Annotated in this window: 44 protein-coding genes and 1 pseudogene (1 of these 45 running past the window's edge); 6 read left to right on the forward strand and 39 right to left on the reverse strand. The window is 36.5% G+C overall.

Features of this window, described 5'->3' with window-relative positions; all coding sequences use genetic code 11:
* Positions 1 to 100 precede the first annotated feature (100 nt).
* From ACMA47_RS24860 to ACMA47_RS24955, 20 genes and pseudogenes are all read right to left on the reverse strand, one after another.
* Positions 101 to 346, reverse strand: coding sequence for a DUF6520 family protein (locus ACMA47_RS24860; RefSeq protein WP_413931955.1), 246 nt, complete (start codon positions 344 to 346; stop codon positions 101 to 103).
* Between the two features lie 111 nt (positions 347 to 457).
* On the reverse strand, positions 458 to 1,909 hold the full coding sequence (locus ACMA47_RS24865; protein WP_413931956.1) for a DoxX family protein: 1,452 nt from the start codon (positions 1,907 to 1,909) through the stop codon (positions 458 to 460).
* Between the two features lie 136 nt (positions 1,910 to 2,045).
* Positions 2,046 to 2,816 (reverse strand): helix-turn-helix domain-containing protein, encoded by a 771-nt coding sequence (locus ACMA47_RS24870; protein ID WP_413931957.1) that lies wholly within the window; start codon positions 2,814 to 2,816, stop codon positions 2,046 to 2,048.
* 287 nt (positions 2,817 to 3,103) lie between these two features.
* Complete coding sequence (locus ACMA47_RS24875; protein ID WP_413931958.1) at positions 3,104 to 3,580, reverse strand: DUF3872 domain-containing protein; 477 nt, start codon at positions 3,578 to 3,580, stop codon at positions 3,104 to 3,106.
* Positions 3,581 to 3,592: 12 nt separating this feature from the next.
* A complete protein-coding gene (locus ACMA47_RS24880; protein ID WP_413931959.1) occupies positions 3,593 to 4,150 on the reverse strand; it encodes a conjugal transfer protein TraO in 558 nt (185 codons plus the stop codon).
* An 11-nt stretch (positions 4,151 to 4,161) separates the two neighbouring features.
* Positions 4,162 to 5,049, reverse strand: a complete 888-nt coding sequence (gene traN, locus ACMA47_RS24885) for a conjugative transposon protein TraN (protein ID WP_413931960.1) — start codon at positions 5,047 to 5,049, stop codon at positions 4,162 to 4,164.
* 14 nt (positions 5,050 to 5,063) lie between these two features.
* Positions 5,064 to 6,413 (reverse strand): conjugative transposon protein TraM, encoded by a 1,350-nt coding sequence (gene traM, locus ACMA47_RS24890; protein WP_413931961.1) that lies wholly within the window; start codon positions 6,411 to 6,413, stop codon positions 5,064 to 5,066.
* A complete protein-coding gene (locus ACMA47_RS24895; RefSeq protein ID WP_413931962.1) occupies positions 6,394 to 6,681 on the reverse strand; it encodes a nitrogen regulatory IIA protein in 288 nt (95 codons plus the stop codon). The genes traM and ACMA47_RS24895 overlap by 20 nt, the downstream gene beginning before the upstream one ends.
* A 63-nt stretch (positions 6,682 to 6,744) precedes the next feature.
* The gene (gene traK / locus ACMA47_RS24900; RefSeq protein ID WP_413931963.1) at positions 6,745 to 7,368 is read right to left on the reverse strand and encodes a conjugative transposon protein TraK; all 624 of its coding nucleotides are present in this window, start codon (positions 7,366 to 7,368) and stop codon (positions 6,745 to 6,747) included.
* A 2-nt stretch (positions 7,369 to 7,370) separates the two neighbouring features.
* Positions 7,371 to 8,390 carry a conjugative transposon protein TraJ gene (gene traJ / locus ACMA47_RS24905; protein ID WP_076351014.1) on the reverse strand — a complete coding sequence of 340 codons (1,020 nt, stop codon included), beginning with the start codon at positions 8,388 to 8,390 and terminating at the stop codon, positions 7,371 to 7,373.
* A 15-nt stretch (positions 8,391 to 8,405) separates the two neighbouring features.
* Positions 8,406 to 9,011 carry a DUF4141 domain-containing protein gene (locus tag ACMA47_RS24910; protein ID WP_394343641.1) on the reverse strand — a complete coding sequence of 202 codons (606 nt, stop codon included), beginning with the start codon at positions 9,009 to 9,011 and terminating at the stop codon, positions 8,406 to 8,408.
* Between the two features lie 58 nt (positions 9,012 to 9,069).
* Positions 9,070 to 11,636: pseudogene (locus tag ACMA47_RS24915) on the reverse strand (TraG family conjugative transposon ATPase).
* Positions 11,633 to 11,968, reverse strand: coding sequence for a DUF4133 domain-containing protein (locus ACMA47_RS24920; protein ID WP_076549646.1), 336 nt, complete (start codon positions 11,966 to 11,968; stop codon positions 11,633 to 11,635). The pseudogene ACMA47_RS24915 and the gene ACMA47_RS24920 overlap by 4 nt, the downstream one beginning before the upstream one ends.
* An 8-nt stretch (positions 11,969 to 11,976) precedes the next feature.
* Positions 11,977 to 12,285, reverse strand: coding sequence for a DUF4134 domain-containing protein (locus ACMA47_RS24925; protein ID WP_076394234.1), 309 nt, complete (start codon positions 12,283 to 12,285; stop codon positions 11,977 to 11,979).
* 202 nt (positions 12,286 to 12,487) lie between these two features.
* On the reverse strand, positions 12,488 to 13,279 hold the full coding sequence (locus tag ACMA47_RS24930; RefSeq protein WP_413931964.1) for a hypothetical protein: 792 nt from the start codon (positions 13,277 to 13,279) through the stop codon (positions 12,488 to 12,490).
* A gap of 188 nt (positions 13,280 to 13,467) precedes the next feature.
* A complete protein-coding gene (locus tag ACMA47_RS24935; RefSeq protein ID WP_413931965.1) occupies positions 13,468 to 15,060 on the reverse strand; it encodes a hypothetical protein in 1,593 nt (530 codons plus the stop codon).
* Between the two features lie 148 nt (positions 15,061 to 15,208).
* Positions 15,209 to 15,826, reverse strand: coding sequence for a hypothetical protein (locus ACMA47_RS24940; RefSeq protein WP_413931966.1), 618 nt, complete (start codon positions 15,824 to 15,826; stop codon positions 15,209 to 15,211).
* Positions 15,827 to 15,833: 7 nt separating this feature from the next.
* Complete coding sequence (locus ACMA47_RS24945) at positions 15,834 to 16,130, reverse strand: DUF3408 domain-containing protein (RefSeq protein WP_413931967.1); 297 nt, start codon at positions 16,128 to 16,130, stop codon at positions 15,834 to 15,836.
* A gap of 6 nt (positions 16,131 to 16,136) precedes the next feature.
* Positions 16,137 to 16,538: a DUF3408 domain-containing protein gene (locus tag ACMA47_RS24950; RefSeq protein ID WP_413931968.1), complete on the reverse strand. Its 402-nt coding sequence runs from the start codon at positions 16,536 to 16,538 to the stop codon at positions 16,137 to 16,139.
* An 11-nt stretch (positions 16,539 to 16,549) separates the two neighbouring features.
* A complete protein-coding gene (locus tag ACMA47_RS24955; protein WP_413931969.1) occupies positions 16,550 to 17,317 on the reverse strand; it encodes a ParA family protein in 768 nt (255 codons plus the stop codon).
* A 664-nt stretch (positions 17,318 to 17,981) separates the two neighbouring features.
* Between ACMA47_RS24955 and mobA the strand changes: the two genes are divergently transcribed.
* Together mobA and mobB are read left to right on the forward strand one after the other, a co-directional pair.
* On the forward strand, positions 17,982 to 18,425 hold the full coding sequence (mobA, locus tag ACMA47_RS24960) for a conjugal transfer protein MobA (RefSeq protein WP_413931970.1): 444 nt from the start codon (positions 17,982 to 17,984) through the stop codon (positions 18,423 to 18,425).
* Positions 18,425 to 19,702, forward strand: a complete 1,278-nt coding sequence (mobB, locus tag ACMA47_RS24965) for a conjugal transfer protein MobB (RefSeq protein WP_413931971.1) — start codon at positions 18,425 to 18,427, stop codon at positions 19,700 to 19,702. The genes mobA and mobB overlap by 1 nt, the downstream gene beginning before the upstream one ends.
* A gap of 36 nt (positions 19,703 to 19,738) precedes the next feature.
* On the opposite strand, the gene ACMA47_RS24970 is transcribed toward mobB, so the two are convergent.
* On the reverse strand, positions 19,739 to 19,936 hold the full coding sequence (locus ACMA47_RS24970; RefSeq protein ID WP_413931972.1) for a hypothetical protein: 198 nt from the start codon (positions 19,934 to 19,936) through the stop codon (positions 19,739 to 19,741).
* A 154-nt stretch (positions 19,937 to 20,090) separates the two neighbouring features.
* Positions 20,091 to 20,345, reverse strand: coding sequence for a hypothetical protein (locus ACMA47_RS24975; RefSeq protein WP_413931973.1), 255 nt, complete (start codon positions 20,343 to 20,345; stop codon positions 20,091 to 20,093).
* A gap of 231 nt (positions 20,346 to 20,576) precedes the next feature.
* Between ACMA47_RS24975 and mobC the strand changes: the two genes are divergently transcribed.
* On the forward strand, positions 20,577 to 22,562 hold the full coding sequence (mobC, locus tag ACMA47_RS24980; RefSeq protein WP_413931974.1) for a conjugal transfer protein MobC: 1,986 nt from the start codon (positions 20,577 to 20,579) through the stop codon (positions 22,560 to 22,562).
* Between the two features lie 115 nt (positions 22,563 to 22,677).
* A complete protein-coding gene (locus ACMA47_RS24985; protein WP_413931975.1) occupies positions 22,678 to 23,520 on the forward strand; it encodes a hypothetical protein in 843 nt (280 codons plus the stop codon).
* Positions 23,521 to 23,570: 50 nt separating this feature from the next.
* Here ACMA47_RS24985 and ACMA47_RS24990 read toward each other — a convergent pair whose 3' ends face one another.
* The 15 genes from ACMA47_RS24990 to ACMA47_RS25060 form a co-directional block, all read right to left on the reverse strand.
* Positions 23,571 to 28,904, reverse strand: a complete 5,334-nt coding sequence (locus ACMA47_RS24990; protein WP_413931976.1) for an N-6 DNA methylase — start codon at positions 28,902 to 28,904, stop codon at positions 23,571 to 23,573.
* Positions 28,891 to 29,328 (reverse strand): DUF1896 domain-containing protein, encoded by a 438-nt coding sequence (locus ACMA47_RS24995; RefSeq protein WP_413931977.1) that lies wholly within the window; start codon positions 29,326 to 29,328, stop codon positions 28,891 to 28,893. Before ACMA47_RS24995 ends, ACMA47_RS24990 begins: the two co-directional genes overlap by 14 nt.
* Before the next feature lie 175 nt (positions 29,329 to 29,503).
* The gene (locus ACMA47_RS25000) at positions 29,504 to 31,588 is read right to left on the reverse strand and encodes a DNA topoisomerase (RefSeq protein ID WP_413931978.1); all 2,085 of its coding nucleotides are present in this window, start codon (positions 31,586 to 31,588) and stop codon (positions 29,504 to 29,506) included.
* An 11-nt stretch (positions 31,589 to 31,599) separates the two neighbouring features.
* On the reverse strand, positions 31,600 to 33,012 hold the full coding sequence (locus ACMA47_RS25005) for a DUF3945 domain-containing protein (protein WP_413931979.1): 1,413 nt from the start codon (positions 33,010 to 33,012) through the stop codon (positions 31,600 to 31,602).
* A 72-nt stretch (positions 33,013 to 33,084) separates the two neighbouring features.
* Positions 33,085 to 33,384: a helix-turn-helix domain-containing protein gene (locus tag ACMA47_RS25010; RefSeq protein WP_076350974.1), complete on the reverse strand. Its 300-nt coding sequence runs from the start codon at positions 33,382 to 33,384 to the stop codon at positions 33,085 to 33,087.
* 318 nt (positions 33,385 to 33,702) lie between these two features.
* Positions 33,703 to 34,545, reverse strand: a complete 843-nt coding sequence (locus ACMA47_RS25015) for an RteC domain-containing protein (RefSeq protein ID WP_123861480.1) — start codon at positions 34,543 to 34,545, stop codon at positions 33,703 to 33,705.
* A gap of 267 nt (positions 34,546 to 34,812) precedes the next feature.
* Positions 34,813 to 36,243 (reverse strand): IS66 family transposase, encoded by a 1,431-nt coding sequence (gene tnpC / locus ACMA47_RS25020; protein ID WP_413931980.1) that lies wholly within the window; start codon positions 36,241 to 36,243, stop codon positions 34,813 to 34,815.
* A gap of 815 nt (positions 36,244 to 37,058) precedes the next feature.
* On the reverse strand, positions 37,059 to 37,772 hold the full coding sequence (locus ACMA47_RS25025) for a PP2C family protein-serine/threonine phosphatase (RefSeq protein ID WP_123861481.1): 714 nt from the start codon (positions 37,770 to 37,772) through the stop codon (positions 37,059 to 37,061).
* Positions 37,769 to 43,213, reverse strand: coding sequence for a methylation-associated defense system ATP-binding protein MAD8 (mads8, locus tag ACMA47_RS25030; protein ID WP_413931981.1), 5,445 nt, complete (start codon positions 43,211 to 43,213; stop codon positions 37,769 to 37,771). The genes ACMA47_RS25025 and mads8 overlap by 4 nt, the downstream gene beginning before the upstream one ends.
* A gap of 3 nt (positions 43,214 to 43,216) precedes the next feature.
* Positions 43,217 to 44,779, reverse strand: a complete 1,563-nt coding sequence (gene mads7 / locus ACMA47_RS25035; protein WP_413931982.1) for a methylation-associated defense system protein MAD7 — start codon at positions 44,777 to 44,779, stop codon at positions 43,217 to 43,219.
* A gap of 2 nt (positions 44,780 to 44,781) precedes the next feature.
* Positions 44,782 to 48,924 carry a methylation-associated defense system protein kinase MAD6 gene (gene mads6, locus ACMA47_RS25040; RefSeq protein WP_413931983.1) on the reverse strand — a complete coding sequence of 1,381 codons (4,143 nt, stop codon included), beginning with the start codon at positions 48,922 to 48,924 and terminating at the stop codon, positions 44,782 to 44,784.
* On the reverse strand, positions 48,912 to 50,282 hold the full coding sequence (mads5, locus tag ACMA47_RS25045; RefSeq protein ID WP_413931984.1) for a methylation-associated defense system restriction endonuclease subunit S MAD5: 1,371 nt from the start codon (positions 50,280 to 50,282) through the stop codon (positions 48,912 to 48,914). The genes mads6 and mads5 overlap by 13 nt, the downstream gene beginning before the upstream one ends.
* Entirely contained in the window at positions 50,279 to 52,315 is a 2,037-nt protein-coding gene (mads2, locus tag ACMA47_RS25050) for a methylation-associated defense system DNA methyltransferase MAD2 (protein WP_413931985.1), read from the reverse strand. Before mads2 ends, mads5 begins: the two co-directional genes overlap by 4 nt.
* A gap of 1 nt (position 52,316) precedes the next feature.
* A complete protein-coding gene (locus tag ACMA47_RS25055; RefSeq protein WP_413931986.1) occupies positions 52,317 to 53,162 on the reverse strand; it encodes a nucleotidyl transferase AbiEii/AbiGii toxin family protein in 846 nt (281 codons plus the stop codon).
* On the reverse strand, positions 53,152 to 54,129 hold the full coding sequence (locus ACMA47_RS25060) for a type IV toxin-antitoxin system AbiEi family antitoxin (protein ID WP_413931987.1): 978 nt from the start codon (positions 54,127 to 54,129) through the stop codon (positions 53,152 to 53,154). The genes ACMA47_RS25055 and ACMA47_RS25060 overlap by 11 nt, the downstream gene beginning before the upstream one ends.
* 759 nt (positions 54,130 to 54,888) lie before the next feature.
* On the opposite strand from ACMA47_RS25060, the gene ACMA47_RS25065 reads away from it, so the two are divergent.
* Together ACMA47_RS25065 and ACMA47_RS25070 are read left to right on the forward strand one after the other, a co-directional pair.
* Positions 54,889 to 56,043 carry a helix-turn-helix domain-containing protein gene (locus tag ACMA47_RS25065; protein WP_413931988.1) on the forward strand — a complete coding sequence of 385 codons (1,155 nt, stop codon included), beginning with the start codon at positions 54,889 to 54,891 and terminating at the stop codon, positions 56,041 to 56,043.
* An 88-nt stretch (positions 56,044 to 56,131) separates the two neighbouring features.
* Complete coding sequence (locus tag ACMA47_RS25070) at positions 56,132 to 56,674, forward strand: DUF3575 domain-containing protein (RefSeq protein WP_413931989.1); 543 nt, start codon at positions 56,132 to 56,134, stop codon at positions 56,672 to 56,674.
* A gap of 320 nt (positions 56,675 to 56,994) precedes the next feature.
* Here ACMA47_RS25070 and ACMA47_RS25075 read toward each other — a convergent pair whose 3' ends face one another.
* A complete protein-coding gene (locus tag ACMA47_RS25075) occupies positions 56,995 to 57,639 on the reverse strand; it encodes a response regulator (protein WP_413931990.1) in 645 nt (214 codons plus the stop codon).
* Positions 57,639 to 57,671: the final stretch of a sensor histidine kinase gene (locus ACMA47_RS25080; protein WP_413931991.1), read on the reverse strand. Its footprint extends 702 nt past the window's final position; only the last 33 of its 735 coding nucleotides appear in the window; the start codon falls outside the window, past its right edge; its stop codon occupies positions 57,639 to 57,641. Before ACMA47_RS25080 ends, ACMA47_RS25075 begins: the two co-directional genes overlap by 1 nt.

A 57,671-nucleotide genomic window follows, 5' to 3' on the forward strand; every position in this document is an offset into this window, starting at 1 on the left:
AGATTGATTCCTCAACCTTCCTAATTTTAGAACGGAATTATTTGTGGCTTCGCAAAACTACTTTGTGCAACAGCCACCAATAGGGCATCCTTCCTGCTTATTAATTACTTCTGCTAAGTTCAAACGAACACGTAGTTTCATTTGCTCTGAATTTGTACAATTGCGTAACGCCATCATCATTCAAAGTACAAACTACTCCAGGTAATTCATTACATTCCTGTTGTACCTGAATACATTTTCCTGCCTCCATGTGATAAGTTGGGATTGCTTTACTTACCTTACTACCTGCATAAGCACCACCAAATCCCATTGCTACAATAAGAGTTGGTAATAATAATTTTTTCATGCGATCATAATTTAATTGGTTATTGCCTAATCTGTTACAGGGTTTTCGGCTAATCCCCTATATATCCGTATCCATTGAAAATTCCCAGAATCATCAATTTCGTTTTGTTTCTTATTTAAATGCGTCCTTTCTAATCCTATAGCGTTGCAATTCGTTGTCAACAAGCACATACAAGTAAATCCCGTCGCTTATCATAGCTGACATCGCTTTACCATTTTTATTCCTTATGTAGAAACTTCCTATATACCGCTGTTCATCTGTCCTGTAGACATCAATTATAGAAGAAGTTTTCCATGAGCCCGCCGGTTCATGTTTTCCTTTTAAATTCGAACGGTTTAAAATTAAATCACCTAACAAAGCAAACCCTTTATTTACGCTGAAAGATGGCGCATTCATTTTTTTTCTTCCGTCAGACAGCTTGGTTACAGATATATTCGCGGTTTTAGTGGTATCAATCGTGTTAAGTCGATGACGTATATTCAAGTTACTGTCCATTACGATGTATTCATTTCGATAATAATAAGTATAAACTACTTTTTCTGCACCAGCTTCAACTCCTAAGATACCATCCACATCAAAAACACCGTCAATCTGTTTCTCCAGAACTGTAGGCTTTAATTCAAGCTTCGGGTTTCTGTTAAGGTCTAGCGAGGCCATCGAATATTGCTTATCGGACCTTTTTTGTACGCGGAGTACAAATTTCCCTGAATCTAAAACCGATAGTTGGTTGAAAAATGCATCCCCGTAGCTAATTGTATGTGCTAAAGAATCATTAAGTTTCCCACGGTAGATAATAGGTACATTACCATCAAACAAATAGTAATAGGGCGATTTGACTTGAAGCTGGATATTTCGGAAGGGATAGTTTTTCTTATCCAAAGTTATCTTAACTCTTGTAAGCTTTTGGAAACCAGTATCTATCTTTGCAAGAAATAATGGCGTAGTTGGATTTCCAAGATAAATATTACCATCAGCTATTCCCGCAAAATAATAGGAATTCACACTCAAATTCACCGTTTTATCATCAAAAATTGGGTGCTGCAAGAACCGCCTGGTGAAGTTGTTTTCCTTTTTAATAATATTTTCCGACGAGATAAACATGATAATTACAACAAGACAGCTGACAATGACCGTACTTATTGATAAAAGTATTGCGTTCCACGTCTTACCCTTGTTTTTTCTAACAAGAACGAAAATTCCTAGTGCAGACAAAACAACAAAACAAATATTAAAGATTAGATGCTCGGTCCAGCCTAACTTTTCAAGAATTCCTCCACAACTACAGGGGATGAAGTCACTGTAATTTAGTATAAGATAGATATAAATGGTAAAAGCACTCATTAATCCAAGGGATGCATATAACCCCACCTGCCTGGACTCATTCAAACAGAGCATGACTGCAACAATTAATTCAATGGTAATAATTCCGTAAGATATTATCCCAGCATATGCGCTAAGAAGAGGTGATTGTGCCAATTGCACCTGAAAGTTTTCAAAATCTAATAGTTTGTTGGCGGCAGCATACATAAAAAGCAAGGCCAGCAAAATGCTGACAATCTTCACGAAATGCTTCCTTATAAAATTTACAACTATCATAATCATTAGCATTGATTATGACAAATTTCGCCAATATAGGAAAATATAATACGGACAATATTGATGACAATATTTCCATTTTGAGGAAAAACATGCCAAATATTTATTTACCAACCTTCAGTTTGGCCAATCGCGGAATATCACCAAGACGAATTCCATTCCTTACAAAAACCTTGTGCATGTTCTCGTAATCAGAAAAATTGTTTTTGAATGCTATTTCCTTCAGGCTAAGGGTAGTAAAGGCGATATCACCAACAGCTTCCAACAACTTAATTTTTAACCAAAACCGATAGAAAGAATCACCAAGACAGAGCTTGGAGTCGCGCTGAAAATGCTCATAAATATAACCTTCGGATTCAATATAATTTTGAAGGGTCTGTTTAAATCCCAAATTATACGACTTTAGTAAATCCTTTATGTATGAAACATCGGATGGCACGTCTTGTAGTACATGCTTTGGGACCGATAGGTCAACAAAATGCAAGTAACCATTCCTTATGTCTTCCAAATATGCTATTCCAACCACAAGGTGCATGCTGTCCCCTTCTGTATATCTGTGATGAACTGGAAACACATCCTTAAAAGCCTGGGCTTTGCAGTTCAGCTTAGCAATAACGTCAAGCACGATGGGTTCGCAATCATTTAAATCTGTAAAATCAAAGCTACATACATGCTCCTTCTTAATTGCTTCTTTTGGAATAATATCAAGCTTTTTTAAAATAGCATAAAAGCTATCCACAATACTTTGCAAACGCCCAGATAATTCCAATTGGTCGGAGAACAAAACGGCTGGCTTCACAAAGTTTAAATTGCAAAATTTAGAGATATTTCGCCCAGCCAAATCATCCAATAATGAAATGGTGTAAAAATTCATTGTAACCTCTAATTAGTTTTCAAAGTAAGACCGATCTCAGAGCTGGCATTATAATAAGTTTTCGTATAGTGTAATTTACGGCCTATAGTTTTTTAAATATAATATTTTTAATCTAATAAAGAAATAACAGCCAATAAATTACCAATTAAATGCATTACTACTCACTACCGATCCTTTAATTGTAACAAAAAAGGACGGCTTTAAAGCCGTCCAATCGAGCATGGGCTCATTCTGGTAGTGTAGGATTTTCGTTTTATAAAAGTAACAAAGAATTCCAGTTTTAGAAATTATCTAACTGGACCAATAATAATGGGGCCTAGCTTCTTATTGTTAAATTGGAAAGATAGCTGCTTTTCATTACCAAAACTATCACTGATCCACACGTCAAAATTCTGTGCTACAAATGACTCAGAGGTATAATAAAGTCTGAATTCCTTTTGCACTAAAGGGTATAGATCATTTGGAAGATAAGGTTTATGATCAAAATATCTCAATGTTCCTTGTCCGTCGTTCTGAAAATAGCGAATGTGATACTTATTTTCAGCGTACTCTCCACTAGAGATAATCGTTATTCTCATTTCTACTGTTTCACCCAGTGCTATATCTTTTGGTACTGGCATTACCTTTACCTCAAAAGGAAAATTCTCCTGGATATCCAAAGTATCTTTTGTACATCCTGACAAGAAGATAATTCCAACAATCGCCATCAACCCCAGTACAAGCGTACCAAATGACATTTGACTAATATGCATTATATTTTTCATAACATTATTTTTTCAAAAGTTAATGCGTAATCCAATCCCAGAAGAGGGTCTGAATTGATCCAAATCTGTTCCCCAAAGCACCCTAATGCGCCCCTGCAAAAGCAAAACGATCCTATCCGATAAATAAGTTTCAAGAGATAATCGACCTGCAGTACCGAAGATGAAACCACCGTCATTCAATAACAGCGCGCCGTCTGAAAGTATGCTATCACCACGATTCAAAACTTCATATCCGGCAACACCGGTCAATCCCGCATTAAGTGTGATAAACTTTCTTGCATCCGAAAGCAACTGTACACTATATCCAATCTCACCCAAATAATTTTCCAAAGGGATCGTCCACTGCTTATAATCTGTAGTACGCCGCTGAAATTCCGTACTCCAAATCCAGTAGTTTCCTCGCCTGCCGAAGCTATTTAGGGTTAAATTGACGTAGTAATTAGAATTTACATCTTTACTTGCCAGCATTCCGACACTTACCTCTAGGGCTTTTTGTTTATAGACCATGCGTTGGGAATATCCATGAATACTTATAAGCATAAGTATCAAAACAATGATATAATTTTTCATAAGATATTTTTTTACTGACTAATTTTGATTTTCATATCCGAAACAGATTTCGCATTCACCAGATCGGAATTCTCTATTTCTAACACCTGATTTCGACCTCCATTCTTCTCATACAATGCTATCTTTAGAACCTGATCATCACTAATGGTAAATTGATCGACAAGCACGACATTTGAAGCCGATGATTCATCTGAAACGATCTCCATCATCGGATATTCACGTAATGGTGCAAGCTGTTTTTCCTGCGATACTGTCCTTTTACCAACCTGTTTATCCACAATCTTGAAAGTGCAATAATCAATTAAGTAAGGAACGTTAGATTTATTCTTAACTTCCGTATGAAAGTAAAATTTTCCATTGTGTACAAATATGCCCTTCAGGATAAATTGCACACCATACGATTTAGCTCCAATGTGTCTGATGTACCGTTTGTCTTGCTGATAAATGGTCTTCATCACCGTTTCCGTTAATGAAGGTGGGTTAAAATCAAGTTCCTCAAACTGGACATTTTTTTGCTCGACACGTTCCCCCTCTTGTTGCATTTTAAGTAGGTCATAATTTAATGTTTGCGGATAACCATTGTATGTCACATTAAAATTATAGAATTGCCCATCCTTTGTAATTACACTAAAATTAGTTTCTTCACTAAAATCCTTTACCGCAGCTTTAACACGCAGAACGTTCTGAGCATCTTCCGCTATTCCAGCAGTAAGCAATTCTGAACCCAGATCTGCATATCTTATCGCAACAGGAAAGATTAAATGAGTAGTCTTGTTGTAGGTTACCTCAAGCCTATAGGCTTCGACCCTTCCCTTTTCAAGATCGGATTGTTGTCCAAAAGTTTTTATAAATAGTCCCACCAAAAGGACTAATAAAACTGAATTCCTTATGATATTCATCTTTTTGATTTTTGTTAATTATTCTTTTTTGTAACCAGTAAGACTTGCTGGCCGGCTTTAAGGGTCACCTTGACATTCCTTATTTTTTTTGAAAAATATCCCGAAACTCCCTGCACAAGACTTCGTGTCAGGTCACCAACCACCTGCTGTCCTGCTGAACGCGACATGGAAATATTCATACCGGAACTCTGGCTCATATTAGCAGCTATCTCACCGACAGCATTGATTTCATCAGACCTTGGAACAGATAAACCTAATTGACCATTTACATCATAAGCAAGTATCTCAACAGGCAGGATATTACCCTTGATCTCAACTGATGAAACTTTTAACTGTAACCTATTCCCCTGAAATTTTGTCCCAGCCTCCATTTCCGTCCCTTTGGGAACGCTGTAGTCCGCAATCGTTGCATCTTCCAGTAATCTCAGCTTTACAGAGCCATCCGCCGTAACAGTTTTAGTTTCCATAATTATAGCACGTATACTATTCCTTGCAATCCCAATTTTTTCTCTTGCCCCTACCGTTAAAAAGGAATAATTCCTTTCACCTTCCAGACTTGCTAGGAAAGTGCTGTCATCTTGTTCGCGATACAAAGCGCTCACTATACTTTTTCGTAGTCCCTTTAGACTTTCCATTTTTTCGGATTTACTTGGACTTTTAGGATTTTTATAATTTGCTGAATCTTTAGAATTAGCTGTTGCTGTCATATCAGTTCCTTGGGTTCCACTGGGAAGATATTTTGACGCCATTTGATACGACTTTTCCATTAAAGTTAGCTGGTCATTCAAGGTAGGAGCAGCCGGAACATCCTTTGCAGAAAGCTTCTCTTGCAATTGATCAACTTTCCTGCGTAATTCCAATTTCTCCCTATCATCATCTTGATAAAAGGAACTCAGCGTACTTTGTGCATTTCTGTAGCTTGTTAACGAATTATTTTGGTAACCTGGGTTTCCAATATTTCCTGATGTATTTCCAACACTTGCGGTAGAACCAGGAAATTCTGCTGTAGTACTATCGCCGTTGTTATTCCAATAATCAGCCAGTGATTGCAATGAACTTCTTTTTTCAGCTTCCTTTTCATCCAACATCTCTTTTTCGTATGCCTTTTGTTTGTCCGCCTGCAAACCTTTGTCCGTAGCTTCGGGAACAACATTTTTTAATCCCTTTTCATCTGTTGCGCTACCAGAGCTTTTTGGCTTAAATATCAAATACAGGCACGCAATAAAGACAATTCCCATGAGCCCAAAAATCAACGGCTTTTTAAGTTTGTCAACTTTTGATTTGTTCTCGGTTAAACTGGAATTATCACCTCCAGTTTCATCATCGACGATTAAACTTACCCGTTTATTCTCTTTCTCTTCCATTTCTATATTTTTTATAGTTAATTAGGCTAGAATCCCTCTTCGCTGAGGAGCCCTCACTAATGGAGGGAGATTCTATATGGCTTATTTCCATTTGCCGATCCTCTTTGCCCAGATCATAGCATACCTTGACAAGCACACCGATGCCCATTGTTAGGTAAAAAGCAAAAAGAATAATGACATACCTGCACTGGGTCTTCAGCGGTAATGCCTGCCACCTATTATCGAGTTTTTCTAACTCGCTTTCGATTGTATTTCTAAAATTTTTCATACTATTTTTTTAGCTATGATGAACCTTTGTTATGCAGATTTCTCATTCGTTTACCACTTGTTTCTACCGCTCAACAACCTCCTCATCCTTATTTGCTAATACACCGAATTTCAAAATCTGAAATCCCTGTGGGTTATTATCTGATTTCACACTGTTCAAGAGTGTACAGGAAGTGACCAAGCTTCGCCTCGTAAGATTACTAGATCTGATAATGAACTGCTTGGCATAGGTAGTCACGGAATAGGGGTAAGAATTAAAATTGCATACAACGCTGTCAACCTCAATTCGTTGCTGCACATTGCCAGAGATAATTCGATTATAGTATCCCTTTTCTGCAAGATCATGATAGTAGTCGTAGGCACTTTTGTCCGCCAGATCAAATGCGCGTTTCATATTACTTTCGATGGCAGCTTTGTCGGGAGCAAGCGTAAAAAACAGCTCGTGAAATCTGCGCACATGTTCTCTGGCCATAACCGGCCTATTAATGGCAGCGTCCTGTGATAAAGCCAGCATAAGCGATTTACCTTGATCCAAAACATAAATCTTTTCCCGCTGTACATTTGCAAAAGAATAGGATTTCCAGACTGAAAATCCAGTCACTCCAAAGCAAAGCAATGCAAAAGCAATAGCGTATAGCCGGATCTGTCTAAAGCTATTTTCTATATTTCTTAAAGTTTTAAACTCCATAACTATTTCGTTTTTTGCCCACCTTGATTATTACCCATAAGTTGACCTCCAACTTCGCCGATGGCAGCTCCAGCACCAGCAGCTGCGACATTTCCGCTACGCATAGCCATCTGACTAACATTTCTGGTGAAATTCCCAGCGCCACCAGCCTGAATAATCCATCCCGTTACCGTAGGTATGGTGAAGTAACCAACAATTCCAATGATCATGAATATCACATATACGGTGTTACTGGTGTCGGGAATAAATGTTGGATCATTGAGCATTTCAATATCCCGCTCTAATATTAAAGACTGGATTTTCGCAAGCATTGCACTGAACATATCCGCCACAGGAAGCCATAGGTAAACACTTATATACCGTGTCAGCCACTGGCTTAATGTACTTTGAAAGCCGTCCCATACGCTGATCGCAAATGCAATGGGGCCTAAAATCGACAGCACGATCAGAAAAAATGTTCGAATTGTATCGACGACCAAAGCAGCTGCCTGAAAGAGAATTTCCAGCAGTTCCCGAAGCCACTTTTTTGTTGCCTGCTCCATATTATAAGCCGTGCGATCCATATACATTCCCGCCATCGTAACCAAATCATTTGGCGCCCAGCCCAACTCTTCCAGTTTTTTATCGAATTCCTCGTTATTGACCAGATAGGCTGTTTCTGGATTTCTCAGTGTTGCCTCCTTTTCCAATAGGTCTTTCTGCTCCTGTAGCTTATTTAGGTCAAGCACCTGATTGTCCAGCATACTATGTGTTCCTTGAACAACCGGGCTTAAAACTGCATTAATGGTTCCCAGTACGATGGTTGGAAAAAACATGATGCACATTCCAATCGCAAACGGTCGAAGTAAAGGGAAAACATCGATAGGTTCAGCTCTGCTCAATGCCTGCCACACTTTTAGCGCGACATAGAACAATGCACCCAATCCGGCAACCCCTTTGGCAACAGTTGCCATTGTAGCAGACATCGGAAGCATCTCATCGTAGAGCCCCCGAAGGAGCTCATGTAGATTATTAAATTCCATAATTTTTCTTCTGATTTACCAATACTTTTGTCCATCTGTTCCATATAATTCCATTACCCTTTTGGTATTGTTTTGCTTCTTTGCACGAAGAATACTGACAGAAATATTTTTACTCGTATAGTATCGAACAAGGCTGTGGTATTCTTTGACCTCCTTATATACGCGGTCGATAATTTCCATTCGTTCCTTATCATTCAATGAAAGACTGCTTGAAGTAACGATCTGCTTGAGATCCTTAAGCAGCTCAGTACTCTCATTTAATAGTGCAGAATAGCCGTTACCGATAGCCATAAGTTCATTCGGAGAAAAATTCTTGTCATTCAACATTTTCCCAAAATTGTTTACATACATTGAACTGACATCTCCGACCAGCAATACCGTCTGCTGCACCTTCCTGGCATCTTTGACTAAATTGTTTACGGCCTTTAGCTTATCATAGTATTCCTTCCCCTGCTCGTAAACTTTCTTGACTTCGTTAAAATTTTTCACAACATTTGATACCGTACTAGAGGTCTGTACAATTTCATTGGCGGAATTTAAAATTCCCGAAGCAAGATTTGTCGGGTCGGTTACGACCCATTGTGCTTGTACTTTTTGGGTAATGGCTACTGTTAACACCATTACTACGGTGATAATAAAATTTTTCATTTTCTAAATTTTTAGGATTGTTATTAAATAGTTAATTGTCTTCTCTCGACAGTCCTTTGATCCTTCGTAAGGATATTTTCTTGATTGCTCCCTCAACATCGCCACCCAATTCCTGCGCAAGATTCATCACTTCTAATTTTTCAGATTCTTCAGTTGTATACGCCAAATACTCGTGGTGGCTAACTTCTGTGGCATATACTGCGGAATGCGTTCCACCTAAACCGATCCAAACTTCTTTGTAGAGGCGTGTGGGGTCATTATCCTGATTAATACTTAAAATCTGAGATTTTTCGCGTTCGGTCAGACCCAGCATTTTTTGAATGTCATCAAACTTATTAGCGTACTTTCGTTGGTCGAGCAGTATCTTGCAGTCTGAATTATTAATAATACTTTCACGTACAATCGGTGAATGAATAATATCGTCCACTTCCTGGGTTACCACCACGGCCTCGCCAAAAAACTTCCTAACCGTTTTAAACAGATACTTTAAATATTCCGCCATTCCTTCCTTCGCAATGGCCTTCCAGGCTTCTTCAATTAGTATCATTTTACGAACGCCTTTTAACCTACGCATCTTATTAATAAAGGTTTCCATTATGATTATTGTCACAACAGGAAATAGGATTTTATGATCTTTTATTGCATCAATTTCAAAAACAATAAATCTCTTATTAAGCAAATCAAGCTCTTTTTCTGAATTCAGCAAATAGTCATATTCTCCACCTTTGTAATAAGGTTCCAGCACATTTAGAAAATTTGCCAGGTCGAAATCTTTTTCGCGGACTTCCTTTTCCTGAAGGACCCTCCTATAGTCTCCTTTCACATATTCATAAAAGCCATTAAAACTTGGTTGAACAGAGGATGATTTTATTTGCTCGATGTATCCCGCAACTGCATTTGACAAAGCCACCTCTTCACTACGCCTCGGCGCTTCGTCATCACGTTTCCAAAGAGTAAGGATAAGCGTCTTGATGCTCTCTCTTTTTTCGATGTCAAACACATTATCGTCCGTGAAGAAAGGGTTGAACGCAATCGGATTAACTTCGGTGTAAGTAAAATAAACGCCATCACCGCCTTTCGTCTTTCCTTTTATAAGCTCACATAAACCCTGATAAGAATTTCCAGTGTCCACTAAAAGTACATGTGTCCCCTGTTCATAATACTGTCTCACCATGTGGTTGGTGAAGAATGATTTTCCACTTCCATTTTTTTGGAGGGTTGGCGGGCTACTCAATTAAGGGTAGCCCGCCAACCCCCAGATGGCCCCAGAATGAAACGGTTTCTATTGGTAATAATGCCCTTTTTCATAGGTAAGTCCGAAATATCCAAATGAATTGGCTTACCAGTCAGCCTATCTGCGAGTTTGATCCCAAATGGCGACAATGAATCCTTATAGTTCGTTTCCCCTGTAAAAAAGCAAAGAGCTGGTTCGATGAAGGTGTAAAAGGATTCTTCAGAGGGGAAGTCACCTGAGTTTCCCGGTATCCCCGCCCAAAATAATGTGGCAGCGTCAACTGTGTTGTGACGTGGTTTACATTCCATCAATGCCAGGGCACTTCCTACATCGTTCTTTATTTGTCGTAATTCTTCTCGATCTTCAGACCAGGCAAATACATTGAAATGCGCCCGAATAGAAGGAGACCCATGAGAATGTGCCTCATTCAAATACCTTTCGATCCATTCCCTATTTATCTGGTTGGCGCGGCTATATCTTGCGAGTGAATGCATATTACGGGCAGATTTTTCGAACTTTCGTAAGTTATCGGAACTATTGTCAATGAAGAGGTATTGATTATAAATGTGATTACAGCTCAACATTAGTCCAACGGGGGAGGCAAAGGATAACATACAGTCACTTCTGTCGGTCGATAATCTGTCATAGCGTTGCGATTCAGAAACGGCACCGGGTAGATCATCGGTATCTGAAAGTGTATGCAAAACCATTCGGTTGCTTCCAATTCGTAGTTCCTCGGCACCGAGTGCCAGATCTTCTAAGGGTACATTTTTTTCGCGTGATAGTGTGAAATACTGATCCAATAATCCACTACCATCTTTAGTACCGATAATGTCAGACTCTTCGAGCTGATTCATTTTAATGTATCCACTGTCATTGATGATACGCTGGAATTGCGCAACGTTCTCTACAAATCGTCGCATACCTTCCCTATCTCTTACCTCCTTTGAGATTAAGTTTCCCTTACAAAGACTACTGAAATTGCTTTGCATGCGCATCCTATCTTTAGTAGTTTTGGTTATAAAAACATAGCAGTAGTGATTTAAAAAGGGGCGTTCGTTAAAATGCATTTGAAAGGAGCGAGATAAAAAACTGTGCTCAGCATTTTCTAAGTCGGGTCTATATTTTTCCTTTAAGTGCCAATCCTGCTTATGCACAATGGTAAAATCAGGAAGTGTTTTTACAGCCTTGCTCCATGTAGAATGAATAGATTCGTAAACATCTGCTCCTACGGTGAAGAGCTCAGGAAGAAAAATTTGAAAACATAGCGTGATATCTCCTTCCTTTGAAATGATGCAATTATTTTCTACTGCCAGCAATGGAAATCTACTTTCCAAGGTGGTCGTTTTGGATATGTTTCTCATAAAATTTGTTTTTTGGTGGTGAGATTTCTTTTTAAATACCTATGGACTGGTTTGCGGCAAATAATGTATCGGGGATGCACCCTTCTTGCACCAAGTTTCATTAGACCATGCTCACCATATTTTGCATTAAGTGCGAAAGTTTTCCAGATTATAATTGATGCAGCACCGATTCCGATACTCAAACAGAGGTACGTATGAATTCCAGCCATGTACATGATCATCACAAGAATGAGAACTGTAAGCAGTCCACCGGCGAAAACAAAAAGATATTGAGCTTTCAAACCTTTGAATTCAACCGTCCTCCCTATTCCTTTATTGATATGATACTTCATAGTCAATTTTATAGAAAGAATGAACGCAGTATTGTTGCTGCCACAATGAGGAAAATACAAGCTCCGAACCAGCTCGCCGCTGTTTTACTCGTGTCAGGGTCTCCAGAAGAAAACTTGTTGTACACTTTCACCCCTCCAATCAGTCCCACGACAGCACCGATCGCATAGATCAGCTTGGTTGCAGGATCAAAATAGCTGGTTACCATTTGGGTTGCTTCTGAGATACCTGCTACACCATTTCCTTGGGCTAGGAGCACACTTTGGAAGGAAAGGCAAATAGCAAATACTAACAGAATTTTTAGTCTTCGATTTTTCATGTTTCATTACATTTTTTGTTCGTAATCCCCGTCTGTGCGGGCTTGGAAACAAAGGTGTCACCGGAATGAAATGAAATTGGGAAGAGTGGTATAGAGCGGACTAAATTGGCCTAAGGTTTCCTAATTGGGCATATTGTTGGACAAAAAAAAACCGCCAAAGTACTCAACTTTGACGGCTCCTTATTGTTACCCATCTATATAATTATAGCTTTGGTCCTCTTTTGTTTTTGAAAGAATTTTCCTGTGCTTTGGCGGCTTTCTGGATAGGTTTCTTTAATCTATTTTCATTAATAAGATCATCTATCCCTGTTTGTTTCCAGGGAATGATCTTAGCCTCAAATTCGAGCGTCAATCCAACCCACTTTAGATCATCTGTTTCTGGCCATCCGTTTCGCCTGTTCCAGCCGACAGGATCGAGTACCTTCACATCTGGAATTTCAACAAATAACAGATCCTTTGGATATTCAGTGATATTCTCATAGTCCAGCTTTGCAATTTCATGCGTTCGTGGATTATAGGGAAATGCATAAGTGTTGGTTTCCACAACATAATAATCGTCAAGGTCGTCAAAACGGATTCCCAGTGTTGAAAAATCATCTTTGGGCCTTAATAGATCTATTCGCGCATCTGCATAGAAAATACTATCGGCAATTGTAATAGTTGGAAGTTGGCCGGAAGAAATTCGATTTTTAAGCAAGCCCTGATCAACCATAACCTCAAAATCACTTGACCCCTTAATTTCTTCCAGGGACTTATTGTATTTTAAAGCCATACCACTCGGATCTAAAGTTATTAACGGGGGCAGATTGACCTTGACGGATCTACCAGTAGATTCATCGTAGTGCTCAAATGTGTAACCGTCTTTTCCAAGATCGTCCATCTGCCATAACAAATAGATATTTTTTGGATCTGATTTTTCCCATACATTGTTGTTCTGAACATCGATGATAAACTCAAAATTTTCCCATTTAAATACTGGCAAGTTTGTTTCCATAGCTTTTGCATTTGGTGTTAGTACTAGATTTCTGTAGGCTAAAACTCATGGAATAATATAGGAATGAAATAAAAGTGGATATTGGAGCCTTGCTTTTCCTAAGAAGTCTTTTTTGCATTGCTTATCAGCAGTAGAAATTTGGAAAGAAGAAAAAGGTATTTGTTATAAACTTAGTAATTGGGATAATATTAAATACCCCGTCCACGTTTTTGCTTTCTACTCTTATGCTGATTGTCCTCAGACCGGTTTTTTATCTGTTGTTTCTCCTTTAATACACAATTTTGCCCAGTTTTTGAGGTCAAAGATATTTCCAGAGAAGCAATCTTTTCAGCTATAAAGTCCATCTGAAAATTTACCAGTTTTAGACCTGCCTTTGCATCAAAACCATGCAATATGTTCCAGCCAACCCGATCCATTCTCTTTAAGGATGGGATCGATAGCAGATCGACATCCTTTGGAACTTCTTTTATAGTAGTGTAATCAAGTGTTACTACCTTATTTGTTGAATTATTAAACGGAACGAGATAAATATCCTTATCAGGTTCAAAATACTTTTCGATTTCTGCAAATCTAATACTCGGCACTGAACTCGGACAATAAGGTCTTAGCATCCCTCGCTGTAGATCGACATAAAATGCTTCTTTCCGTCTGCCAAGGTAAATCGTGGGTAGGTTGCCATTAATTCGTTCCTTAAACATGTATGAATTGACCATAAGATCAAAATCTGTCATCTGAAGAGATTCGAGCAAATTTTTATGTGTTTTTTCTGCAACTTCCAGAGGGGCCATTTTAACAAACTCTGGAATCTCTACATATTGCGTAGTTTCAAGGTTGAACGATTCTTTTGGAATGTTTTTAAGAGCTGTATCATAATAAAATCCATATCCGTTCTCTACCTCTTTCCAGTCTTGTAAATAAAGGATATTACGCTCATTTCCCCTCTGACGAAGCTCATAGTTTACAACATCAACGATGAAATCAGTTCCCATAATGTTGATTATCGGTAGTCGATCTCTTCTCTTTTCTTCATACTTTTGGCGAAGATTCATTAATTCGTTAACATTAATATCATTTTTTTTTAAGGGTATTGTATCTGCAACATAATTTAGGTGAACGTTGCAAAAAATAATGCCAGTGTAAGCATTTCCTTCTTTCTCCGCTGATTTCAAACTGTCTAAGGAGGCGAGATCCCTGACCTTCACCATTATACAATCTTCCGTTCTGTCCCAACTGCCTTCCCTGCCAGGATCTACAACCCTATTTTCACTGGTGTCATAATATAGATAATACATTTCTTCTTCTTCGTCGTAATAGCCTTGACGGTAGTCAGACAAAAAAACAGTTTCGCCTTCCCAGCCTTTTGGATGCAGTGAATTATCCTCGTAAAGAATCTCGTAAATCCTACCCGCTAAATCAATTGTTGGTCGCTCACCGCTACACCTTCTATGATATAACTCTTTATTATAATCGACAATAATTCCGTAATCAGTCCTCCTCTCGAGGTCATCTAAAGTGCAATTGTAGGTTTTCATCATTCCGTAGGGATCTAATAAGCCAAGACGCTGGACCTTCACCGGAATTTCATCCTCTCCATATTTATTTCCACGGCTAAAATTTTTTGTTTTGGGATTGTAGTCGAACTCATAATGGGTACCGTAGTCCTTCATATCTAAAAAGCTGATCTCATTTCCTGAATTTCCATTTTCAACAAGAGCAAAGCGGCTTATGTCTACGTAAAATGGTGTTCCTTCTATTTCAATTATGGGTGGCCGTCTTTCCATTGTTTTATATTTTTTTTATTAAGTGCTTATGTTTCCTCCTTTCCTTGTTGTGTTTCAATTATAAATAACTCACATAACCTTCCAATTTTAGTTTTTTACACCGTGCCGATCTATTACAAAAATTTAAAATAATCAGGAGATCGTGTCGCTAAATGAAATCATCAATATTAAATTTATCAAAGCTATCCTGTGCATCAAACTCACCAAATTCATTGCTTTTGAAATTTTTATCTAGTAGTTTTGCTACCTTTTTGGAAGCATCTCCAATTGAATGCTCCAAAAGACCATATAATTCGGTGCCTTGAATTTTTTGCATGACATCGATAACTTCATTTTCCTGGTGGGATTCAAGATCGTTTTGCTGAAGGAGTTTTCCAACGATCATCAATTCTTCAAGTGAAACTCCCTGGCTGAACCTATCATCAAACGGTGGAAAATCATCTATGGAGAAATCTTCATCTTCTATCGGATCCGATGGCAGTTCTTTGACCAGAACTGGACTTTCAAGATTTTTTATATGTGCTCTAGATTGATCAGTTTTAGCGATTTTACCAGTCATCAACATCCTGCGCTTTGTTTTGTTTTCAAGTAACCTGGGGTTTTCCATGTCCTTATTTATTCTGCCCATAATGTCCGGCAAAGTGAACGAATCCTGCTTTGGTTCCGCTGTTTTTCCGGACTTAACTATTTTCACCTGATCAACAGCAAGTAGGCCTATAATGATGAAAAGGCAGACTAGGATCACAATTTGTATTAAACCTTCCATAACATGGTCAAAAAAGTGGTTTATAGTTAGCTTCAAATTCCTCGATTATCATCGACTCAAATTGGTCAAAATGATGCGAAAGTATATTATCGAGGTAGGCATAGAGAGGAATCTTGTCTCCGCCAATGATTTGCGCAATTCGGGATAAACGTTGGTGATACTCTTCTCGCAAATAGATACTTTTTTCGCCCCTTTTTTCCATATTTTTTCTGTGCAGAAACAACTTTTCGTATCTTCCCTTAGCAATTCCTGTTTCTTGATTTACCTTAATGGTAACTTCAACTTTGTTTTGTGTCTTTTTCATTGTCAATTAGATTATCGGTTTAAAGCGATCATTGAAGTAATCAGTGATGTCACCTCCAAATTCCCGGAAATGATATTCCAAAATATTATCTATGTAAGAGTACAGCGTTACTTTATCTTCCCGTGTCAATTGTACGATCCGAAGCAAACGTTCATGGAATTCCGATCGAATGTATACAACCTTACCACTTCTTCCCGAAGGAAAACGGTTGACCAGAAACGTTTCTTCATAATCAACTTTCTTAGCTAATGATGACTTTGCCCGTTCGCGGGGTTTGCTCTCTTTTTGTTCAGCCTGTTTCTCGACAATCTTATCTGGAGCCGGCTCATCCCCACTCATAATCTGCATGAGATAATCTTCATCGACGACAGGTCTTTCAAAATCTTTTCGTTCCTTTCCTTTTGTCATTTCTTTAAAATTTATAGGTGAATGATCTTTAGAAACTCCGTTATAAATAGGTCAAAGCGGGTAACCTTCAATAGCTGCAACTCTCCTGGTAGCAGACTGGATCGAAAAACGTAATTAATAGTATCATCCGTCTCTTTTCTAAACCGCTTACTATCCCGAATACCTGTTTTCATCATAAGTAGACCAAGTTCCTCGATCACCTCCTGGTATGCATTGTAGAGACCTGTCTTTTCACGACCGTCAACTTGGTTCCAAAACAACCAGAGGGCTAGCCCTTCATTCTGATCATCTGAGGGAGGAAGCTGAAGAAAGGCCTTGCTGAACGAAAGTGTACTCTCCACAACAAGACGATCAGCTGTAATAGGAGAAAAAACAAAATCCATCGACTTTAACGCGGTTAACACGCCTTTTGTATTGGCTGTACCCGGTAAATCAAAGAAGACAATATCTGGCTCAACAGAAAGCTGACTTATATTCTCTAAAGCTGTTTCCAGAGCTACATCCGCCTTACTCTTTATAATCGGGTACGCTTTCTTATTTATGGTCTGGAACTGCTTCATAGCTACCTTCTTGTGATATTCACTATTCATGATACTTACTTTATCTCTTTCCCGCATATTACTCAGACTATGCTGTGGGAAGTCACAGTCCATAACCACAACATTAAAACCTAATCGATAATGCAGCACACTTGCCAGCAAAGTGGTGATTGTGGACTTCCCCACTCCTCCCTTTTGAGTGTAAATGCTAACTTTTAAAGTTTTCTTCTTTTTTTCCATTGCTTATATATTATTAATCATTTTAAAAACATAACAGCACAAGTGGGAACACAGAAATATATTTTACCTTTTCCCTTCTAAAATCGCTGTGTACAAAACCTTATACATAAGTTGTTCTATTACCTTTTGTATAATTACCAAGTAGGAAATATGCCCATAAAAAAAATTGTAAAAACATATAGCCATAGCTACAAAAGACATTTTGCGAATTTTACCGCTTTTATGCTTTTACACTTTTATGTTTTTATGTTTTTAAAACCTAATACTTTTATTACCTACTTATTGACATGTTGCATTCCTGACCAAAATGCAGGTTTACCAATCTTCCCCATTTGTTGTAAAGGAAAACAGTTTTAATAGGCATTAATGGTATCAGGGACATACTAACCTATCTTTTCCGAAATTGACTTAATCCTTTTAGGATTAACTTCTACTGTAGTATTTTTTTTATTTCTGTTCCCGTGAACAGAGCAAGTTGTGTTTTGAGTGCCTCAAAACTCGTTTTGTGCCCCAAAACGACTTGCTCCTGCCGAGAGCTAAGTAAATCCTCCGAAGTCGTATGTACTAATTAATTTTTTTATCAACTATTGTCTTCTTTTCGGCTATTAAACGCCGACTTAGGAAAGAATAAGCAAAAAACCAGTTTGCTATTCTAAAAACAGATATGTTTTGGCAAAAAGATATGAAAGCTCATCACAAAGGCGGGAGAAATCCAAAAATAAACAGAGCGATACACCGCTATGTATTCCGATTGACCGATACAGAAAACACTAGGTTTTTATCACTTTTCGAGCAGAGTGGACTGGATACAAAAGCAAAGTTTATTGTATCATTATTATTTGAGAGACGCATAAAATCAATTAAAATAGATGCTAGCGCAAACGAATACACAACAAAATTATCGCATTTCTTTGCACAATTCAGAGCCATCGGCGTAAATTATAACCAGGTTGTTAAGGTGCTACATACAAACTTCAGTGATAAAAAAACCATACTTTATGTTGGAAAATTGGAAAAACATACCCTTGAATTAGCCAATTTATGTAAGGAAATACTGATTCTCACCAAACAGTTTGAAACAGAGTACCTGCTAAAAAAAGAAAATTAATGGTCGCAAAAATCGGAAGAGGAACTAATATATATGGAGCTTTACTGTACAACCACAGCAAAGTTCTCAATAATAATGGCGAGATTTTGCACCTTCATCATATGAAGGAAACTGCTGACGGAAATTATACGGCAATGCAACTTTTAACTTCTTTTGCCCCTTATTTACTGGCAAATAAAAACACCAAAAAAACAGCGCTTCATATTTCACTTAATCCAGATCCAAACGATAGTATTTCTGATGAGGACTATATAAAGATTGCTGAGGAATACATGCAAAAATTGGGCTATGGCGAACAACCTTATGTCGTCTTCAAGCATACTGACATCGAACGTACGCATATACACATTGTATCAACAACAGTTGATTGTAAGGGTATTAAAATTCCGGATTCATTTGAAAAGAAAAAATCAATGGATATCTGTAGAGAACTCGAAACAAAGTTTAACCTATCGCCTGCACCTGAAAAGCAGCTCTTTGAATCCAGCATCCCACTAAATCCTATTAATTTTGCCACAGGAAATATCAAAGCTCAGATCGCATCTATTGTTCGTCATCTTCCAAAATATTACCAATTCCAGAGCCTGGGCAGTTACAACGCATTGTTGTCACTTTTTAATATAACGTCTGAGCACATCAAAAAGGAATACCTAGGGGAAATCAAAGAGGGATTGGTTTATTTAGCTACAAATGAAAATGGGAATAAAGTAAGCAATCCCTTTAAATCTTCATTGTTTGGTAAACAGGCAGGACTAAAAGAACTCAGGGCTCATTTTGATAAAAGTAGAGCGAACAGCGCATCAGCTAAATCTTCCATTACAGAAGTAATCCAGCAGGCAATGCAGCTAAATTCCAACGAAATGACTTTTAAGGACTATTTGATCCAGCATGGCATTAATACTGTTATCAGGAGAAATGAGCAAGACAGAATTTACGGCATTACCTTTATAGAGCATAATACAAGGAATGTGTTTAACGGTTCCCAACTAGGAAAGCAATTCTCGGCGAATGTCTTTCAAGAACTATTTTCTAGTCACGACTTAAAACTGAAACAAAATAAAATAGTACAGCCAATTATTATTAATCAGACAAATTCAACTAATAATACAACCACATCTGATCACTTACATCCGTTTTTTGATTTTATGGTAAATCTTTCTAACATTGATGGTTTTGGGTTCCTCGAATCACTACTCACTGGCACATTTGCCGAAGATCCCGAAGAGCAAGCCTTTGAATATCAGATGAAGAAAAAACGAAAAAAACGTCCCACCTGATAATCGTCAGCAAAAGCTTCAGAAAGATGGTACAGCCTACAAAAAACCGTAAGTGGTCTGCACTTCCTGAATAAGGTCTTCTAATCTCTCTGCCATATATGAACTTTTATAGACGCGATCCTGCCATATTTCGACGCACCAGTATCCCAGTTCATCATTCCACCATACAAGCCCGTGAAAATTACTGGCCGTAAATTCAGCACAGTAATTCTTTCCTTCTATCCAAGATGCCACATTATGATCCACCTCATTATCAAAATTTGAAAAGACCGACCCTTTTTGATATATAACAAACTTTTTAGGTATCCTAAAATCTACTTTCATAAATGACCTATAATTTTTATTGATTGAATTCCCAAAAATGTAGACGATTAGGCTAACTTGGATATCATAACCTATAACGAAGAGCTATTTGGCGCCAGATGTCCTCTGCCAGATCGTTATCTTCGCCATGTGCAAAATGCCATTTTCCATCTCTCTTAATAAGAGTCTGAACCAGCCCATCTAATAAAACGGAAAATTCCTGTTGGTCCTTCGTTAAATCTTTTTTCAATAAAACAATCTGGAAATCACGGGTTTTAAATGTAATCCTAAAAGTCTGCTTATTAAAATGTTCTTCATATTGTCCGATTGTATCCAGCATGATAATATATTTACTTTCGAAATTCTTTTTAATAATATGAATTTTGTCTCAAAATAGAAATTCTCTGAAAATATTCCAATTTTAAAAACCCACATTTCACACCAATTTTCCATGTCTCTAAAAACTTGTTTTATCCTTGATATAAGACATTACAGGACAACTTATACCGCTTGGAACAACTTCCCAAATTTTCATCCGCAGAGATAATATCTATGGTGAAAATTTTCACTTATGCAAGAAGACGATTTGCGAGGATTAGCCAAAATTATGGCCTTTATGCGCGCAGTAAGTATCCTATTGGTACTTATGAATTTCTACTGGTTCTGTTATTCCTTTTTCTACGAACAAGGATGGACCCTTGAAGTCCTGGAGAGGATATTAAAGAATTTTCATAGGACAACCGGCCTGTTCGACAATTCGCTATATAGTAAAGTATTTGCATTGATCTTATTGGCCCTCAGTTGCCTTGGTACCAAAGGTGTGAAAAATGAAAAAATTAAATGGAAAAACATTTACATATGCCTGATATCCGGTTTTGCTCTTTTTCTTTTAAATTTTCCGCTCCTTAAAATATCCAATCCTCTGTATATGCTTACGACTTCAGCGGGATTTATCCTACTGATGGTAGCTGGTTTATGGATGAGCAGGCTCCTAAAGAACAGATTAATGGACGACCCTTTCAACAACGAAAATGAAAGTTTCATGCAGGAAACCCGTCTTATCGAAAATGAATACTCCGTTAATCTACCTACACAATTCTATTATCAAGGAAAATGGAACGATGGATGGATAAATGTTGTAAATCCTTTTCGTGCAGCAATAGTTGCCGGTACGCCGGGATCAGGAAAAAGTTATGCTATTATAAACAATTATATCAAGCAGCACATTGAGAAAGGATTTTCAATGTATGTATTCGATTTCAAATTTGATGATCTTTCTCTAATTGTATACAACCATTTGGTAAAACATTATGATAAGTATAACGTCAAACCACAATTTTACGTCTTAAACTTTGATGATCCGCGTCGAAGTCATCGATGTAATCCTTTAAGCCCGTCATTTTTGAGTGATATTTCCGATGCGTACGAATCTGCATATACGATAATGTTAAATTTAAACAGGACATGGATTCAGAAACAGGGAGATTTTTTTGTAGAATCACCAATCATTTTACTTGCCTCCATTATTTGGTTCCTCAAGATATATCAAAATGGCATTTATTGTACGTTTCCCCATGCCATTGAACTTTTGAATAAGAAATACGCCGATCTATTTACGATTCTGACAAGCTATCCAGAACTTGAGAACTACTTAAGCCCTTTTTTAGATGCGTGGGAAGGTGGAGCGCAAGACCAGCTTCAGGGCCAGATCGCATCCGCAAAAATACCATTATCAAGGATTATTTCTCCAAAATTATATTGGGTTATGACCGGGGATGATTTCTCCCTTGACATAAATAATCCGAAAGAACCGAAGATCCTGTGCGTTGGAAGTAACCCAGATAGGCAAAATATATATTCGGCCGCGCTAGGTCTTTATAATTCAAGAATTGTTCGTCTGATAAATAAAAAAAAGCAGCTCAAGTGCTCGCTGATTATCGATGAGCTACCCCAGATTTATTTTCGGGGCTTGGACAACTTGATTGCCTCCGCCAGAAGTAATTTAATATCCGTATGCTTGGGATTGCAAGACTTTTCAATGTTAACGCGAGATTATGGCGATAAAGAATCTAAAGTAATCCAAAATATAGTCGGTAATATTTTCGCGGGACAAGTGGTTGGTGACACTGCAAAAACATTGTCAGAAAGGTTCGGGAAAATTGTACAAAAAAGACAATCCATCAGTATCAACAGAAATGATACCAGCTCTTCCATTTCCACACAGCTCGATAGCTTGATTCCTGCATCAAAGATCTCAACCTTATCACAGGGCATGTTCGTCGGAGCCGTAGCGGATAATTTTGGTGAAAAAATAGAACAAAAGATATTCCACTCCCAGATCGTGGTTGATACTGGAAAGGTCGCCAACGAGACCAAGAATTATAAACCTATTCCACAGATACGATCCTTTCTATCCGAATCTGGGGAAGATATTATGGAACAGGAAATTAACGAAAATTACCGACAGATAAAATTGGATGTTTCGATTATAATTTCGAAGGAATTGACGAGAATTGAAAATGATCCTGAACTCGCTCATTTAATTCGACAGGAATGATTTCAATACGATGAAAGAAAACCAGGAGCCTAGGCTGAGAATGTACTCTCCTATCTCCCACTGATTATAACGAACTTACTTTTTACTAGTAGAAATTAAAAAAAATAAATTTAATATGGATTCAATCAAACCTAAACAACCTATAACTAAAACCTTATATCACGGAACAAACAGCGATTTTAATGAATTTTCACTAGGATACCTAGGTCAAAATACAGATAGAGACAATTGTCTTCGGGGCATTCATTTTACAGAAGAAATTGGTATAGCTCAACTTTTTGGTGAAAAGGTCTACGAGTGCGAGGTTCACCTAAAAAAATGTCTGAATTTGGATGATGTATTCGGTTGTGCCGACCAAGCACCCGACATTGTTAATATAGTATTTGAAGAGAATATTTCCGATCCTGATGAAGCTTTGGAATTTATAGATGAAAGTATCGGATTAGGGGAATACCTCGAATTTATGGATGCTTTCGACAACCAAGATATCCTAAGAAGTTTCAAAGAACGTGGTTACGATCATATTATAGCTGGATTTGCCAGGGATAAAGTAGAATATTGCATTTTTGATCCAGCTAACATTTCAATTCTTAATAAGGATTTTGTTTCTCTTTTTCCAAAGAGTGCGTACCTTTCTGTACTGCCAGCGAATTCCCGCCAGATTGAAAATATTTTAAAAGCTTTACAATCAACGAATGATCGGGAATTAAATATCCTGTATAAGCAATTGTCTACAAATATCAATAGTATTCCAAACAAAATTGACGGTTTTGAAATAGATAATTTTAAAAAGCTAAAGATACTCGCTGGGAAAGATAATACAGAAGGTTCTCTGTGCTATTCGATCAATAAGGGGAAACTATATCGAGAGCTGCGTGGTACGCTAGACGGAAAATCGCCAGTTCTAAAGCTGTCTGTCGATAAAGTAAAAAAGCAGGGCTTAGGAATCTCACAATAAACCATTAATTCTACAGCAATTCACATTTTTCTTCTAAAGGACCTTTAAAATTAGATCTTATGCTTATTGACTACTTTAGTTTTTTCTATTTTGTTTTGTCCGACTTCTGAATCAACAATACTGTTTTTGCTTTCATCCAACGAAATCTGAATGTTACGCTCCACTGCTGCAAGTTCAGTCTTTAAACCAGCTAGATTCTTTTCCTTATTCCACTCACCATTTACAATATCAGCCAGTACAGTTCTGTCCTTTTTTAGGACTTCGATCTGTACTTTTTCTTCGTCAATTAAGCGTGGTATTTTTTTCAGGGCATTCAGAAAATTCAAGCTGGCCTTTTCGGGATCTGTAGCCATAATTCCATTGTTATGAGTGTATTTTATATTGCCCTCTCCACAGATAAAAAAACGGTTATCCCTTTCCATTATATTCTCTTTTTCCCGAATCTCCGTTTTTACAAGTATATGAAAACCATAGAGAGAACCAATTTCTTCATAATTACCACCTGTTCGGGCGCTTGCAGCAACTTTATTAAGATATGAACCAATTTCCGTAATTCCTGCATTTTCTGCCAGCCCATTTAATTGTATAGGATTTAATAGAGTACCGTCAGAAGATTTAAGAATACGATTTTGAAGATTATCACTATCAACCATAAATCTTTCCAACTTTGAAATTCGCCCTTCCAGTTCCTCTTGCAACAATCCAAGTTTGGAGCCAGCACTCCATTTAGACCGTAAAAAAGCATTTTTTTCATTTTCCATCGCCACAATTTTCTTTTCTACTTTTGCTTTTTCCAATAGGTCAGTATTTCCTGAGAGTAAGGCAACATACTCTGAAAAGTTCATGCCAGAAACCTCATCCATCCCTCCCTCATCGATAGTACGCACACTTAGACTATTACTTTTTAACTGACCAACAAATCGCTGTTTGTTAGCAAGCGTATTAAACTTATAAGCATCCAGCGATTTTTCAACAGCATAAATAAAGACATCCACCGTATTATTGGCAAAGAATTTCGCGATTTCATTTCCTTTACGGACAGCGCGGCCATTGCGCTGTTCGAGATCTGACGGTCGCCATGGAATATCCAAGTGATGTACTGCAACTGCCCTTTTTTGTGCATTAACACCAGTTCCAAGCATATCTGTAGAACCAAAAAGAACTCTTACCCTTCCATCATTCGCGGCCTTTATCAATTCATTACGTTGGTCCTCCGTCTTGGCCTCCTGTATAAACCGAATTTGATCAATTGGAATATCATGGTCCTGCATAAGCTTTCGCTTTATCTCGGAATAGATATTCCATTCACCAGGCTTGTAGGTTCCTAAATCTGAGAAAACGAACTGCGTACCTTTCTGAGCATTATACTTTCTGTAATATTTAGCTATGTTTGCGGCACATACAGAGGCTTTATTACCAGCATCATCTGCATATTTAGATGAAACCAACCTCATATCCAGCGACATTTTTCTCGCGTAATCTGTAGCAATCAGCATTTTGGCTTTTTGTTCTGTCGGGCTTAATGGTGACCTTCCAAGCAATTCTGCATTTCCAGACTTAGCAAATTCCATCAATTTTTTGATGAAAATCTCCTGATCCGGTGTTGGCGGGATATTATACAATATCTCATTTTTTACAGGACGGTCAATACCAATGTCTTCAGCGGTACGGTAATCTGTAATTTCGGTATAGAATTGTGCCAGCTCTGGTACTTTGATGAAATGGCGGAATCTCTCTTTTTGCACAATATTATTGGCAACAGAGAATTCATAATCAATTGACTTTCGCGCAAATATCGCAGCCCATGCATCGAAGCAATTAATCCCCTGACGTTCCAATGCCTTTGGACGTAGATACTTAAAAAGACAGTATAACTCAGTCAGTGAATTGGAAATGGTCGTACCCGAAAGAAAAGTTGCCCCCAAGTCATTACCGCTTCTTTCCTGGATTGTTCTTATGGCAAAAAGAAGATTAAGTGCTTTTTGACTGCCTTGCGCATTGCCCAGACCGGCAACACGTTCATGTCTTGTATTGAACATCAGGTTCTTGAATTTATGGCTCTCGTCCACAAAAAGGTGATCGATCCCCATCATTTTGAAGTCCACAACATCATCTTTTCGGTTTTCTATATCATGTTCTAAGGTCTTTAGTTTAACATTCAGGTTTTTCTTACGGATTTCTACTCCTTTAAGCATAGCACCCGAAATATCTTTACCCTGACTTCTTAAAACTGAAAGATTTTGCTCCACGCCATCCAGTTCAGCCTGTAAAATATCCTTTTGAAGTTCTGACGACTGTGGGATCATCCCAAACTGATCATGCGTGAGGATAATGCAGTCCCAATCGTTATTCTTGATATCGCCAAAAATCTTAAGCCGCTTTTGTGGGGTAAAGTCCTTTTTTCCGGGATAAAGTATTTTTGCGTGGGGGTAAGCTTCCCGATAGGTCTTGGCAATATCATGCACATTTGCCTTTAATGCAATAATCATCGGTTTATGGACAAGCCCTAATCGTTTCATCTCCTGGGCCCCTGCACACATAATCAGCGTTTTGCCAGCTCCCACTTCATGATCACAAATTCCTCCGCCATTGGATTTTATCATCCAGATAGCATCTTTCTGGCTGTCATATAGGTCCTCAATGTTCACCGCCCTCCGATCCAGTCCGGGAAAGGTCTGATGGCTACCATCGTATTGCGGTCGTACATAACAGTTAAATAATTCATTATACCGTTCTGTCAGTTCATTTTTGAACGCATCGTCCTGCTGATAGAGCCATTCTGTGAATTCGTGGCGGATTTCATCTATCTTCGTATTGGCAACCTGAATAGTCTCCATATCCCGTACCTTCACAGCCGTACCATCAGCCAGATATTCTGTTTTTGTAATATCTGGGGTAGTATTAACAAGTGCATGTCGAAATAAATTCAAACCGTCAAAACTGCGGCTTTCGGATTTCACCGCATACTTTTCTGTGATCTTCAGATTGCTGGATTTTGCACTGACAGAATAGTCATCACTACTTTCAGAATAATGAATACTAACCGTTGTGTCAAAAAGATGGGTAGCAAAACGATTATAGATATCGGTTCCGATCCAGCGTTCTCCCAGATTAAAGTCAAGAGCCTCAAACTTAATAGGCTCAGGCCTTACCTTTTCAAGCGCTTCAAGGCTTACTACAGCTTCCTGATCATTAGGATTATCGATAATGTAAGCTTTTACTTGTTTTGCTTTTTCAACGACATCACCTGAAAGAAATTTTTGAGAAACTTCCAGCACACCACTTATCGGATTATAGTAAATGCTTCCTTGTAGACTTTCTATTAATGCATCTGAAGGAAGACCACTAATCTGCTCCATGTACCTTATATCAACATTACCAGAGCGGTTCAGAGAAGCCGACAAAGCTTCCTGCGGCGTAGCTTCCGAGATTTCGTTTCTTGCAAAACTTACCGGATGGTCAAAAATATCCGACTTATGGATTACACCTCCGACAGCTCGTTCAATTGAAGGAATTTCATTGCCCGAGGGATCCATTTTTATAACCTTAATATTATCAGCAGCATTTAGATGACCATATCTTCTGACAAAATCATCATAGAGATTATTTAGGAGTCCCCGACTGGTACTATCCTCTTCCTGATTTTTAGTTTCGTAAAGATACAGGTCATTATAGCAATCCCTTATTTTAATATATGCAACAATTCGTTTTCGCTGGATCTCGCTAAGCTCAATTGGTTTAAAACTATAATTTCCATCGTGCGTATTTCGCTTGATCCTGCCAACATGTCCCCTATAATTAACTAACGTATCCTCTCGATAGTAGCTTTTAACATCAGCATCAAAAACCTGCGGTACCAAACTTAGCTGTTCCTCATTATCTTGAAATAGGGAAAGGATGGAACCATCTTTAACTTGTTTATTACCGTCATGTTGCTTCTTATCGACGCTGGAAGGCTTTATTTTTACTGTAATATTCTGTGGCAGCAACTGTTCGTCCATATTCTCCCCGAACAGTGACAACTGTCTCGTCACTGTCGGCTTTTCTTGCGTATAGCTTCGCTTTTTCCTATTTGTTGGTGATTTTGCAGACTGAGCAACCTCATCTTCTGTAAAAAGGTTGAGCTGAACTGCATTTGATGTGGTCGTATCAGGTAGACTGTATGATAATTTATCGTTTACCGTAGAAGCTATTTTTTTCTCCGAGCCACTGACATCTGATAATTTGACTCTTTGAAATTTTCTGTACAAATCAGGTTTAAAATAATTTTTAAAATCAGCCTCAAGCTTTTTCGCAAGATCTTCACCGATACCAGCCAATCCCCCTTCATGTAGATATACTGTACCGGGTTTACCGTATTGATCGGTACCGACAACAGCTTTGGTATAAACAATGTGATTGGGATTATAGAAAAGTAGATTGCAGTTCTCTCCGCCAGGCTTGACTCCGCTTTTTATGAAATCTTTGGCCCTCTGGGACAATTCCCTGTTTTCAGTTCTTTTCTGTAGAATAAGGAGGTCTGTTCCAACCGAAGTGCCTGCCTCATCAAATAGGTTATTTGGCAATCTTACCGCAGAAACCAAATGATGTTCTTTCATCAACACTTCGCGGATCGCTTGATTGGAAGGACTATCCATCACTCCCTGAGAGGTGATGAATGCCAAAATTCCCCCTTCCCGTAACTTATCTGTGGATTTTAAAAAAAAATAATTGTGAATCGCTGAAGTAGAAGCTTTTCGGGCCAGATCCTTTCCTTTTGAATAAGAAAGATCAAACACAGAAGTTTTTCCAAATGGAATATTCCCAAGAATCACATCGTACTTAGAATCTTCCTGTATGCCTATATTTTCAAAACCTTCAACCCGTACCTCAGTTGATGGATAAAGTAGCTTTAGCACCATTCCTGTCAACGGATCTTGCTCGTAAGCTGTTATTCTGGCATCATGTAGGTCAGAAAATGGCGCTATGAATGCACCTACCCCTGCCGATGGTTCCAATAATGTGCTAACCTCAACTTCATTTTTAATAATAACGTTTGAAATTGTGTTTGCGATTGCTATTGGAGTATAAAAGGCATCCAGAATTGATGCCTTTATCCCATCTATATATTGCTTATATGTCCTGTCATTCTCGCTATTCTCCAATATCAGATCATAGAATGTCTTCGTTAACTCAAAAAGAGGTCGGTCAGCTACACTCCACTTCTCAATGTCATCAGCAGACTCTGCTGGATTAAGGATAAATTTCAGTCCTCCAAATCCGGCATATAAAGACATCTGTCTTAGCTCCTCCGAACTTCCTTCCCTTTTTTCCTTGCGCAACAGAAAAGCAATTTTCAGGGCATCAATATTCTGCTGGAGGTGCTGCCTCTTATTGAATGCCATTCTTTTCGATCCATATGGCGATGAAACCAGTCAGTTCCGTATATAGCAGGTCATAATCATTTGAATATGCAAAATCATCAGTTAGATCATACTTTGCAAAAACCTCTGCACAGATAGGAACTATTTTTAATGCAAAATCCCGATATTCAAAGTCAAAGAACAGATCTGTAAACTCATTGGTCAGGACATCAAATAGACTGTCGTATTTTGAAAAATGCAGACCTTCATACAAAATATAGTCGGCTATTTCATCACATTTGTGAACGCCATTGCCAGACCTGAATGCTCCTTCATACGCATTGGCCGCCCATCGAGCCCGTTGGCTGATAAATTTTGTATCCTCTAATTTCTCAGGAAAACTCGCTTCTATATGTTCCTGTAGCTTTAATTGGTAGTAGGAAAAATCTTTTTGCTCTTTTTTCATGTGTCAATTGTTTACTTGTTTGGTAAACCTAGCCACAGAAGCCCTCGTAATGCAGTTTAGGGGGTATTCTAACCTAAGAAGTCCGTCATTTTCCTAATTGAAAAAATGAGGTAAAAAAAAAGAAGCCTGAAATCACCGGGGATCTCAGGCTTCACACCAAATCACATCATGAATATTATCTGAACTTTCGTTTCTTTTTCTGCTCAAATTCAAAAGAAGTAGTACCGTCCTCCGATAACACAATATAGGCATCAAATGGCTTTCCACTGTGACCGACCATCTTGCGGATCAATGGTGTTCTTTTCTTGGTAAGCAAAGCTTCTACAATTTTATATGTTAATTGTATTCCGCAAACCTTTCGAAAAAGTATCCATCCGCATTCATCACTACAGCATTTGATTACCTTTTCACGCAAATAGGCTTTACTACTACATTTTGGGCAGTATAGATCTTGAGGACCCGTCTCCGCAATTTTCTCGGTCAGGAGCTCCTTGGTAACCTCTTGGGTTAGCTTCTCAAGTTCAGCATGAAATTCCGTGGCAGACATTTCATTATTCTGTATCTTTTCGAATGCAAGTTCCCATTGCGCCGTCATAGAAACATCTGCTATCTTTTTATCTTCTACGATCTGATAAACAAGAAGGCCCTTCTCAGTAGGAATGATCGACTTCTTCTCCCGACGGATATAATCCCTGTCGAAAAGCGTTTCAATAACCGAAGCACGGGTAGCAGGTGTACCTATCCCAATGGTTTTAAGTGCTTTTCTCTCCTCAATATCCGCAATGCTATTACCGGCATTTTCCATTGCTGATAAAAGTTCTGCTTCAGTATATAATGCGGGTGGCTTTGTTTTCTTGGAAAGAAGCGTCGCAGTGCTTACCTGCAAGAGATCGCCCTTCTGTAAATCTGGCAGGTCATAAATAGCATCGTCCTCTTCTTCATTAAAAATCCCATTGATCGACTTCCAGCCTGGGGACGTAATCTTTATTGCTTTAATTGCAAAATTATAATGGAGTATTTCTAATATTGCCGAAGTAGTTTCCCTGTGGCAGGCTGGTGAAATAGCTTCAAGAAGTCGGCAGGCTATTAAATCATACAGTGCATTTTCGTGCGCGTTCAAAATGCTAGGAATATTCTCCGTTATTAAAATTCCATGATGGTCAGTTACCTTCACGTCATTGACGATATGTTTGTTATATCTCTCCCATTTAACCTTTTCGACCTTTTCTTTAAAAGCATTGGAAGCCCCTAAAGCGACAATCAGATTTGGAATTTCGCTCCAAACATCCTCTGGAATGTACTTTGATCCCGTACGCGGGTAACTTATCAATTTCTTTTCATACAAGATCTGCGCTATTTCCAGCGTTTTTTCTGCGGAAAAACCCAGTTTCCTATTGGCCTCTTTTTGTAAGCCTGTCAAATCAAAAAGTAATGGTGCCTGCAATGAACCGGATTTCTTTTCAACATCCACAACAAGTACAGTTCCAGCACGCTCAATAGATCTTATTGCAGATTCTACTTTAGTTCGTTCTTCCCATTTATCAACCGATAAACTCTTGAAAATACTCCCCTCTTTTTGGTGTTCCAGCTCAATCTGGAAATAGCTTTTTACTTCAAACGATTTATGATCTATATATCTTTTACAGATAAGCGATAAAGTAGGTGTCTGAACACGCCCTAAAGAATATAAACCATCCCCTAAACTGATCGTAAGGGCTTGGGTGGCATTGATCCCGATCATCCAGTCAGACTGTGACCGCTCGCGTCCGGCATAATAGAGACCATCAAAATCAGCACCAGGTTTCAAATTGTTTAATCCGCTTATGATTGCTTTCTCTGTTAAACTACTGATCCAAAGCCTCTCAAATGATTTACCGCAGCCTAAATATTCATATATGTATCGGAAAATTACTTCACCCTCCCTACCTGCATCGGTAGCAACAATAATACTGTCGCACTTTTCGAAAACTTCGCCAATTATTTCTAATTGCCGTTTTGAACCTTCATCGTAAACATAACCATTACCAGCCTTTACTTTTCTACAGGTAAGCATAAAATTTTCTGGTATGATGGGAAGGGATTCCCTATTGAACCCCTTTATTCCATAGTCCGCAGGCATCGCCAGTCCTACAAGATGTCCATAAGCCCATGTGACCATAAAATCACCCCCCAAAAAATATCCATCTTTTCTTTCAGTTGCTCCTACAATTCGGGCTAGTTCATGTGCTACAGAGGGCTTTTCTGCTAAGATTGCTTTCATAATGGCTTACTTTAGTGAAGTTTCGGTCGTCTTGTAGGTGCCTTTCTTTCTTGCGCATCAGTCTTTGCAGTATTACGTGCGGCCTGTTTTGAATCATCTTTTTGCACCGGAGATTGTCGCTGTTTCTTCTCTTGATTTGTATCACCCAGGACTTGCTCCAGCTGATTTTCCAAATGAGGTTTCTGGAAGGAGAAGTCAACCTTTCCTTTTTGTTCATTGTAGAAGGCATAACCTGAATATATTCTATTTTGATCCTTATTGACAAGATCTTCCAGATAAATAGCTTTACCCTCTTTTAGCTGATCCTGTTCTTTTTCGCTAAGCTGTCGGTCTCTGAAGACAGGTGGAATTACCCTTGTAAGCTGTTGTTCAATATTCAGGGTTTCTTTATTGCCAGCAAATACAATTTTTCTGTCATCCGCACTGAACTGCAACGTTTGGTTGAACAGTTCCCCTGTTTTTGTATTTACCATACCATCAACGAGCACGGGCTTTCCTTCCATGAGTTCCTGCTTTTGTTCCTTACTTAACTTTACGCCACCAAATTTATCATTGATTTTAATCCATTCAAGCGGATATGATACCGGCTCTTTTGTATATTTATCCAAACTGATCAATGACTTTACTGTAATACCCTGTGTATTCGTCAGTTCAGCAACCCGTCCCATATTTCCAGTTTTTATCAGGTTCTCCTTATCCTCTCTTGTAAATCTATGGCCATAAAAAGGATTTTCCAAAGGAGCTTTATGTCGTATACCATGCGTCAAAATAACAATCTTATTATCGACTTGTCTTAAAGAAAGACGAGCATCGCCTTTTAATGCGAGCCCTTCAAAATTTCCTTCAATCTTAAATATTGTATCTGATTTGTATCCTTTTAGCAATTTGTCCAATTGTCCATTTTTCTCTAACAGCTCCCTATTCAAGCCAAATTTATGAGCTGTATTCCAGTCAATTTCATCTGCATTATAACGATTCACATTTTTTGCATCATCTTTGGTTTTCCCTTGATTAACTTCTTGTTTCGTTTCCATATCCTGCTTTTTTTGTTTATTGTCATGTTTCACTTCCAATGCGTCCAGCAATTTATTTCCTTCCGGTGTTGGATTATCGAGAGCAGATTGTAATTTCTTCGCTACCGCCTCCATATCGATGTCGGCAATTTTAAAGAACTTGTATCCTGTAGGATCGTTGAGTTTTCGCCAGAAATTAGAAAAGAAATTGCTAAAAATATCGCTTTTGTCTACGCGCATAAAATCCAGCAAATTCTTCTGTTTGGGCTCTCCTGTTTCCAGTTTCCCCTCCTTATCAACTCCTTTTACAGCTTCGATCCTGTTCTTAACTTTGTCAAGAACCAATAGGATATCGGACAGCGGCTCTAACGCTTTGGCTACCTTTTCGTCAGTGATTGTTTGTTCGTTCATAATAAAAAAGTTTTAAGTTTATCGAAAGTAGAATGGGAATCGTTACAGTATTATATCTATTCCGTTAGAAACCTATTTTTGCCTATATTTTCCGCCGTGATAACTGTCTCTAATAAACTGTTGCACATCAGAACTCTTGTAATAAATTTTACCACTGATAGTGAAAAACTTTATTCTGCCGATTGTACGGTAACGCTGAAGACATCGGTAAGTGATCTTTAGCATTTGAAGCACGTCTTGATTATCGAGCAGTTCATCACCGTCGATACTCAATCTCTTTTTGTCGCGGATTTCAAGATCCCCTGCGAGTATATCAAATCGCTTCATGATACGATCCATCCAAGCGAGGAATTCAACTCGATCTATATTCATAGCCTTTTACATTTGGTTTACATACCAAAATTGGCCTTGATTTTCCGCTAAATCGTACAAGGTAGTACCAAGGATATACCAAGAGAAATGAACTTTTTTTTCGTTATTTTTTTAATAGTGGCGCCAGTTTGCATTGGTATCCTATGACTAGTATATTGGTACATACTAAAAGTATGAACTGTCGAAACCAGCTGTGTAAATTTCAGGTTAGTTATTCTACGAATAAATTCAGTATAACAGGACAGCATAAATTTCGGCAATAAAAAAACAGGTCATCGATTTGATTACCTGTCTTGTACAATATATTTACTACCTACCTTAAAGTTCTCTATCCATATATTGTTCTAGAGAACTTTTTAAGAAAAGTAAGTAGCTGGTTTTCTCTCCTGCCCTGAACTTCATCTGATGGAATGCATGATGAATATCCCCCAATTTGATTTCAAACACTTCCTCAAATAGTTTACTCATTTTTCGCAGGCCAGCTCTTCCATTAGACACACTACCTGCGGCATGTAGTGCATAAATCAGTTCAATTAACGCATTCTTGGAATCCGTCCAAGAAAAACTTCCATTTTCAGGCATAGGGGAACTGCCGGTGTTATTGGAGTCTTTCTGACTAATTTTCGACAAATAATAGGAAAAAAGCAAGTCCATCGCTATGATCTGAGCGACTTTATAATCATAATAGGTAGAAAACTCAATATCAACTTCAAAGAAAAAACTGTCTACACCATCGAAGAAATTAATATTACCTAATCTAAAATATGAATTGTCCTTATCGCAGCGACCAGAACGATAATACCAGTAAAAATCCGAACTCTCCAGGTGCTTTTTATATTCTTTATTTAAAAGCTTGATCTGCTCGTTGTAATAAGCTTGTACCAAATCATAAAGTTCCGGGTTAATAACTTCCAAACGGACAAGCTTATTATAGTAAATGAGTTTTCCTAAAATCTCGGGCTTGACAGTCTTAAAAAAGACTACTTCGTCGTCGGCTGTAGCAAAACCATTTTTAGCAATTTGGGTTTTAAGATCGCTTAATAATTGGCGAAGAAAAGAAACCATATGATAAGCTTCTTCAATGGTGCTTTTCGTACTTCGTTCTAGATTCTTCTCCTGTTGTTCGATTGATAATAGAATATTTTTATATAATTGTTTCATGGTTACTTTTTTAAAGTGAATAACCTCCACACAGTCGTTTTCCCTTTAAATTATATCTCTCCACGTTGAGATATAAAATTAAATATACAATATATTTTTTTTCTAATAATCAATAGTTTAGGCCAGTTATTATTCGCCGACACTAAATCAGAATTCGTACGAATATACTCATAATCTGCAATTAAATGAAATATGTTTGCTCATTAAAAAATTATTATTTCCCAATAAAACAAAGATTATTCTTTTAGAGTAACTACTCAGGTTGTATTAAGAATTAGCAATCGTTAGGAAAGCATTTAGGATTTCCTGTTTATTTTTGTTGCAAGTATCAGTTATGGAACGTATGATAGCATAGTTCTGTGCGCCTTTAAAAGACTTGAACATACCTGATACTTTCATTTTTACCTTCACATTACGGATTGCCCGTTCAGAACTATTGTTATCTGGGGGTACATCATTATGATAGAGGAATGTTAACAGATATTTCCTGTATTTAAGAATTCTTTTCTGGAAAGTAAGCACTTCTATATGTTGAGGGTCTATTTTCTGCCTTAATAAACTATCAAGAATGGCTTCAATATCCGATCTTTCTTTTATTGGGTGCTGATATTCCCTAAGCTGGATTGTTTTTTTGAGTTGAATGGCCCCCATGATCATTTTACTGAACTCGACCGCCCATGGAGATCTGTATTTTTGTTCTAAGAAAAGTAGTTCCCTGAGCAAATGCGCGGTACAGATCTGGTGTCCTACAGCGGCTGTGTTCAAATGGCTCGGCCAGCAATCATGAACAAGTATAGCTTTAGGGAAACCAGCAGGAAAATTAGCTTTAACAGTTTCAAAACCCCTGTTTTTTGAAGCGTTGATGTAGGTAGCAAATTTACTCTGCCATGTCCACAACCAGCTTAACCTGCCATTTTCTTTCATTCCGGTCTCATCGGCCCCGACCACTTTGGCATCCCCTACGGCCTGTCTGATCAGTTCAAAAGCAGGGAGTGCTTTGTGTGCAAAACGCTCCAGTATACCGCATACTGTTCCCTGGCTGATAGCCTTCCCATACACAGAAGAAAAAAACTCACTGATCCTTGCTAAGGATATATACTGGCGGGTATGCAGATAGGCAATCAAAGCAGTGGTTTGTCCACCATAACTAATCGGGGCATCAACTCCCACAGGGAAACTGCCGGTCGTCTGCTGCCCGCAACGACAGCTGCTGCGGTAAACCCGGTGTTCGATATAACTGGGTTTTATCATGGGGATATCAATTACCTGGCGGCGGGCCATAAGTTCAGCGGTGGTGACATCAAGGCTTAAGCCGCAACAACGACAAAAAACAGGGCAATGATGATGGACCTGATCCGGAATTGCCGTCATTTCAAGCGTGTTGCCCTGGTGACCTTTCTGGCCGCCGGAACGCTTTCCGCTGGAAGCCCGCAAACTGCTTGTCCTAAGGGGACGGTTTTCATCTTTAGATGGGGGAACCGAGCTGTTGCCACTGTCTTTTTTGGGACCCTTGGACAATCTGAGTTCCTCCTGAAGCAAGCCGATGGTTTCATTTAGCTCCTTTATAGTAGCATTTAACTCTGCTATGGTCTGCTGAAAGATTGTATTTTCTGCAAGTCGGGCCGTCTCAGAAGCAATACGGGCAGATGATTCCCGTTCTAATAATTCAAGTAATTTCTGAAAGTTATCATTATCCATTCTATGTCTTCTGTATTACAAAAAACAACTTTTAATACCATTAATCCTACATAAAACAGAAAAAGTTATACAGTGAAATGTGGATAAAGCAACGCTTTTTACTCAAAATCAAAATAAGGAACAACCTGAGTAGTTACCTTTTAGATACTGTAAAAATTAAACCATTGAAATTTATTCCTTTTATCTAAGATAAAATGAAACAAAAGATTTTTAATCAAAATTCTGGTTAGAATTAATGCATAAAAGAGACCACCATTTAAGTAATCTCTTCTATTGTACCCTGATCTAATCTGGGAATTTTTGTAATTAAATCTTTCCGTTCAAGAATTTAATAGCCTTACTTGTATTCTCTAGCGTACCATGCGAGATGAAAAATATCAGATGGATCATATTCAAATCCTTCATTTGGCTCGATTTCCATTGTTAATTTATTAAATGTAACCTTGTACTTTATAAAAAAGCCAATTGGTTGGAGGCAGTCCTCTTTAGCGTCGTTGATAGCCTTGATCGCATCGCTACTTGGTAATGTTATTTTAATCATATTGCTAAATTACATTTGCAGATATTTTTATTTTTACGGTTACCCGTAAGATTATAATTTTTATTAAAATTTGAATTTTTAATAGTTTAGATTTTATGTTCAACTGTTCAAAAAAATAAAGGTTATTCGTTCAAGTGCTCCAATAGGTAATCTTACGACAAAATAAGCTAGTAATGGAAAACTTTTCACCAACATTCTTTTGGAATTTTGAAACCATATAGACAATTTAACATTTAAAACTTGGAAGTACCTTCGTTTAGCAGCCAAACTTCAACTAAACTTGATGGAAATTTGTTAGTATTAGGGAAAAATTATCTTTGGCCTCTTCAATTAAGAGATTTTCGATAATATTAATTGCGTCAACATCTGATTTAGTACTATTAAGAACTTGTTGAACTTGTAAACCATTAAAAATGTCACTAACTCCGTCAGAGCAAATTAAAAACTTATCTCGACCTTCGATTAGCTTAACTTTGAAAAAGTCTATTTGAGAACGCGAAAGTTCTCCTTGAACTGATCGCGTTACCACATGTTTATACTTGGTAATTTGTTCAGGATTTACTATAGAGCCTTTATCAATAACTTCATTCATCAGTGTGTGAGAATGAGACTCTTTTTGGAGTATATTATCTCTGAAATGAAAAATTTTTACGTCTCCAACCCAAAAACACAAAGCCTCTTTTGATGTGACAATTGCACCACCAATAGTAGTTCCTAGCTTTATCCCTGCATTTTCTCTGAATTGTCGTATAGCAAGATTGGCTTTATTTATTGCCTTCTGAACATGATTAGGATTAATGTCAGATACGGACAATAAGTAAGTCAGTATATTTTCTGATACCAACTGGGCGGCCTTTTCGCCTAGCTCATATCCGCCCATTCCGTCAGCTACAATGAATAGAAAAGAATCGCAATTAAGATTTCTGACCAAGACATAATCTTGATTAATTTTTCTTTTACCCTTGTGTGTGAATAAAATCGTTTTCATTTCCTACCTGTTGCATTTATTGTCCCACCGCCATGCTTAGTTACTCTAGGTCTTGTTGATATTTTGACCGGTCTAACTGATATACCCTTCTCAGAAGCCTTTGTTGCCCATAAAAAGCCCTCACCAGGCATCAACGAACTCATATCTGCCGGAGAAAGTGTTGAAAGCTGCGTAATTGATTTCTGAATGTGTTTTAGCCATTGAGGACTGTTGAATTTATGTAACAGCACAATAGAACTGAGCTCAATTATTTCATTTGGCAAGCTTGGAGGATCTTGACTGGCAATCATAATACTTACCCCTTTATGTCTCATTTCACGAATTGCAGTTACAATATTATTTGTAAGATCTTTATTATCCATGTATTTATGAGCTTCGTCAAATACGATAAATTTATTAAAATGGATTCCATTTAAATTTTTTACCGCTGAAAAAACGTTTAGCATAATTACAAATAATCCTAATGCCTCATCCTTTACAATAAATTCATCCCTTAGATCTACAATAATTAACCTTCCTGGCTTAAGTGAATCTCTCAAAGTATAGTTATCGTCAATATATTCTCTTGCAAAACTCAACTTTTGTCTAGCCAGTGCCTTTTGAGAGTTAGACAACAATTCAGATGATTCGATGCTCTCTACTATTCCCTCAAGTTTTATATTTCTTCGGTGTTCTTTCATAATGGCTTTAAGTTGCTTTATATAAGCAGAATCATTTCCGATTGCACCAAGTAAAAACATCCAATCCTGAACACTTAATTCCTTTGAATTAAATGCAATAGGTAAAACTTCGATAGAGGGATATTCCGATTGTCGCTCTTCAATTTTATCTCTTGGACTTAATATAATCACATCCTCTACATTATTCGGTTCTGCACCGTATTTTTCTTTTAGTTTTTTAAGCTCACTCTCTTTATCGTTCGGATAGATCATAGAGGTAAACTCTGGCTCGTAATCCATACTTTCACTATAGTGAAAAATCACACCAGCAAGAGGAGCAGGAAGTTCATTTATCTCGCTGAACTGTTTTAAGACCATTTCAGAAATAGTGCCTATTGTATAACTTTTACCACCTCCTTGAACTCCAAATAGACTAATGGTATTGGTTTCACTTAAATCTATTGCTATCTTTTTACCATGTAGACTTTCTCCTAATATCCCAAATTGGTTACTAGATGAACTTTTTCCAATCAGAAGATCATAATCCGGAATTTTATGAGTCCTACTCTTAATTATTTCATCTCCAGATTTATTACTTTCAACCAAATTCTCACCATGTGATTGGTTGTTTATATTATCCTCTTCTTTCGTTTCAGCTTTCACTTCGAAAGGTTTATCAATACTAGTATCTGGGAGATAAACACGTTTTTCATCTTGAGATTCAGGATGTGATTCCGTTTTTACTACATCTTTTTCTTGAGAGATTTTGGTATTAAATTTCTGAATAAAAGGTTTTAAGGTAGTGTTTGTACCAATTGCTGAACTTAATTCTGAATCGAAATCATTATCCTCTAATCTTCGGGTATTAAGATCAGAATTTTGGTCAAGAATTTGCTCAATGAGCTTGCCTCCAAAGGTAAAGAATATCAAATCATGATCGAGAACTTCTTTATGGTGTTTTTTGGAAGCTGAAAAATTGAAAATAAACCCTAGTTTATTAAATTTTAGTGTAAAACCATCGTCTAAAGATTGTAAAAATGCCATATAACTTTCATAAGCATTTTCATTTAAGTATCCATAGCGGTACGCCCTTTCTATATAAAAGCTCAGTAAAGACTTCAATTCTTTATTTTTTATTTCTCTATCCAATCTATCAAAAGACAAATGATATTCCGGATCGTAATGTATCTTAAGAGCAGTAATTGTATTTTCAATCTGTTCTTTTATTTTTTCTTTAAGTTCACTACTTTCCGATTCTCCAAGAGATTTTCTGCATTTGATTTCGATAATTGATATATTGATTTCTCTCTTTTCAAGATTAATAGTTACCAGTAAATTGTCTGCCCTACTTTTGCTTTCAATAGGTAAGTTTTCAAAAAGATTTTGATGTAAATCAATCGGAATTAAAAAAGCTTCTTCTAAAAATCCTTTCTTTTCCAATACCCTTTTTGTAAAAGCAGATCCGATTACTTCAAAAGCTTTATTCTTTGAGGAATTGAGTTGCAAAACTAATGAGCTACTGACAGCTCTTAAATCCTCTAATAATATCTTTATTTTCTTCTCGTCCTCTGGCCTGTGAATATCTAAGTCAAATTCTTCAAAATGAGGCCCAAGTAAACCTAAAATTTCTGATGTGGGTCTCGTAGTTAAATATGAAGTAATACCAGACACTTCTTCTCCGGGAACGTAATCCAGGAGAAATGGAATATTTCCATCTTTTGATGGTTGGTCAAATATTTGGGGGCCAATATTTTTATCAAAGGTTACAACCCAATCGGAGTAGTCATGTAAATGTGTTAGTAATACTTTATCTCTATCATTTAACCTTAACTGCGTTGAAGGTATGGAATCTGTATGTTTGGAAGCTAATGCGCCAGCTATAAATGATTGCGTATTGTCAAAAAGCTGAATACCTAATTCTCCTGCTCCAGAATATGGAATAGAGAGGCTATTACCAACGACAAACCGATTCCATTTTATCTCAGCATTAGTTTCGTCAACGGTAACAGTTGATTCTGTCAAAAGCCCATTAAGATAAAAATTCCGATTATTTCTATAGGGTTTGACTAACTCCACTGTGATAGGAAATGGACTTACTAAAAAACTTAAGTGAGATGTAAATCTAAAAGGAGTTGTCAGATAATCTGAAAGACTGTTTATTGAAAATCTAAGCTTTGGAAACAATCGGTTTTTTGAAGGTTGAGAAAAAGCTTCTGCTTCTTCGGAGACATTAAATTCCGGATTAATTAAGTTCCTAAGAGCTTCACCATGTTCGATAATTTTATCTTCTCCTTTAAATATTCTAATTTCGTACTTAACATCTTTAAAAGAATCTTCTTTTTCCAATTCTACAAACGCATCGGCAAATACAGCAGCGTCCCCTGAATTAATAAGGTTAATATTGAGTTTGTCAGTATAAGGATGTTGTGACAGATAATTTTTAATATGACGGACAACCAATTTCTGACTAATATCTGTTTCTACATAATTATCTCTCGTGATATTAAACAATTGCCTGAAATAATGTGTCATTTGTCTTGAGACAGATGTCATTCCATTTTTTGATTCGTCAGCTAATATATTGAGGTATAATCCCCAACCATAAGCTAATTCCCCTGAATAAAGATAACTTTTAAACGAACTTGGCTCCACCAAAACTAAAGGGTTATTTTCAGGAGAAAGCTGTCCTTCAAATAAGGAATTTAGGTTCTTTAACCATGTGTCTTTATATTCAGGATAATTTTCTGTCTTTTTTTCCCATTCTTTGAATACCTCCATTAGTTGCAAAGACCAAGCTAATCGTAGTGGGTGCAACGGAGAAAGCAGAAGAGCCTCGGTACGTTGTCCATCTGGAAGTTTAGTTTTAATTCTGGCAACATCAAGTATCTGTAGTTCTGTAAGAAAATGTTGCATTTTACTTTTTTCATCCGCATCTAAATTATTGTGGGATACTTTATCATTTAGAGAAGTAGTCCAATCAGTGAGTTGTTGGATATATTCTTTAATTTTTTCATGATGTTTAAATATATCGGCTGTTTCAAAAACACCATCACAAGTTTGGTTTGATGCCAGAACGCCAGAAAAAATCTCTTTTCTAAGCTTAAGTATTGTATGAGGAATTATTGTTGTCAATTCACTTTCTACAAATTGTAAGCTCTCATAGCCAACAGCAGCAGAGTTACTTTTTAACACTCCTTTTACGTAGCCTAAACTATTACTGTTCTTCAAAAATGCAATTTCAATTTCACGCAATTTTGAAGACATATTAATCTGGTAATTATGCTTGTCAGAGTAATTAATGTAAAAAGTCGATATATGCTTCTTTAAGTCGTTAAGCCAAATATTTGAATTTTCGGTCGGAATAGGTTCATCTGCTTCTTCTCCCAATTTAAGTTTCTCAATTCTATATTTAAAATAGGCCTGTAATACGTTGTTTAGTTTATCTTTACGATGGTCGTTGTCACGTTCGACTACCTCATTAACAACATAATCAAAATCTTCAGAGTCACAGGTAATCTTGTATTGAAAGTTATTCTTTGCAATACTTTCATCTTTGGTTTTAGCCTCTTCCCAGACCTTCTGAATTTTAGCATCTTTAAAATCATCGTCTGCATTCAAAACATTTCCGTGCTCGTCTTCAGCCAGCACCTTGAAAAAATAGGCCCCTTCTTCAATCATATTTGCATTTAATTCAACAGTTGCTTCACGGAAAGGGCGATTAGATACTGTATTTTTAAGTTGTCTAAGAACTGAAATTTCTTCTCCAGATCCCCCATCAACTGCCATTAGCAAAACCTTAAAATACTTTAGATCTGCGATATCTTTTGGGTTAGGATTAGTCCTAAACCTAATACGCACCTTCGAAATTTTATTTTCCTCAACATGAAGGACTTTTTTTCCATCTTCAATCTTAAAATCATTTGATTTAATTTCTTCAGTAAAAAGCTTGATATGTGTAAAATCCAAGTCTGGAATCTCCCAATTAAAAAAATTGAGTTGAGGGTAGGATTCGAAGATCAGCCTGCAAATTTCTTCTGCATTTCTGGCCTGCCTTTCTATTTTAATGAAATTTACTACTTCTTTTTGTAATGTATTTGGTTCCAATGGAAGCTCAGAAATTCTTTCATACAGTGGTTTACTAAATGAGCTCAGTAAAGTAGTACTTAAAATATTGAAGTTTAGTCTTGATCTTATCTTTTCTGTTTCAAGCACCAAGCTTGAATCTGGTATTAAGTTTAATAGATATAGATTATCTCCAATGTTTTTTTTTGAATAGCCACCCTCTTCTAGTGCTAATAAGTATTTAATAATATTTACAACGCTTAAGTCATAAGCTTTCAAATAATTGAGGATTTCGTTTTTAATTATGTAAGCACAACTATCTGGTATTTTATCCAATAGCTCATCCTTGACCTTATTTTCTACACCTTCTAAAGAAATTTCCTTGAAAGTGGCGTTGCCATAAGAATCCTCAGCAGCGGTTCTGCTATTGGACGGAATCAGCACTAACAATGGCGCATCTTGTTTATTTCTTAATTCAATTAATTTAGTTGCTGAAATAAATTTTGCACTAGTATTTCCTTCCTCCGAGACTATAAAAGTATCAATATTTGGATACTGATTATGAATAATACTCCATAAGAAATCCAATTCATTAATTCCCAAACCGGTTATTTTCATACAGTGCCCGGCAATAGCATTACTAAGATCCTCTTTATGAAGCTGAAGAATAAGATCTATTATTTTTTTGTAATAAGTATTAGGCGTTTTAAATCTTTCCATTTTTTACTGTGCATTTAATTCATAACGAGGTCTAATTCTTTGAAGAATATATGCATCACTTAAATCATTATAGAAACCTATTTGACGTAACTTTCTTTTAAAAGAATCAACATTTTCTTTAAATGCTAAGTGAGTTTGCAAATCTGCATCTCCAAACCGATTTTCATTCAAACCATTTATTACCAGGCCATATCTTTCTCTGATGCTCTGAATGAGTTCTTCAATAGATAATGTTCGTGTATTAAATTGGTTGTCTTTTGATTCCAGTACAAGTATTTGAACCAAGGTTTCCAGAAGACGTGTACCTAAAACAAACCGCCTTGGGTGTTTGCGACTACGACCTTGAGCCATAAATCCTCGTTCGTTATTTTTCTGAGACAGGTTGTCAATTAATTGAATATGATAACGATACTGATATGTTCCCCTTGCTTTAAGAATTGTTTCTATGTAGCGATCAAAGTACGTGTCCTCATATCGTACCATATCTTTTATCATTAATCGGTCTTCTTCTTCCAGATTGTTATAGAGGTTGTCCCATTGCGTTTCAAAATAGATCTCAAAATCTGATGGTTTCTCTTTTAAGACCTGTAGTGCTTTATTAACGTTTTCAGAATTGTTTTTATCTAGTTTTAACCTGCGTAATGTTGCATTGATTTGGAAGGTGGCTTTTATATAGTCATATACTTTATTGATTAGGTTTTCAGCATCTTCTGCTGCTATTTTAGCCGCTTTGCTTTCATGATTGTCTGTTGCGTCTAATACAATATTCCAGTCATCACCTATATCCGAAGTCCCATCTTCTATCATTTTAGGTAGAAAGTGAATTAATTTCTGAATATAGATTGATAGGTGAAAAGAGGTAATGGTTTTCAAATAATCTATCAATACATTTCTTGGAATGAGTCTTTTGTAAACTAATAATCTCCTTACATCATCACAAAATAAATTAGCTTGTTTTTGCAGGATAGGATGAATTTGATTAAGATTTGAACTGCTTTCTAAAAATCCTGGTTTTACATTTTTTATGATGTGTAATAATCCTAGACTATCTACGTCTAAACTATTACTAGCAGTGATTTTGCTAGTTGTTTGATCCCACCCTTCCATCAAAAAGTTTTTCAAGTCTTCCTTTATCGCGGGATTGACAGATAGCATCAGATAAACCTGATCTGCCGTGTTATAATCTCTTGTATTAGCAGCATTTCTAACCCTATAGGACTCTAAATGTATGGGCCTAAGAGAGGAGATTTTCTCCTTATCAATATTTCCTCTGTAAACCATATTGACTAAGTTACTTCTCATCCACAGCTCTACTGCTTCCGGATTTTCTTTAAATCCTTGAACTGCGCCTTCTTCTTCTAGTTTATTAAATATTTTTTTGAGAGTCTGAATTTCAATGAATGCATTTTCTGCTGCACGAGCTCGTTGCTTTGGTCTAATTCCATTATGCTTAAGGAGCATAAATAGATTAACCAATGTATTATCGATATTTATTGCCTTTGCATCAACTGTAAAAATCAGTTCGTTTCTGAATAAGCTTTCCTCCTTATTTAATTTAATAGCCATAATTATAGATTCATTGGTTGTAAATGAAGATGATTCTGTTCGTTTTTACTGATCCTGAAAAAAGTAAGATTATCCTTGGTCACAATAACTTCATTATAGTTAAGATTCTCCAACAGGTTTTTGAAAATAACTAGTTCCACAAACTTACCTTTTAAGTCATTGAGTGAAGGACTAAAACCCAGCTGAATGAAATGAAGCATTTCATATAAGTCTAGGGACACCGTTAATTGAATATGTTTTTGCATCCTGTGTCTGAATGTCAAACTATCCGGTTCGTATTCTAGATACTTAACTAAATGCTCCGTCTTATTTACAAACAATTCAAAATCATCCAAGCTAAATAAGCGAAATGATTTACTGAACGGATCATTAATCTCCGTAGAGGATAGGATAAGATATTCTTTATCGATTGAAACATTGTCACATCCTTCATTTAATGATATAGCCCTTGAGATGCTATTTTTTGTTTCATTGTTTATATCACCTTTACTAAGCACATTAACAAATTTGAAAACAGAATGATAGGGTAATCGCAAAAGATAAGACGGTAATTGTTTATTTACTGCGTTATCTTCATTAATTTGACTATTTGAAAGGTTTAATAATTCTGCTTTCCCTTCAAAATATTGATGTCTTACAAAGTTTTTTTGAATGGTTTTAATTCTTAATATTTCAGCATCGTCCTGCTCGTAGGTTGGCTTAATTCGTTGAACGGAATTGAAAACCTCAAGTAGGTTAATCTCTCTCTCCGCAAATTCTAAATAGGATTTACCTTGATGCTTTCCAAAAAACAAATCCCTGTCTAAATCCGGAATTGATACTTCTCCAATATCCGTTTCACGTAATAGTTTAATTAAGCGATCTTGATTTCCAGAATCTTCATACATCGGATTAGTTATGTTGAAGTAATAGTTTTCCCAAAACAGTTCCGGAGAATTACGGTTTTCATTATACAACCTTTCAATGTCACTACAATCATAATCGTGGGTTAAAGTGTAAGCAATAAAGGAACGTAAGTCACGCATTGTCACATGTAATTCACGCTTAAGAGTTGCAGTTCTCAACAGCCATTCCATACGTGTTATGACCTCTTCACCTGCTGCGGAATCGTTAAAGGACTCTACATTATATTTTATAAAACATTGGTTCGCCAAAGAGCAATTATCACATTGTTTCCAAAGCGCCTTTTGGGTAAGAGCTTTTACTTGTTGTCTAAACAAACTAGGTTCATTTTCTTCTCTTGCTGCGATCGACCTCAAATTCAGATTAATAATCATCAAACCTTCAGGAAGTTCGTGATGACCTTCATTATAAAAATAGTTTTCAATGTTATCGTGTAATTGTTCATGTTTTGAGGTTGCTTTTAGAAACTCTACTAACCTTCCTTCATTAATGGCTATTATTCTTCCTTCAGTAGCGTCACTGTAATTACTTAAATTTTCAAACGGAAGAAAAAAGTTTTCAAGTACATCGTGATTAATTTTTTCATCCTCATCTTGTGATCCATCATAATTACTCTCAAAGAGAACCCCGTTGATTTTAAATTTAGCACCGTTTTTATGTCTAAACCGAGTAAGGTCAGTAATAATTTTATCTTCCTCTATTTTTCTGATAAATGCTGTTTTACCGTCGCCAGCGTTACCTGTAATGATCAATAATTTAAACTGTCCATCCAACACTTCCGGAATAAGATGGTTATCCAATTTGGTAGGCGTATAGGTTAGGTGGTCGAATTTGTTTGTATTAAAATTTGCTCTTGTTCCTGAATTTCCATGTTTAGATTGACTAAATAAAGAATTAATATATTCTACAAAGTCCTCCGATTCTGAAACTTCAAATTGCATATTAGATTGTTCATGCTTGCGCTCTAATATTCCGTCTTCTCCAAATAGAAGAAGAGCATCCAACATATCCTTTGCGGATGCAAACCTGCTTTCCGATCTGGGATTTATAGCTTTTAAGATGTAATTGGCAAAATCATCGGATAATCTTTCTTCAATCAGCTTTGGATGAATCGGTTCTTTACTGAGTATTGGCAACTTACCAGGAGACCAAGGATATTGCTTGCATAATAATTCATAAAGTGTAATACCCAATGCAAAAGTGTCTGCAGAAGTATCCCATTTGATTTTAGTTCCATCCACGATTAAATCCGGTGCCAAATATGGATTAGTACCAACAAAATCATGATTGTTTTCTGCGAATGATGCGATATTAAAATCAATCAGAACAAATCTTTGCTCGTTATCCCATACAATATTCTGGGGTTTTACATCCCTGTGCAAAATAGGCTGTTCAAGAGATTGCATTGCAACCAATGCACTTAGTATATCTTTAGCAACCTGAAATACTCGCTTAATAGATAATCGGGCGTCCGTACGGGTGTAAATGCTTAGATTTTCACCCTCAAGATATTCCATGATGGTATAAAATTGTCCATCTATGGATTTTCCGTTACCAACAAACTTCACAATATTAGGATGGTCTAGCTTTTTTAAGGCTTTATATTCATCAATTACAGATTGTGCGTTGACACTTTCGTGAAAAAGTTTTAGCGTAAAAGATTCTCCCTGCAATTGCTGAAGCACCTTGAATACTCTGGAGTAACCACCTTTTCCTAACACCTTTTGAATAAGATATACACGTTCGAAGGAATCACCCTCTTTTATGTCGTAAGTGTCAATTGCTGGAATAGCTCCTGGCATTACTTTAAGTTCAGAATCAGAAGAAGGATTTCCTTTCAAAGCTTTATTAAAAAAATCTTCCAGTTCTTCAATGTTATCATATCGTAGACTTTCGTCTACAAGTATTGTCCTATTACAGAGTTCGTCCAACCATTTTGGCAGGGCATTATTTATTTTTGACGGAAGCCTGTCCTCCGGTAGTCTACCAGATAGATTATTCAGTTCGAATGGATTCTTAACAGGCTCTTGTCCTGTAAATAACCAGTAGATTAGTACTCCTAACGAATAAATATCTGAAGCCCTCGAAGCATCACCAACGGTAAGTTCTAGTGGATGATAAGCAGTAGCGTTACTCTCACTAATTGTAGGCATTACGGTGTAACCTTGCCTGGACTCGTCGGAAAAATAAGACTTCCCGAAATTTCCCAGATACGCAAAACCACCAGTCATAAATATATTTTCAGGATTGATGTCTCTATGAAATACGTTTTCCTTGTGCGCTTCTTTAAGCGCAGCCATAATATTGATGATGATATTAATCTTTTCCTGGAAAGTAAAAGTCTTTGAACGGATTTCGACCTTTAATGAGTTTTGATCAAGATAGTCAGAGATTTCATAGAAAAGATGATTTTCCTCATCTATCCGGAATTCTACATTTAGAATGAACGGTTTAGCTTTTATCCTATTAAGTGCTCTGTATTGATTATTAATCTGATTTTCTCTCGCTAACAGTTCCTCCTCTCCTAATCCCATGACCTGTAGTGCATATTCTTTTACTATTTTCTGAATAGAAGATGCTACACCTTTGGGTTTTACCAGATATTCAGCATAATTATTTTCTTGGTGCAGTACTTCAATGATTTCATATCCTTCAACTTCTCGTCTTTCATTAGGAGCTTTCTGACTCTGTTCACCAGTCAAAAATTGAACTAATTGAGTCTGTATTTTAGCAATATCATCTTCTAACTGTCCTATTTGAAAAGGATCTTTTAGATAGTTGATCAATTTCTCATTGAGTTGAAAAGTAAGTTTACCGGCTCCCTGCCACAATGATGGCTCATAAGTATTGGGGAATGATAAAGTAACCATATTCTGAATCCAAACTTTACCCCAGGAAAAATCATGCTCTTTTAATTTGGAAGCTAGAATCGCTGTTTTCTGCCTCCCGGTTTTTAAGGGGTTATTTCTCTGTTTATCATTGACATACCAATAATTATCATCCCCTTCAATTCGCCCTTTCCAATCTTTGTTTTCAATATTATAAATTGCATGGGGCGCTACTACAATAAGGTCATATTCCCAATATTGAGTTCGATTATTCCGTGGATTTGTAGACGCAATTTCGACATTAGGAATTAAATAAAAAGCATTTGGAAGATTTATTTCCAAAAAGTCTAGCAAACGCTTTTCTCCAGCATTTGCAACAGAATCGAAGTAGGGAGGTTTAATTATTCTTGCCATGATTCAATTTCTTTTTCAACAATGTCGATAGCTTGATTCTCTTTATTCATAGATAAATCAAAAAGCTGGGTGGACTTTATAACAAGGTCCGTGATAATTATTTTTGTTGTATCATCGAAATCGGGAATTATTAATTCTTTTATAAAATCATCGTTTATAGTGAGTATAGCCGATCCAAATATGCCAGATCTTAAATACTGTTTTCCAAATTTTGAAGATAAAAATGCATAAACATAAGGAGATATATCCTCATCGACCAATACTCTTAGCGCATGTTCATTAACTCCTAAACTGTCAAGATTTTCACCGACAAAAAAAGTTGATCCAAGGATTTCTTGACCAGATCTCGCAACTAATATCCAATTTTTCTTAACTCGAAGAGTCTCTACTCCAACCATCTTTAATGAAAGGAATTTCTCAATTCTAGTTGGATTAAAAGTTGAAAGGTCTGAAGTTGAAAGATACTTAAGTCCTTTTTCAACATAGACTCTTTTACCGCGATTAGGGATAAAAACTCTTTCTAGATAATTGCTGAGGCGAAAATATGGTATTCCACAATTTTCAATTATGTTATCTAATTCTTTCTTATAAATATTGAAGGAAGCATCAAGTCTACTTTGAAACAATTTTAATTCTGAAATTTTCTTTATATGTATTGTTGAAATCTTTTTAGACCGCTTGCCATAAAGCATTTCGTCAAAATAATTTTGAGCTTTAGTCAGTAATTTATTTGCCTGAACACGTAAATTCGTTGCTTCTGTTATTAAGTCATCGATCTGGCTCTGACATTTTTTTGGCAAAACAGGTACATCAATATCTTCAATATGATGTGGTTCTATATGTTTTACCACTCCTCCATAACTTGACTGAGTTAACAATCCGTATCCATACTTTGAAGAAAGAAATGCGTAGAGGTATCCTTTTTTTATATTTCTTTGGGCAGGCTTAATTCTAAGTAAATCGTCAGTTCCTATTTTACCTTCATAATCACTAGTAGTATAAAATACTTTACCTAATGTACCCGATCTAGTGACTAAAATCCAATCCTTTTTAAGTTCTAATTCTTTTAAATGTGGTGAATATTTTTTTGAAAGATATTTTCCAGAATTGAGGTCCGATTTGAATAAATCGGAAGCTGTATAAAACATTACACCATTTTCTGGAAATTTTACATAAACTCTTTTATGAATATCTCCTTTAAACAATTCGGAGGTTTCTTCTTTTAATGACACATTCGGATAAGGGCAGAGTTCAGCTATAATTCTTTTAGTATTAACCCCATCGCTTAAATGATATGATGCATCCAATCTTAGATCAGATCTATACAGCCAAGATTTCTTTACTTTAACTTTTTTCATTCTGATAAACCTTTTGAAAATTTGGAATAAGCAGTTGCTATACTTGGCAAATCATCGTCAAGCCTTTTAAGCTTTTCCCTTCTAATTTTAACCTCTTTCTCCCCTGTTTTTTTATGTACTATATATTCTGTTTCTGTATTAAATAAGATTTCGGCACCATCTTCGTCTCTTAGATAAATTGGGGTTCCTCGTCTGTCTTTACCTAATTTTTCTGCAATAGCCATAAATAGTTCATATTCTTCCTCGTTTTCCTGTCCAAGTTGGCGTTGTAATTCTGTTTTCTTTTGCAAAAATAGCAGTGAGGCTTGTACTCCAACTTGAGGTAAAAAAGCTTCAACAGCCAAATCTACAGAAGCAAGCACTTTAAATTTATCAAGTATCCACTCTCTTACTGGTTTGGTATTTGGGTTCCCTAAAATACCATCAGGAAGAACTATCGCCATCTTTCCACCAGGTTTTAAGAAATTATAACATGCTTCGATAAACAAAACCTCAGGAGCATCGCTATATGCTCCTAATTGATAATATAGTGTTCCATCCTCTTTATAGATAGTACTTCGATCAACTTTTACTTTCGCACCAAATGGAGGATTTGTAAAAATGATATCAAACTTTTCACGAGCATCATTACCATTAATATTTTCCAAATCTTGCATAGCTAGGAGACTTTCGTTTACCGCATTATTAATTTTAGCAGTTTCGTCTGGATGTTCCCAATTAGGGTACTCTAAGGAATTTACGTGAAAAATATTAGCATGTCCATCTCCAGCCATTACCATATTCATCCGAGCAGCCTTCTTTAGGTCAGGGTCAAAATCAAATCCGAAGATACTATTTTCTGCATACTTACGGACACGTTCGTTAACCTCAAATGAATTAAATTTTTCAATTAATAGGGGCCCCTCAAGCTCAGGATATAATTCTTTTGCAATTTGTTTGCGCACATGATCTAATACCATAACCAGAAATCCACCAGAACCACATGCTGGATCCAGAACCCGATCATGTTCACTTGGGTTCAACATTTCAACCATCGCTTTTACGATATTTCTAGGTGTAAAGAATTGTCCAGCTTCCTGCTTCAAGGTATTGCTTACAATGGTTTCATAAGCAGTACCCTTTACGTCGATTGAGGCATCCAAAAAGGAATATTTTGCTAAATCACTGGCAATGAAAGCAATCCCTTTATCTCTTAATTCAATCTCTTCACTACCGGAGAATACTTCTGAAAAAATCCTGTCTTCTTTCAGTTCCTTAAATAAGCTTTTAATGCGGTCTGCTACTTTTTTGCATCCCTCAGGAGTATTTTTTTCTTTGACACCAACCCAGAACCTTCTGCGATAACTCTCTTCTGATGGGATAAATTTTCTTTTTTCATCGTATAATTTACAGAAAATAAGATATAATAATTGCCAAAAGGCATCCTTCTTTCTTCCCTCATTTCCATAAATATAGTCATGGGAACGTTTAAATACTTTAATCAACGAATCGTTGGCTGGCTTTCTACTACTAGAGCGATCCGCACGATCAAGGTCTTCAAGCGTTTCTCCCTCACCAGGAAAATCAGATAAATCTGTGAATTCATAATCAAAATCCATAGCATCTTTTTCTTTCTGTAAGAAGTGGTAACTGGAACCATTTGCCCACAAGCCAAACTCACAGCTTTCTATTGCACCCATCGCATTTTCCAAAGTTGCAATGATACCTTTAGTTTTGTCGGTATCTTTTACTTTATCATCCTGAACAATACAAATTCTTAAAATATATTCCTGCTCGTGAGGTTTGCCTTGCTCAAATACAACAAGCTCTATTTTCTGCTTTTTCTTCTTTCCGGTATCTGGATCGATGTATTCAATTTTAAAATCGCGCTCCATATCATCTAAATCGAAGCCATATTCCTCATTTAGCATAAGTGCGACCGATTGTAAATTAACCTCCTGTGCTTTTATTGTTTTTGTTTGCCCAGTGATCACGCAGATTAATTGGTTATCTCCTAAAGCTGTATCCTCTTGTTCAATTTTATCTGTAGTCATATTATTTATCTAATTTCTTTATTAAAATGGATAGGCTCTCAATCAATTCTTCAAAATGAATTACTCTATTGGTTTCCAATATTTGATTAATTAGTTCACTATCTTCAGCTTTATTGTATTGATCTTTTATTATTTTAGTAATAGCTTCTTTAGTTTTTATATTTATTTTCAGGATGTGAAATAAATCATCTCCTAAAAGTTTAGCACCGGCAGTAATTGTTGAGAAATTATCTGTTTCATATATTTCATCATATTTATCTATCGCTTTTTCTTCATAGATGTTTAGGTAATTAATGAGGATAAAACCTATATCATCAGCATCTTTATTTCCTCTTAAATATCTGTCTTTCCACGCAACTATTTTTAAAATAAATATACCTGCAAGCGATATGATATTAATTTCAAATTCTTCATCTATCTTCACAACAATTATATCATTCTTAGCTTCGGGAAATCCCAATACACTCATGGCCACTTGTTCATCCGGAGGCCAGAATATCTTATCGTCTTCTCTCATAATATTGCCAAAAGGTACTATATCGAGTTGAAATGAACCTTTGTAAATGAATCTTTGTTTTTGATTAGCATCCTTCTTAAAATTTTCCAGGACTATTATTCCTTTCTCTATTTCAGCATATTGGTTCCAGTCATTTATTGCTATAGCAATATCCAGATCATGTGTTAATCGACCGGATTTTTCATTATGAATTTCCATCACTATATCTCTGGCTGTAGCTCCTATAACAAAAAAGTGGACATCCAAATCTTTGAAGTAGTAATCCAGTTCTCGTAAGATTGGCTTCAATAGTGGATGAGACAGCTTTCTACTGTCAATCTTATAACTCATTCTCTAATATAATTTTAGCCATTTCTATATTTCGCTCAAATCCACTACTTATTAAATCTGCATATACCACCAATGGAGGAGCAGTTATTGTGTTATTATCAAACTTCCAAAACAACTCACAGATCTCTAAATTTCCATTTGGATTGGGTGCAAGTCTAAATTGTTTTGACAATTCACTTAATTCAATATTACTGTATAAAATATATTGCTCCGGCCTTAAATTCTTTGTCAGGATTGCAGCGGCAGGCTCGCCCCCCCAAACCATATTATTTTTAGCTACCTGGTCTTTTAGCAGATTAAAATCAATATGCTGCAAAAATTTCATTCGCTTTCTCAAAATCCTAGGTTTTAAAACCTCGTTATAGCCAATGACCCATCTTTCGATTAGTTCTTTCTTATTCTTGATTATCCTTTTCTGTTTGGTTCGCAAAATAAATTTAAGGTCTTCCAACTCACTAAAAATATTACTTACTGATCCTATAGATATATCGGTTTTTTCTGACAATTCACGATAAGAGCAAACTAAGTTTTCAGGCTTTGACAATAATAATAAAAGTAGTTTTAACCCTGCTTCCTGGAAAGCTCTTGATTGATCTTTGTCATATTTATCAGCCTTTTGTCCTTCAACATAAATAAAAAGACCGTTTTTTTTTATATGGGTGTTACCAGACACATCAAGGTAATTCAAATTATTGCTCTTCAGCAAATTGGCAGCACTTTTTGAAATGTATTTGGCAACAAAGAGAAGATTTGATTTTTCATTATCTGCTTGATTTACAAAAGGAGTCAATATCATTCCGATATTAGAATCTCTAATTGCTGCCTTTGCTATAATGTTAAGTCTTTGGTTATTTATACTGATTGCAGCATCATATTCTTTACGTTTACTATCCAATTCAATCATTGCATGAGTAAGGGTTTCTAGTTTAGATACCGCATCATAAATAAAGTCATTGTTTCTAATCATGTTCATTAAATTTTGCTGTTCAGTGACAATGAACATTCAAATATAATGAACATTATTATAGGTATCAAATATTTTTGGGATTATTTGTTACAAACGTAAAAGAAATTACAAAACCTGATTCTTGATTAATTCAACAACCAGAAAAGGAAGAAATAGACAGAAACTCCTTAATCATCCCGATTTTTGGTTTATAACAAAATGAGGTAAAAACCTTATAGTAGCAATGGAGGATAGTGATGTACAAGTTACAACCACATAGAAATTAAACTCATCCAAGTATACTCTGCTAATTTTCAACAAAATATATTTTAAAAATTTGTAATATCAGCAAAATATGAGTTGGGATAGAGTCCTGTCAAGTTAACTTAGTAGGAATCAAACCAAAAGAATAAAAACATAAACAACTATTTTTCAAGTACATAAATCTAAAATATTTTCGATATCATTATAAAAATAGTTTGGATAGCCTACCAGCGAGTTCACTGAAGGAGACAACTATTTGATAGTTGTCTCTTTTTTTTGCACATAAAAATCTCTATATCAAACTTTTACGACACGACACTTGTTTTTTTTCATTCACAAGAACACTTCTCTACATTTAATTCTTATAAAGTAATAAATCATATCAGTTGAGCTTACTCTCCACCCCTTAAAAAGTCATCAGCAGTTATAAAAATTCTTTTTTTTCAATTCGTACGAAAGAGCTATATTTAACCGTGGTATGCCACCATATATCTTTAAAACAACTTTTATAAAAAATTGATTTATACAACACTTTTAAATATTGCTATTTTTCAGGGAATAGTCTTAGGCGTAGTTATTTTAAAATCATCCCTGTTCAATAGCCAATCAAATAAATATTTAGCCTATTTACTATTTGCTCTTTCCTTTGTTTTATTGAATTACGTTTTTGAAATTGAAGGGGCATTTAAATCCTATCCTTTGCTAAGTTTTCTGGATTATATTGAGTGGATATTTTTACTACCCGTTTTCATCTTCCTTTTCATCATCCACCGGATTGATGATACTGTAAAAAACAGACAAAGAACTTATTTGTATTACATTCCGTTTATCTATTCCTCTACTTTTACCATTATCTACCGTCTTAATGATATTTTAGGAATTTATAAAATCACAGGTCCAGGTATTTTCATCATCAATATACTTAGACTCATTCAGCTTTTATTTGCCTTTATCATCATCCTGTTTCCACCTTTTTATTCTTATTTTATGATAAGGCACTTAAAAGACCCACAAGAGAAAAAATGGGTAATTACCTTATTAACGACTCTCTATTTATTATTATCTACCTGGTTAATTACGTATATGGTTGGTTTCTTTTTTGGAATAGACATTTCCTCTACCATGAGTGGACTGGCTTTATCGGCAACATTTATCATGCACTGGACAGCTTATATAGGCATTTACAAATATAAGCTTGCCAAAAACAAAGATGCTGTCTACAATTTTCTAAACAATGATTGGGCTATTATACATCCCAATCTGCAAATTGCAGAAAACAGTATAACGCAAGAAAATAACATTGCAGAAGAATACAGAGAATCTATAACGGCTGACAATCTTTATTTTCAAAAACTTGAGCTGCTTTGCAAAGAGCAGCAGATTTATACAGACAATACATTAAACAGAGAAAAAGTAGCTGAAAAACTCGGCATAAGTGCTGGCTATGTTTCCCAAATTGTAAATACCATAACAGGAGACAACTTCGCTAATTATATCAATCAATATCGGGTGGAAGCTGTCAAGGAAATGATATCAGATCCGGAATATGAAAACTATACTTTGTTAACAATGGGATTGGAATCCGGGTTTACTTCAAAAACAACTTTTTACAAAGCCTTTAAAAAAGTGACCGGTCAAACACCCAATGAATATAAAAATACTATCAAATAAGTACCATTTTCTCCATTTTTAAGCTTTTGAAACCCTTTCTAATTTGAATTATTTGAGTTTTGCACTTCAATAATTTAAATTAATATTTATGAAAAAAACATTTTTATTACTCATCTTTTTGTTTACTTGTCATTCTGTTGAAGCTCAAAGCAACGAAACTAATGGAGATCCATACCAGAAAAAAAATGAAATTAAACTGAATCTAATTTCTCCTTTAATGGGTGCTTTTGAAGTAGGCTATGAAAGGCTTCTCAACAAAAATTCATCATTGGGAATCTCTGCATTTAAAGTATATGACCATTCAGCAAATGATGATATGAATTACTACATTTCACCCTATTACAGATATTATTTTGGAAAAAAATATGCTTCCGGTTTTTTTGTCGAAGGATTTGGAATGTTCACTTCCATTGATGGAAAAAAAATCTACGCAGCAGACAACATAACATTTACTGAAGGTAAAGATGTATATGATCTTGCATTAGGTGCAGGTCTCGGATGGAAACTGGTTACCAGAAAAGGATTTGTTTTCGAAGCCAATGCAGCTTACGGAAAACTTATTTTCAATGCAGATAAAACAGATCACGATCAGGTTATAAAGCTTGGACTGGGTATAGGCTATCGATTTTAAAATCAAATACACCTAAAAAAGTGTTTGAAGATATACTCAAAGGTCACAAATATCTCAAAAGTACCACTTTAATACAAGTGGCACTTTTTTATTCTTGATTCCAATAGACAGATATTTAGGGAGTGGAAATTACAGGTTTTCTTGCAGCAAGATATTCCTGTGCTTTTATAGGACAAAGAAGTTCAATATCAAAAAAACTCATCAACGAGTCCGATAAACTCCAATTTCAACTACCCATTGATGTGTGATCACGGGTATCTGACTACAGCTCTGTACAAGGGAGCAGAGATTGAATCATAACCAATTTTATGATAAAATTTCTACTGATTATACAGTCTGAGAATCTCTACCAATTCGGGTATGGATCGTATTTTCAGCTTCTCAAACAACCTGATTTTGTATGTACTGATCGTTGATGAATGAAGATTCAGCTGATTAGAAATTTCTTTGAGAGGCAGACCTTCTGCAAGCTTATTGGCAATTTGCAATTCGCGGTCTGATAGTGCTTCAAAGGGAGAGTTTTTTACAGAGCCGTTTAATGATTCTAAAAGAATCGCTTCTTTTATATTCTCACTGACATATCGGCCTTTACTGAGCATCGCCGTTAAAGCAGTCTCAATTACTTCAGTAGAGCTTAGCTTGCTTAGATAGCCACCAGCACCCATTTTCAGATAACGCATTCCATACAACTCTTCATCCTGAGAAGAAAATATCAGAGTTTTTAATGCAGGTTGGTGAATTTTTATGTAATCTATTGCTTCCTGAACAGTACCATTAGGCATATTAACGTCCATAATGGCCAGATCAAATTCTTCTTTCAGAATTAAGTTGTACAGCGATTTATAATCCTCTACTTCTGAAATGATGGCATCGGGTCTGAATCGTTTAATTGTCTGTATCAAACCCATTCGGACGATACCATGATCGTCTGCTACAACAATGCGAATGTTTACTTTTAAACCCATTACTCTATAAATTTACGTAAAAAAAGGGAAAC

Source organism: Chryseobacterium sp. T20 (genome assembly GCF_047345655.1).
Classification (GTDB): Bacteria; Bacteroidota; Bacteroidia; order Flavobacteriales; family Weeksellaceae; genus Chryseobacterium.

What these genes read in the sequence shown, in the direction of transcription:
- ACMA47_RS24975 (WP_413931973.1), bottom strand. Translation starts at nt 20,345, where the DNA reads ATGCTGGATACAATCGGACAATATGAAGAACATTTTAATAAGCAGACT.
- traM (WP_413931961.1), bottom strand. Translation starts at nt 6,413, where the DNA reads ATGGAAGAGAAAGAGAATAAACGGGTAAGTTTAATCGTCGATGATGAA.
- ACMA47_RS25000 (WP_413931978.1), bottom strand. Translation starts at nt 31,588, where the DNA reads ATGAAAGCAATCTTAGCAGAAAAGCCCTCTGTAGCACATGAACTAGCC.
- mads8 (WP_413931981.1), bottom strand. Translation starts at nt 43,213, where the DNA reads ATGGAAAGATTTAAAACGCCTAATACTTATTACAAAAAAATAATAGAT.
- ACMA47_RS25010 (WP_076350974.1), bottom strand. Translation starts at nt 33,384, where the DNA reads ATGAATATAGATCGAGTTGAATTCCTCGCTTGGATGGATCGTATCATG.
- ACMA47_RS24935 (WP_413931965.1), bottom strand. Translation starts at nt 15,060, where the DNA reads ATGGAAAGACGGCCACCCATAATTGAAATAGAAGGAACACCATTTTAC.
- ACMA47_RS25070 (WP_413931989.1), top strand. Translation starts at nt 56,132, where the DNA reads ATGAAAAAAACATTTTTATTACTCATCTTTTTGTTTACTTGTCATTCT.
- traK (WP_413931963.1), bottom strand. Translation starts at nt 7,368, where the DNA reads ATGGAGTTTAAAACTTTAAGAAATATAGAAAATAGCTTTAGACAGATC.
- ACMA47_RS25005 (WP_413931979.1), bottom strand. Translation starts at nt 33,012, where the DNA reads ATGAACGAACAAACAATCACTGACGAAAAGGTAGCCAAAGCGTTAGAG.
- ACMA47_RS25015 (WP_123861480.1), bottom strand. Translation starts at nt 34,545, where the DNA reads ATGAAACAATTATATAAAAATATTCTATTATCAATCGAACAACAGGAG.
- mobB (WP_413931971.1), top strand. Translation starts at nt 18,425, where the DNA reads ATGGTCGCAAAAATCGGAAGAGGAACTAATATATATGGAGCTTTACTG.
- traN (WP_413931960.1), bottom strand. Translation starts at nt 5,049, where the DNA reads ATGAATATCATAAGGAATTCAGTTTTATTAGTCCTTTTGGTGGGACTA.
- ACMA47_RS24950 (WP_413931968.1), bottom strand. Translation starts at nt 16,538, where the DNA reads ATGACAAAAGGAAAGGAACGAAAAGATTTTGAAAGACCTGTCGTCGAT.
- ACMA47_RS25075 (WP_413931990.1), bottom strand. Translation starts at nt 57,639, where the DNA reads ATGGGTTTAAAAGTAAACATTCGCATTGTTGTAGCAGACGATCATGGT.
- ACMA47_RS24985 (WP_413931975.1), top strand. Translation starts at nt 22,678, where the DNA reads ATGGATTCAATCAAACCTAAACAACCTATAACTAAAACCTTATATCAC.
- ACMA47_RS24910 (WP_394343641.1), bottom strand. Translation starts at nt 9,011, where the DNA reads ATGGTGTTAACAGTAGCCATTACCCAAAAAGTACAAGCACAATGGGTC.
- ACMA47_RS24920 (WP_076549646.1), bottom strand. Translation starts at nt 11,968, where the DNA reads ATGAAGTATCATATCAATAAAGGAATAGGGAGGACGGTTGAATTCAAA.
- ACMA47_RS25025 (WP_123861481.1), bottom strand. Translation starts at nt 37,772, where the DNA reads ATGAAAACGATTTTATTCACACACAAGGGTAAAAGAAAAATTAATCAA.
- mads7 (WP_413931982.1), bottom strand. Translation starts at nt 44,779, where the DNA reads ATGGCTATTAAATTAAATAAGGAGGAAAGCTTATTCAGAAACGAACTG.
- ACMA47_RS24925 (WP_076394234.1), bottom strand. Translation starts at nt 12,285, where the DNA reads ATGAAAAATCGAAGACTAAAAATTCTGTTAGTATTTGCTATTTGCCTT.
- ACMA47_RS25055 (WP_413931986.1), bottom strand. Translation starts at nt 53,162, where the DNA reads ATGAGTTATAAGATTGACAGTAGAAAGCTGTCTCATCCACTATTGAAG.
- ACMA47_RS24870 (WP_413931957.1), bottom strand. Translation starts at nt 2,816, where the DNA reads ATGAATTTTTACACCATTTCATTATTGGATGATTTGGCTGGGCGAAAT.
- mads6 (WP_413931983.1), bottom strand. Translation starts at nt 48,924, where the DNA reads ATGGCAAGAATAATTAAACCTCCCTACTTCGATTCTGTTGCAAATGCT.
- mobA (WP_413931970.1), top strand. Translation starts at nt 17,982, where the DNA reads ATGTTTTGGCAAAAAGATATGAAAGCTCATCACAAAGGCGGGAGAAAT.
- mads2 (WP_413931985.1), bottom strand. Translation starts at nt 52,315, where the DNA reads ATGACTACAGATAAAATTGAACAAGAGGATACAGCTTTAGGAGATAAC.
- ACMA47_RS24880 (WP_413931959.1), bottom strand. Translation starts at nt 4,150, where the DNA reads ATGAAAAATTATATCATTGTTTTGATACTTATGCTTATAAGTATTCAT.
- mobC (WP_413931974.1), top strand. Translation starts at nt 20,577, where the DNA reads ATGCAAGAAGACGATTTGCGAGGATTAGCCAAAATTATGGCCTTTATG.
- ACMA47_RS24995 (WP_413931977.1), bottom strand. Translation starts at nt 29,328, where the DNA reads ATGAAAAAAGAGCAAAAAGATTTTTCCTACTACCAATTAAAGCTACAG.
- ACMA47_RS24955 (WP_413931969.1), bottom strand. Translation starts at nt 17,317, where the DNA reads ATGGAAAAAAAGAAGAAAACTTTAAAAGTTAGCATTTACACTCAAAAG.
- tnpC (WP_413931980.1), bottom strand. Translation starts at nt 36,243, where the DNA reads ATGGATAATGATAACTTTCAGAAATTACTTGAATTATTAGAACGGGAA.
- mads5 (WP_413931984.1), bottom strand. Translation starts at nt 50,282, where the DNA reads ATGAAAAAAGTTAAAGTAAAGAAATCTTGGCTGTATAGATCTGATCTA.
- ACMA47_RS24895 (WP_413931962.1), bottom strand. Translation starts at nt 6,681, where the DNA reads ATGAAAAATTTTAGAAATACAATCGAAAGCGAGTTAGAAAAACTCGAT.
- ACMA47_RS24930 (WP_413931964.1), bottom strand. Translation starts at nt 13,279, where the DNA reads ATGGAAACAAACTTGCCAGTATTTAAATGGGAAAATTTTGAGTTTATC.
- traJ (WP_076351014.1), bottom strand. Translation starts at nt 8,390, where the DNA reads ATGGAATTTAATAATCTACATGAGCTCCTTCGGGGGCTCTACGATGAG.
- ACMA47_RS24990 (WP_413931976.1), bottom strand. Translation starts at nt 28,904, where the DNA reads ATGGCATTCAATAAGAGGCAGCACCTCCAGCAGAATATTGATGCCCTG.
- ACMA47_RS25060 (WP_413931987.1), bottom strand. Translation starts at nt 54,129, where the DNA reads ATGATTAGAAACAATGACTTTATTTATGATGCGGTATCTAAACTAGAA.
- ACMA47_RS24860 (WP_413931955.1), bottom strand. Translation starts at nt 346, where the DNA reads ATGAAAAAATTATTATTACCAACTCTTATTGTAGCAATGGGATTTGGT.
- ACMA47_RS24875 (WP_413931958.1), bottom strand. Translation starts at nt 3,580, where the DNA reads ATGAAAAATATAATGCATATTAGTCAAATGTCATTTGGTACGCTTGTA.
- ACMA47_RS24945 (WP_413931967.1), bottom strand. Translation starts at nt 16,130, where the DNA reads ATGAAAAAGACACAAAACAAAGTTGAAGTTACCATTAAGGTAAATCAA.
- ACMA47_RS24940 (WP_413931966.1), bottom strand. Translation starts at nt 15,826, where the DNA reads ATGGAAGGTTTAATACAAATTGTGATCCTAGTCTGCCTTTTCATCATT.